48 protein-coding genes and 1 pseudogene are annotated in these 56,463 nt (G+C 55.6%); 20 read left to right on the forward strand and 29 right to left on the reverse strand.

Features of this window, described 5'->3' with window-relative positions; all coding sequences use genetic code 11:
• Positions 1-211: 211 nt before the first annotated feature.
• Entirely contained in the window at positions 212-1,090 is an 879-nt protein-coding gene (locus ACOVRA_RS02170) for a 3-hydroxybutyryl-CoA dehydrogenase (protein WP_421718870.1), read from the reverse strand.
• A gap of 215 nt (positions 1,091-1,305) precedes the next feature.
• Between ACOVRA_RS02170 and ACOVRA_RS02175 the strand changes: the two genes are divergently transcribed.
• Positions 1,306-1,698 carry a helix-turn-helix domain-containing protein gene (locus tag ACOVRA_RS02175; RefSeq protein ID WP_290807611.1) on the forward strand — a complete coding sequence of 131 codons (393 nt, stop codon included), beginning with the start codon at positions 1,306-1,308 and terminating at the stop codon, positions 1,696-1,698.
• A gap of 15 nt (positions 1,699-1,713) precedes the next feature.
• Here ACOVRA_RS02175 and ACOVRA_RS02180 read toward each other — a convergent pair whose 3' ends face one another.
• Both ACOVRA_RS02180 and ACOVRA_RS02185 read right to left on the reverse strand, forming a co-directional pair.
• Entirely contained in the window at positions 1,714-2,175 is a 462-nt protein-coding gene (locus ACOVRA_RS02180; protein WP_290807608.1) for a YHS domain-containing (seleno)protein, read from the reverse strand.
• 69 nt (positions 2,176-2,244) lie between these two features.
• Positions 2,245-2,763, reverse strand: a complete 519-nt coding sequence (locus ACOVRA_RS02185; protein WP_421718871.1) for a hypothetical protein — start codon at positions 2,761-2,763, stop codon at positions 2,245-2,247.
• Positions 2,764-2,939: 176 nt separating this feature from the next.
• Here ACOVRA_RS02185 and ACOVRA_RS02190 point away from each other — a divergent pair, with 176 nt between their 5' ends.
• Positions 2,940-3,347 carry a hypothetical protein gene (locus ACOVRA_RS02190; protein ID WP_421718872.1) on the forward strand — a complete coding sequence of 136 codons (408 nt, stop codon included), beginning with the start codon at positions 2,940-2,942 and terminating at the stop codon, positions 3,345-3,347.
• 6 nt (positions 3,348-3,353) lie between these two features.
• Here the strand turns inward: ACOVRA_RS02190 and ACOVRA_RS02195 are convergent, their stop codons facing one another.
• Genes ACOVRA_RS02195 through ACOVRA_RS02205 form a run of 3 tightly spaced genes read right to left on the reverse strand, consistent with a single transcriptional unit; the run spans position 3,354 to position 5,249 of the window.
• Positions 3,354-3,605 carry a DUF2164 domain-containing protein gene (locus ACOVRA_RS02195; protein ID WP_298230889.1) on the reverse strand — a complete coding sequence of 84 codons (252 nt, stop codon included), beginning with the start codon at positions 3,603-3,605 and terminating at the stop codon, positions 3,354-3,356.
• 19 nt (positions 3,606-3,624) lie between these two features.
• On the reverse strand, positions 3,625-4,494 hold the full coding sequence (locus ACOVRA_RS02200; RefSeq protein WP_421718873.1) for a prephenate dehydratase: 870 nt from the start codon (positions 4,492-4,494) through the stop codon (positions 3,625-3,627).
• Positions 4,491-5,249: a 3-deoxy-manno-octulosonate cytidylyltransferase gene (locus tag ACOVRA_RS02205; RefSeq protein WP_421718874.1), complete on the reverse strand. Its 759-nt coding sequence runs from the start codon at positions 5,247-5,249 to the stop codon at positions 4,491-4,493. Before ACOVRA_RS02205 ends, ACOVRA_RS02200 begins: the two co-directional genes overlap by 4 nt.
• Before the next feature lie 207 nt (positions 5,250-5,456).
• Here ACOVRA_RS02205 and ACOVRA_RS02210 point away from each other — a divergent pair, with 207 nt between their 5' ends.
• The 3 genes from ACOVRA_RS02210 (at position 5,457) to ACOVRA_RS02220 (ending at position 7,982) form a co-directional block, all read left to right on the forward strand.
• Positions 5,457-6,170 carry a c-type cytochrome gene (locus tag ACOVRA_RS02210; RefSeq protein ID WP_421718875.1) on the forward strand — a complete coding sequence of 238 codons (714 nt, stop codon included), beginning with the start codon at positions 5,457-5,459 and terminating at the stop codon, positions 6,168-6,170.
• A 121-nt stretch (positions 6,171-6,291) separates the two neighbouring features.
• Positions 6,292-7,038 (forward strand): electron transfer flavoprotein subunit beta/FixA family protein, encoded by a 747-nt coding sequence (locus tag ACOVRA_RS02215; RefSeq protein ID WP_290807595.1) that lies wholly within the window; start codon positions 6,292-6,294, stop codon positions 7,036-7,038.
• Positions 7,038-7,982 carry an electron transfer flavoprotein subunit alpha/FixB family protein gene (locus ACOVRA_RS02220; protein ID WP_421718876.1) on the forward strand — a complete coding sequence of 315 codons (945 nt, stop codon included), beginning with the start codon at positions 7,038-7,040 and terminating at the stop codon, positions 7,980-7,982. Before ACOVRA_RS02215 ends, ACOVRA_RS02220 begins: the two co-directional genes overlap by 1 nt.
• A gap of 82 nt (positions 7,983-8,064) precedes the next feature.
• On the opposite strand, the gene ACOVRA_RS02225 is transcribed toward ACOVRA_RS02220, so the two are convergent.
• Positions 8,065-9,012 (reverse strand): glycosyltransferase family 2 protein, encoded by a 948-nt coding sequence (locus tag ACOVRA_RS02225; protein WP_290808396.1) that lies wholly within the window; start codon positions 9,010-9,012, stop codon positions 8,065-8,067.
• 180 nt (positions 9,013-9,192) lie between these two features.
• Between ACOVRA_RS02225 and ACOVRA_RS02230 the strand changes: the two genes are divergently transcribed.
• Positions 9,193-10,935 carry an ArnT family glycosyltransferase gene (locus ACOVRA_RS02230; protein ID WP_421718877.1) on the forward strand — a complete coding sequence of 581 codons (1,743 nt, stop codon included), beginning with the start codon at positions 9,193-9,195 and terminating at the stop codon, positions 10,933-10,935.
• Here ACOVRA_RS02230 and ACOVRA_RS02235 read toward each other — a convergent pair.
• The 14 genes and pseudogenes from ACOVRA_RS02235 to ACOVRA_RS02300 form a co-directional block, all read right to left on the reverse strand.
• The gene (locus tag ACOVRA_RS02235; protein ID WP_290808402.1) at positions 10,901-11,731 is read right to left on the reverse strand and encodes a helix-turn-helix domain-containing protein; all 831 of its coding nucleotides are present in this window, start codon (positions 11,729-11,731) and stop codon (positions 10,901-10,903) included. The genes ACOVRA_RS02230 and ACOVRA_RS02235 overlap by 35 nt on opposite strands.
• A gap of 132 nt (positions 11,732-11,863) precedes the next feature.
• Entirely contained in the window at positions 11,864-12,727 is an 864-nt protein-coding gene (locus ACOVRA_RS02240; RefSeq protein WP_290808405.1) for a glycosyltransferase family 2 protein, read from the reverse strand.
• A complete protein-coding gene (locus ACOVRA_RS02245; RefSeq protein WP_290808408.1) occupies positions 12,717-13,994 on the reverse strand; it encodes an O-antigen ligase family protein in 1,278 nt (425 codons plus the stop codon). The genes ACOVRA_RS02240 and ACOVRA_RS02245 overlap by 11 nt, the downstream gene beginning before the upstream one ends.
• A complete protein-coding gene (thrS, locus tag ACOVRA_RS02250) occupies positions 13,991-15,967 on the reverse strand; it encodes a threonine--tRNA ligase (protein ID WP_421718878.1) in 1,977 nt (658 codons plus the stop codon). The genes ACOVRA_RS02245 and thrS overlap by 4 nt, the downstream gene beginning before the upstream one ends.
• A 144-nt stretch (positions 15,968-16,111) precedes the next feature.
• Positions 16,112-16,360: pseudogene (gene yidD / locus ACOVRA_RS02255) on the reverse strand (membrane protein insertion efficiency factor YidD); the annotation flags it as partial.
• Between the two features lie 239 nt (positions 16,361-16,599).
• A complete protein-coding gene (locus ACOVRA_RS02260; protein WP_421718879.1) occupies positions 16,600-17,049 on the reverse strand; it encodes an iron-sulfur cluster assembly scaffold protein in 450 nt (149 codons plus the stop codon).
• A 169-nt stretch (positions 17,050-17,218) separates the two neighbouring features.
• A complete protein-coding gene (locus ACOVRA_RS02265) occupies positions 17,219-18,544 on the reverse strand; it encodes a hypothetical protein (RefSeq protein WP_421718880.1) in 1,326 nt (441 codons plus the stop codon).
• Between the two features lie 41 nt (positions 18,545-18,585).
• A complete protein-coding gene (locus tag ACOVRA_RS02270) occupies positions 18,586-20,145 on the reverse strand; it encodes a carboxylesterase/lipase family protein (protein ID WP_421718881.1) in 1,560 nt (519 codons plus the stop codon).
• A 29-nt stretch (positions 20,146-20,174) separates the two neighbouring features.
• Positions 20,175-21,101, reverse strand: coding sequence for a hypothetical protein (locus ACOVRA_RS02275; RefSeq protein WP_421718882.1), 927 nt, complete (start codon positions 21,099-21,101; stop codon positions 20,175-20,177).
• Positions 21,102-21,124: 23 nt separating this feature from the next.
• Positions 21,125-22,636 carry an MmgE/PrpD family protein gene (locus ACOVRA_RS02280; protein WP_421718883.1) on the reverse strand — a complete coding sequence of 504 codons (1,512 nt, stop codon included), beginning with the start codon at positions 22,634-22,636 and terminating at the stop codon, positions 21,125-21,127.
• Positions 22,629-23,987, reverse strand: coding sequence for a DUF1254 domain-containing protein (locus ACOVRA_RS02285; protein WP_346383825.1), 1,359 nt, complete (start codon positions 23,985-23,987; stop codon positions 22,629-22,631). Before ACOVRA_RS02285 ends, ACOVRA_RS02280 begins: the two co-directional genes overlap by 8 nt.
• Before the next feature lie 23 nt (positions 23,988-24,010).
• Positions 24,011-26,389: a TonB-dependent receptor gene (locus ACOVRA_RS02290; RefSeq protein ID WP_421718884.1), complete on the reverse strand. Its 2,379-nt coding sequence runs from the start codon at positions 26,387-26,389 to the stop codon at positions 24,011-24,013.
• Positions 26,379-27,113: a GntR family transcriptional regulator gene (locus ACOVRA_RS02295; protein WP_421718885.1), complete on the reverse strand. Its 735-nt coding sequence runs from the start codon at positions 27,111-27,113 to the stop codon at positions 26,379-26,381. The genes ACOVRA_RS02290 and ACOVRA_RS02295 overlap by 11 nt, the downstream gene beginning before the upstream one ends.
• 556 nt (positions 27,114-27,669) lie before the next feature.
• On the reverse strand, positions 27,670-29,181 hold the full coding sequence (locus tag ACOVRA_RS02300) for a putative Ig domain-containing protein (protein WP_421718886.1): 1,512 nt from the start codon (positions 29,179-29,181) through the stop codon (positions 27,670-27,672).
• Positions 29,182-29,806: 625 nt separating this feature from the next.
• Here ACOVRA_RS02300 and ACOVRA_RS02305 point away from each other — a divergent pair.
• The 3 genes from ACOVRA_RS02305 to ACOVRA_RS02315 all read left to right on the forward strand — a co-directional run bounded on the left by ACOVRA_RS02305 (position 29,807) and on the right by ACOVRA_RS02315 (position 33,233).
• Positions 29,807-32,272 (forward strand): PAS domain-containing hybrid sensor histidine kinase/response regulator, encoded by a 2,466-nt coding sequence (locus tag ACOVRA_RS02305; protein WP_421718887.1) that lies wholly within the window; start codon positions 29,807-29,809, stop codon positions 32,270-32,272.
• Positions 32,273-32,349: 77 nt separating this feature from the next.
• Positions 32,350-32,724 (forward strand): response regulator, encoded by a 375-nt coding sequence (locus tag ACOVRA_RS02310; protein ID WP_290808423.1) that lies wholly within the window; start codon positions 32,350-32,352, stop codon positions 32,722-32,724.
• Entirely contained in the window at positions 32,721-33,233 is a 513-nt protein-coding gene (locus ACOVRA_RS02315) for a response regulator (protein ID WP_421718888.1), read from the forward strand. The genes ACOVRA_RS02310 and ACOVRA_RS02315 overlap by 4 nt, the downstream gene beginning before the upstream one ends.
• 13 nt (positions 33,234-33,246) lie before the next feature.
• Here the strand turns inward: ACOVRA_RS02315 and ACOVRA_RS02320 are convergent, their stop codons facing one another.
• From ACOVRA_RS02320 to pheS, 3 genes are all read right to left on the reverse strand, one after another.
• On the reverse strand, positions 33,247-34,326 hold the full coding sequence (locus ACOVRA_RS02320; protein WP_421718889.1) for a lysine-2,3-aminomutase-like protein: 1,080 nt from the start codon (positions 34,324-34,326) through the stop codon (positions 33,247-33,249).
• Positions 34,304-34,816: a dUTP diphosphatase gene (dut, locus tag ACOVRA_RS02325; protein WP_290808432.1), complete on the reverse strand. Its 513-nt coding sequence runs from the start codon at positions 34,814-34,816 to the stop codon at positions 34,304-34,306. The genes ACOVRA_RS02320 and dut overlap by 23 nt, the downstream gene beginning before the upstream one ends.
• 72 nt (positions 34,817-34,888) lie before the next feature.
• A complete protein-coding gene (pheS, locus tag ACOVRA_RS02330; RefSeq protein WP_290808436.1) occupies positions 34,889-35,962 on the reverse strand; it encodes a phenylalanine--tRNA ligase subunit alpha in 1,074 nt (357 codons plus the stop codon).
• A 183-nt stretch (positions 35,963-36,145) separates the two neighbouring features.
• Here pheS and ACOVRA_RS02335 point away from each other — a divergent pair, with 183 nt between their 5' ends.
• On the forward strand, positions 36,146-38,296 hold the full coding sequence (locus tag ACOVRA_RS02335) for a M3 family metallopeptidase (protein ID WP_421718890.1): 2,151 nt from the start codon (positions 36,146-36,148) through the stop codon (positions 38,294-38,296).
• Here ACOVRA_RS02335 and ACOVRA_RS02340 read toward each other — a convergent pair.
• From ACOVRA_RS02340 to rpmI, 3 genes are all read right to left on the reverse strand, one after another.
• On the reverse strand, positions 38,293-39,204 hold the full coding sequence (locus tag ACOVRA_RS02340) for an alpha/beta fold hydrolase (protein WP_421718891.1): 912 nt from the start codon (positions 39,202-39,204) through the stop codon (positions 38,293-38,295). The two genes, ACOVRA_RS02335 and ACOVRA_RS02340, sit on opposite strands and share 4 nt — an antisense overlap.
• Before the next feature lie 171 nt (positions 39,205-39,375).
• The gene (rplT, locus tag ACOVRA_RS02345) at positions 39,376-39,735 is read right to left on the reverse strand and encodes a 50S ribosomal protein L20 (RefSeq protein WP_085338849.1); all 360 of its coding nucleotides are present in this window, start codon (positions 39,733-39,735) and stop codon (positions 39,376-39,378) included.
• Between the two features lie 11 nt (positions 39,736-39,746).
• A complete protein-coding gene (rpmI, locus tag ACOVRA_RS02350; protein WP_290808298.1) occupies positions 39,747-39,947 on the reverse strand; it encodes a 50S ribosomal protein L35 in 201 nt (66 codons plus the stop codon).
• A 315-nt stretch (positions 39,948-40,262) separates the two neighbouring features.
• Between rpmI and ahcY the strand changes: the two genes are divergently transcribed.
• The 3 genes from ahcY (at position 40,263) to ACOVRA_RS02365 (ending at position 45,526) form a co-directional block, all read left to right on the forward strand.
• Positions 40,263-41,654: an adenosylhomocysteinase gene (gene ahcY / locus ACOVRA_RS02355; RefSeq protein WP_421718892.1), complete on the forward strand. Its 1,392-nt coding sequence runs from the start codon at positions 40,263-40,265 to the stop codon at positions 41,652-41,654.
• Between the two features lie 624 nt (positions 41,655-42,278).
• Positions 42,279-44,084: a DUF1800 family protein gene (locus ACOVRA_RS02360; RefSeq protein WP_421718893.1), complete on the forward strand. Its 1,806-nt coding sequence runs from the start codon at positions 42,279-42,281 to the stop codon at positions 44,082-44,084.
• 23 nt (positions 44,085-44,107) lie between these two features.
• Positions 44,108-45,526 (forward strand): DUF1501 domain-containing protein, encoded by a 1,419-nt coding sequence (locus tag ACOVRA_RS02365; RefSeq protein ID WP_421718894.1) that lies wholly within the window; start codon positions 44,108-44,110, stop codon positions 45,524-45,526.
• A gap of 213 nt (positions 45,527-45,739) precedes the next feature.
• Here the strand turns inward: ACOVRA_RS02365 and ACOVRA_RS02370 are convergent, their stop codons facing one another.
• Entirely contained in the window at positions 45,740-47,101 is a 1,362-nt protein-coding gene (locus ACOVRA_RS02370) for a lytic murein transglycosylase (RefSeq protein ID WP_421718895.1), read from the reverse strand.
• A 135-nt stretch (positions 47,102-47,236) separates the two neighbouring features.
• Here ACOVRA_RS02370 and ACOVRA_RS02375 point away from each other — a divergent pair, with 135 nt between their 5' ends.
• Together ACOVRA_RS02375 and ACOVRA_RS02380 are read left to right on the forward strand one after the other, a co-directional pair.
• On the forward strand, positions 47,237-48,502 hold the full coding sequence (locus tag ACOVRA_RS02375; RefSeq protein ID WP_298231062.1) for a TCR/Tet family MFS transporter: 1,266 nt from the start codon (positions 47,237-47,239) through the stop codon (positions 48,500-48,502).
• A gap of 130 nt (positions 48,503-48,632) precedes the next feature.
• Complete coding sequence (locus ACOVRA_RS02380) at positions 48,633-50,099, forward strand: metallophosphoesterase (protein ID WP_421718896.1); 1,467 nt, start codon at positions 48,633-48,635, stop codon at positions 50,097-50,099.
• A 24-nt stretch (positions 50,100-50,123) separates the two neighbouring features.
• Here the strand turns inward: ACOVRA_RS02380 and ACOVRA_RS02385 are convergent, their stop codons facing one another.
• Positions 50,124-50,450, reverse strand: coding sequence for a hypothetical protein (locus ACOVRA_RS02385; protein ID WP_298231060.1), 327 nt, complete (start codon positions 50,448-50,450; stop codon positions 50,124-50,126).
• 304 nt (positions 50,451-50,754) lie between these two features.
• On the opposite strand from ACOVRA_RS02385, the gene ACOVRA_RS02390 reads away from it, so the two are divergent.
• The 5 genes from ACOVRA_RS02390 (at position 50,755) to fcl (ending at position 56,211) form a co-directional block, all read left to right on the forward strand.
• Entirely contained in the window at positions 50,755-52,113 is a 1,359-nt protein-coding gene (locus tag ACOVRA_RS02390) for a UDP-glucose dehydrogenase family protein (protein WP_421718897.1), read from the forward strand.
• Positions 52,100-53,083: a UDP-glucuronic acid decarboxylase family protein gene (locus ACOVRA_RS02395; RefSeq protein WP_421718898.1), complete on the forward strand. Its 984-nt coding sequence runs from the start codon at positions 52,100-52,102 to the stop codon at positions 53,081-53,083. The genes ACOVRA_RS02390 and ACOVRA_RS02395 overlap by 14 nt, the downstream gene beginning before the upstream one ends.
• Positions 53,084-53,226: 143 nt before the next feature.
• A complete protein-coding gene (gmd, locus tag ACOVRA_RS02400) occupies positions 53,227-54,321 on the forward strand; it encodes a GDP-mannose 4,6-dehydratase (RefSeq protein ID WP_421718899.1) in 1,095 nt (364 codons plus the stop codon).
• Positions 54,322-54,389: 68 nt separating this feature from the next.
• A complete protein-coding gene (locus tag ACOVRA_RS02405; protein WP_421718900.1) occupies positions 54,390-55,151 on the forward strand; it encodes a glycosyltransferase family 2 protein in 762 nt (253 codons plus the stop codon).
• Between the two features lie 115 nt (positions 55,152-55,266).
• Positions 55,267-56,211, forward strand: a complete 945-nt coding sequence (gene fcl, locus ACOVRA_RS02410) for a GDP-L-fucose synthase (protein WP_421718901.1) — start codon at positions 55,267-55,269, stop codon at positions 56,209-56,211.
• Positions 56,212-56,463: the final 252 nt, after the last annotated feature.

Consider the following 56,463-nt stretch of genomic DNA (forward strand, 5'->3'; position numbering starts at 1 on the left):
AAACGCTTCTAGACAGAAAACCCACCAAAAGGACCGCGCAGCACGAGCTGCGCATGCAAACGCGAGGATAAGCGCAACTTTTGTTGCGCGCTCCGTTCCCCCCCCGCCGTCATCCCAGCCGAAGTGTCAGCGAAGAGCTCCGTGAGTCTGCGGCACAAGTTCCCAGATCGGCTGACGCCATCGGGAAAGACAACATTTGGAATTCTGAAACTTACCGCGTGGGGACTGGGGTCTCGCCGCGGTAATCATAGAAGCCGCGATCGGTCTTGCGGCCGAGCCAGCCAGCTTCGACATATTTCACCAAAAGCGGACAGGGGCGATATTTCGTGTCGGCCAAGCCTTCATTGAGGATCTGCATGATCGATAAAATCGTGTCGAGGCCGATGAAGTCAGCCAGTTCCAGCGGGCCCATGGGGTGATTGGCACCCAAGCGCATCGCCTTATCAATGCCTTCCACCGTGCCAACACCTTCATACAAGGTATAGACGGCTTCATTGATCATCGGGATCAAGACGCGGTTGACGATAAAAGCGGGGAAATCTTCGGCATTGGTGATGGTCTTGCCCATGGCGGTGACCACTTGGGTGGCCGCTTCATAGGTTTCTTCATTGGTAGCGAGGCCACGAATGACTTCCACCAACTTCATCATTGGCACCGGGTTCATAAAGTGCAGGCCGATAAACCGCTCTGGCCGATCGGTGGAAGAGCCAAGCCGCGTGATGGACAGCGACGAGGTATTTGACGACAAGATCGTGTCTGGCCGCACAATGGCACAGAGTGACTTGAAGATCGCGCGCTTGACGTCTTCCTTCTCGCTGGCCGCTTCAATGGCCAGATCGATGGCAGATAGGTCTTCAATCGCCGTTGTCGTCACGATGCGGGCCATAGCCGGAGCGATTTCGGCATCTTTTATCAGGCCGCGGGCCGCTTGGCGGGTCAAATTGCGCTCAATCAGGGAGCGACCCATGTCTAGCTTCTCTTGGGAGATGTCATTCAGAAAGACATCATATCCTGCCAAAGCCGCTACATGGGCAATGCCATTCCCCATTTGACCCGCGCCAACAACGCCAATTGTTTTGATTTGTGCCATTTGATGGAAAGACCTGCCCTTTGATATCTAACTGCTTTCTTCGCAGTTGCAGCAAGCTAAGCGCGAGGCGCGATTACGGCAAGCACCTTGTGCTGCAAACCACACACTTCAGCGGCATGGCCCTTGCAATCTACCCATCGTAACAGCGTTGGCCGTCCCGTTTCGGATCGTTCCGGTGGCCCGACGCTTCTGATTTTGACGACCAGGAGGACTAGATGGCCAATTCAATCGACCTACATGTGGGCCGCCGCTTACGACGTCGCCGTCGTCTGATGGGCATGACCCAGCAGCAATTGGCCGACAGTGTGGGCATTCGCTTCCAGCAGATCCAGAAGTATGAATGTGGTGCCAACCGCATTACCGCGAGCCGCTTGTTTGAACTGGCCGGCGCGCTCTCGATCGCGGTGCAATATTTCTATGATGGCTTGGCCACTCTGACGGCTGCTAATGAGCCGCCAGCCAATGATGATGAGATCGGACCCGAAGTTCTGCGTCAGAAGGAAACGCTGGAACTGATCCGCGCTTATTACCGTCTGGGTGAACGTCCACGTCGCCGCCTTCTGGACCTTGCTAAGGCCCTGAAGGACGACGCCACCGACGCAGCCTAAGTGCTTTAGCCGCTCTTATTTCTTCAAGACAGTCGGCCAGTTACGGTTGGCAGCAGCAATGTTGCCAGCCGTATTTTGCTGCCAACGAGTCTGAACTTCCTTGTTATAATTCAGATAAAGCTTACCGCCGACAATGGCCCAAGCATTGGGGTCGATCCCGGCGGTATAGCCTTGGCTAACGGCCCAGGCGCAATAGCCGCCAAATTGCGGGGCATAGCGCGCAGGGTTTGCGGCAAAGGCGTCGCGATTTGCAGCGCTGGAGAATTGAAACTCTGCACCTTGATAATTGACCTTGAACTTTGCATTGCCCTGCACAGGTTTGCCAGCGGTGAAATAGGCCACCGGATCATAGCCCTTGATGGCGACGTTGGAACCAAAGCTGGTCCAGACGGGGGCTTTATCGGCCAGAGCAGGTCCGGCGATGGCCAGTGGGCTAAGGGCAAGGGCGAAAATCAAGGCAAGTTTAAGGGGTTTCATGGCGGGAATCCTGTCCGTGAATGAGATGTTTGATAGGGGTTTGGCGGGGGAAAAAACGCGGTGCGTGGATTACATCGCTGCTTGAGTCATAGGGGTGGGCTCTGGGCTCATGGGTGCATCGGCCACAAAGACGCGGCGCAAATCCCCCAGAAGCCCCAAGATGTCTGGCAAGCGAAGCCCGATCAGTACGACAGAGCCTGTCAGCAAAGTCACAGCTGCAGCAAACAAGCCACCGCCATCATGGTTCGGGTCAATGCCCAAGGGCGTGAACAAATGGAAGCTGACCGCGCCCGCCATCACCGCAAAGGCAATCATGGCCCCCAGCGCATTTAAACGCTGCAATCGGGGTAAGAGGCCCACGATCAATAAGGTGGACGCCAACAGCTCTGCCGAACCAATCACATATTGGCTGAAGAGACCGGTGTGAGCAAACAGCCCCGGCAAACCCAAAGAGCTTGCCCAACCATCCAAGGCCCCGAAAATCACTTGGGTCTTGGGGTGGTCGGTGAATTTATAGCGCAAGCTATCGAGAAAGATGGCTGCTCCAAAAACTGAAATGGCCGTAGCCGCAATGTTCTTAATCTTCATGGCCGTGGCCTCCTGTGGTGTCTTGCAGGAGGATACGGGGGTAGTTTGGACTTGGTTACACGGGGTGATTATTTCCCAAAGCAATGCGGATTAACTTCGCATCGAGGCTGACTTTCAAGTATAGTCGGTTCTCAATCCCGCCAGACCATGGCTTCGCACTGCACAGGGTGGCCCCTATGATGACGATAAAGCCCCTTCATATCCAACGACTAATTGCGCTGCCCTATCTTATCCTTGGCGGGTGGTGCTTGCTGGCACCGCATATGGTGGAGGGGTTGATGATCAATCCGCCGTTTCAGCATTTGAGTACGACCAGTGCGTTGCTGATCGGCTGCTTTGGCGCGCAGGCGGTTTTGGGCGGGCTTTTCATCTGGTTTAGCCGCTTTAATGCGCAGACCTTCTTGATCTATGCCTTTGCCTTAGTGCCGTTTTTTGTCTTCAATTATTGGTTCGTCTTTGAGATCCCCATCTTCAACCGCTGGATGGCGCTCGATCTCGGCTCCAACGCTCTGATGCTTGGCCTCACGCTGTGGGGTTGGCGGATGATGCGAGCGGAAGAGGCTTTAAAGGCATCGGCGAACTAAGCCCCCTCACCTTTTCCGTCGCCAGTAGGTGAAGGGCTCTTGATAGACTTCTTGGTCGAGGTCGGTGATCACGCCTTGAATGCGGGCTTGGGCGTCTTTGACGCCTTGATTGTAAAAAAGGGGCCCGAGTTCTGCGACCATGAAGTCGAACAGGGCCTCGACCGCCAGATTGCCGACGGGCTCGTCAAATTGCTCGTCACAAAATTGCTCCAGCGAGGTGACGGCCTCTTTGCGCAAAGTGGGCGATAGGGGCTTCATGGCCTCTGCCTTTCGGTGTTTAGCTGGCCGGTGTGCCGGGTTCCAGCTTGCGGAATGCATGGGCCTTATAAACGCCGAGGATTTTCAACTCGGCCGAGAAGAACTTCAATTCCTGCAGCGCCAATTGCACATTGCGCTCGTTCGGGTGGCCTTCAATATCGGCATAGAATTGGGTGGCGTTAAAGCTGCCGCCGATCTGATAGCTTTCGAGTTTCGTCATGTTCACGCCATTGGTCGCGAACCCGCCCATGGCCTTATAGAGGGCGGCCGGAATGTTGCGGACTTGGAACACAAAGCTGGTGATGCATTTGCCGTCTTCCATCTCCGCATCGTCTGGCGCGGCCGAGAGGATGACAAATCGGGTGGCATTATGGGGCTCATCCTCCACATCCGGGCGCAGGATCGGCAAGTCATAGAAGGCGGCCGCCAAAGTAGAGCCTAAAGCGGCGACGCTCTTGTCGCCCATTTCGCTGATTTCCCGGACGGCACCGGCCGTGTCCGCGGTTTTGACGGCCTCTGCGCCCAGCTCACGAATGATCTTGCGGCATTGGCCCAGCGCCATGGGATGCGAGCGGACCTTTTTGATATCGGCCAAGGTCGCACCTTTGACACCCACCAATTGGTGGTGAATGGGCGCAAAATATTCGCCAACGATATAGAGGCCCGCCTCTGGCAAAAGATGGTGCACATCGCCGACACGACCGGCCAAGGTGTTCTCAATCGCAATCATGGCGCGCACGGCTTTGCCACTGGCTACCGCCGCAAAGGCGTCTTCAAACGTCTGACATGGCAAAGGCTCTAGAGACGGGCAAGCCGCCTTAGCAGCAGCATGGGAATTAGCCCCCAATTCGCCCTGAAAGGCGATCTTACCTTCAACAAAGTCGCTCACGATTCCTGCTCCTGGTACCAAGCTCTGGCACTTTCTAAATGTTCTGGCGTATCGACGCCCTTGGGGAATTCATCAACGGCGCGCGCCACGATGGTCATGCCCAGCTCTAACGCCCGCAATTGCTCCAGCTTCTCGCGCAATTCCAGCGGCGACGGGGCGGCTGCAACAAAGCGTGCCAAAGCGCGCCGCCGCCAAACATAGAGGCCGACATGGCGCTGAATGGGGCCAGGCCCCGTTGGTGCGTCTGCCCGGGTGAAATAGAGACAGCGACCCGTTGTCGCACCCCCTGCAGGATCGTCAGGCCACGAAACCACCGCTTTCACAACATTGGGGTCAGCCCGCTCCGCCGAATCCGTGCTGGGGGAAACCAAGGTTGACAAAGCGGCGTCTGGGGCATCTTCCAGTGCGGCGAGAGCTTGTTGGATCAAAGCGGGATTAAGCGTCGGCATATCGCCTTGCAGATTGATGATTGGATCGAAACTGCCGTCGGGGTCTAATTCGGCCAGTGCGGCATGAATTCGGTCCGAACCAGAGGGCAAATCCGGGTCTGTCAGCACCGCCATAGCCCCTGCGGCCTGTGCAGCGGCGACAATCTCAGGCTCTCCGGCAGCGACTGCGACAGGGCCAAGGCCCGCCAAAAGCGCGCGCTCAATCACCCGGGCAATCATCGGCTTGCCCGCGATATCGGCCAGAGGCTTGCCAGGCAGCCTGGTTGCAGCCAAGCGTGCGGGGATGACGATAAGGGGTTGCGACATGGTGATGACCCTTTGCGAGGAGGCGTTCTTAATGCCCAAAGCCTGAGAATGCGAGCCTAAGTCTGCGCGGTGCCACAGCACAAACTGTTGAAAGCCGCTTAGACGCATGCCATAGGACAATCTAATACGCAAAGTCCGCAAATCGCCCTTGAAAGAATGAGGTTTGGTTGAGGACTGTCGCGATGCAACAGGGATATTAGCACCGTTATGAGCAGCAACAATCTGTGGTTCAACATGGTAGCTGGCGCCGTTTTGGCGACCGGCTTGGGCATTATGGGCCTTCGTACTTTGGGCGATATGGTTTATGCCAACAATCACGAAGCCGTTGGCTTTCCAGTAGAAGTTGCCGAAGCACCTGCCGGGGGCGCAGAAGCCGCTGCTGGTCCAGAACTGATGCCAGACTGGGGAACTGTTTTGGCTGACCCCGCCAAGACTGCGGAATTGGTTGCGCAAGGCGACAAGCTGCACAAAGTCTGCTCGTCCTGCCATAATGTTGAGCCAGGCAGCGCCAATAAGACAGGCCCTTCACTTTATGAAGTATTTGGCCGTACCGCTGGCACCCATGCAGGCTTTGCTTATTCCGATGCGATGAAAGCCTATGGCAAAGCTTGGGATTATGATGGCCTCTATAATTTCTTGAAGGCTCCTAAAGGCTATATCAAAGGCACCGCCATGGCTTATGCCGGTATGGGCAAGTCGTCTGACCGCGTGGCTTTGGTTGCTTATTTGCACTCCTTGTCGCCTTCGCCAGCTGCTTTGCCTGCGCCAGATCCAACGCGTGATCCTGCCCAAGCAGCCGCCGCCGCTGCAGCTCCAGCTGCTGCTCCTGCAGAAGGTGCGGCTGCCGCCCCAGCTGCCGAAGGTGCCGCACCTGCCGCCGCCCCAGCCGCTGCACCGGCCGCTGAAGCCGCACCAAAATAAATCTGGTCGGCTCTATAAGCCGGTCCATATTTAGACCTGAAACAAACGAAAATTGGAAAGTGGGGCAAGTTAGGCTAACTTGCCCCTTTAAAACCAAAAGCTCACTCAGTGGAGACGCCCCATGAAAGTCCTCGTACCCGTTAAGCGGGTCATTGATTATAACGTGAAGGTCCGCGTAAAGCCCGATCAAACCGGGGTGGACTTGGCCAACGTCAAGATGTCGATGAACCCTTTCTGCGAGATCGCCGTTGAAGAAGCCGTGCGCCTGAAAGAAAAGGGCGTCGTTTCTGAGATTGTGGCCGTCTCCATTGGTCCTCAACAAGCGCAAGAAACCATCCGCACCGCTTTGGCGATGGGTGCTGACCGTGGCATCCTAATCCAAACCGATGACGACCTTGAGCCTCTGGCGGTTGCGAAATTGCTGAAAGCCGTTGTCGCCGAAGAAGCGCCAGAATTGGTTCTGATGGGCAAGCAAGCCATTGATGGCGACAATAATGCTACCGGCCAAATGATGGCTGCATTGTTGGGCTGGCCACAAGCTACCTTCGCGTCGAAAGTCGAAATCGCCGACGGCAAAGCGACCGTCACCCGCGAAATCGACGGTGGTTTGCAGACCTTGGAAGTGGCTTTGCCAGCCATCGTCACTGCAGACTTGCGCTTGAACGAGCCACGCTATGCCTCACTGCCAAACATCATGAAGGCCAAGAAAAAGCCAATCGACGTCAAGTCGACCGGCGATTATGGCGTTGATGTTTCGCCACGTCTGAAAGTATTGAAAGTGACCGAACCACCAAAGCGCGCTGGCGGCATCAAAGTCGAAAGCGCTGAGCAATTGGTCGGCAAACTCAAAGAAGCAGGGGTCCTCTAATGGCAGTTCTCGTTGTTGCAGAGCACGATAATGCGTCTGTGAAGGACGCAACCAACAAGACGGTGACAGCCGCTTTAGCCTTGTCGTCAGACGTCGACGTTTTGGTCGCGGGCCTTGGTGCGGGTGCCGCTGCTGCGGCTGCCGCTGGCATTGCTGGTGTTCGTAAAGTCCTCCACGCTGAAGGCGCAGCCTTTGATCAAGGCGTGGCAGAAGCTGTTGAAGGCCTCGTGGTACCCCTGATGGCCAATTATGACTCGGTTTTGTTTGCGGCCACCGCAACTGGCAAGAATGCGGCCCCCCGCATCGCAGCTGCCCTGGACGTTTCGCCCATCTCGGAAATCCAAGAAGTCGTGAACGCCTCAACTTTCGTGCGTCCAATCTATGCCGGCAACGCGCTGGAAACGATTGAAACCTCGGACTCCAAGAAGGTGATCACCGTTCGCACCACCGCTTTTGCGGCTGCTGGCACGGGTGGTTCTGCTTCGGTAGAGAGCGTCACGGCTGGCGCGCCTTCGGCTGCTGTCACGTTCAAGGGTGCCGAGATCGTCAAATCTGACCGTCCAGAACTGGCCGGTGCCAAGCGCGTTGTGTCGGGTGGCCGCGCCATGGGTTCGGCGGACGAGTTCCACAATGTGATCGAGCCTTTGGCCGACAAATTGGGTGCTGCTGTCGGTGCTTCACGCGCGGCTGTGGACGCAGGCTATGCGCCGAACGACTACCAAGTCGGCCAAACCGGCAAGGTTGTCGCGCCAGAGCTTTATGTGGCTGTGGGGATTTCTGGTGCCATCCAGCATTTGGCGGGCATGAAGGATTCCAAAGTCATCGTCGCCATCAACAAAGATGCTGATGCGCCAATCTTCGCGATTGCCGATTATGGCTTGGTTGCTGACTATAAGTCGGCTGTGCCAGAACTGATGGGCGAATTGGCGAAAGCTGGCCTGTAATCCTACAACCTGCCTTCGGGCATAGGGTTGAAAAAAAACGCTTCCTTGCTTGGCAGGGAAGCGTTTTTGTTATGGGGTCAGTCTAGATCTGAAAGCGGCGGTCTTGGGCCGCCAGATAAGCAAAGCGCTTTACCTCGCGACGGCCACGCGTCACCGTATCGAGGACAAGGCCTGAAAACACAGAAATCACCGAAGTAATCATCAAAGCGCTGGCCAAAATGGCTGTCGGGAAGCGCGAAACGAGGCCAGTCTCCCAAAATTCCAGCACGACCGGGATACCCAGAAACAAAGCTGTCATCGCCAGCACCACGCCTAAGATGCTAAAAACCGCCAGTGGCCTTTCTTCGCGCACAAACAGGCCGATGATCGACACGATCCGGATGCCATCGCGAATAGTATTGAGCTTGGAAATCGATCCCTCAGGCCGCTCGGCATACGGGGTTGGTTGTTCCTTGATGGTCATGCGGAGCTCAAGCGCATGCACCATCAGCTCGGTCTCAATCTCAAACCCGCGCGAATGGGCCGGAAAAGATTTCACAAAGCGGCGAGAAAAAATCTTATAACCCGACAGCATGTCCGTGGTCATTTGGCCAAACACGGCACTGACCAAGCCCGTCAACAAGCGATTGCCAAAGCGGTGGCCCGGCCGATAGGCCTTCACAGCCGTGTCCACACGGGCACCATTGACCAGATCGGCATGGGTGGAAACCATCAGCTCAATCAAATTTGGGGCCGAAGGCGCGTGATAGGTGGCGTCGCCATCAATCATCACATAGATATCGGCCTCAATGTCCGCAAACATCCGGCGAACAACTTCGCCTTTGCCGGGTCGATCTTCTCGGCGCACGATGGCACCGGCAGCAACGGCGCGCTCAAAGGTGTCGTCGGTCGAGCGGTTGTCATAGACATAGATCTTCGCATCAGGCAGCGCTGCGGCAAAGTCTTTGACGACAGTCGCTACGGTTGCACCTTCATTATAGCAGGGCACCAGAACCGCAATTGATAGATCGTGTTTATATAAGTCTGACATCAGAACCTCTAAGCCACTTTTGCCATAGGGTGGATTGCCTGAATTACGAAACGGGATTCGCACCAATCGCCTAGCGCGCAGAACGATCCGACGTGAATTGCCACAGTCAGACGGAGTAGCTAGAGGGATTGGCGAGATTTGCTGCGATAGACGCATCACAGCTTGATTGAGGAAACCGGCGTGTCTGAACAAGTCCAAGATGTCCCAGCCCAGAAGAAGCATCGCTATCGCTTGGACCTCCTCGACTTTTTCTGCCAAGGCTGGCGACCGCACGCGCTGATCCTTGTGGTCTTGCTCGCTTGCGCTTTACCGGGCTTTTTGGCGCTACAGCCGTTGGACCGCGATGAGAGCCGCTTTGTGCAAGCGACCACCCAGATGTTTGAAACCGGTGATTTCATCCGCATCAGCTTTCAAGATGAGCCTCGGAATAAAAAGCCCATAGGCATTCACTGGCTGCAGGCTGCGACCGCAGGCCCACTCCATGGACCCGAAACCCGAACGATACAGACCTTTCGTATCCCATCCTTACTGGGCGCTGGTTTAGCTGCGCTGTGCGTTTTTCAAATCGGGACCCTTCTCTATAGCCGTCGCGTTGGCCTCGTGGCAGGCATCGCCATTGCTTGTGGGCTTTTGCTATCCACCGAGGCGGGAATCGCCAAGACAGATGCAGCGCTCGCTGGCTTTACGGCCTTGGCTTATCTGGGGCTGGCGAAATTACGGTCACCTTCGGCGGGCAGATCGGCAGATTGGACACCTTGGGCACTGTGGGTTGGCCTTGGCATGGCGGCTTTGATCAAAGGCCCAATTGGACCGCTCTTGGTAATCCTTTCTGGACTGATGCTGCTGGTGTGGGAGCGCGACTTTGGTTGGGTAAAGCGCGCCGCGCATTGGCCGTCGATGCTTCTGGCGGCGGCGATCGTCCTGCCGTGGTATATCGCAATCTGGCAGGCAACCAATGGCCAGTTTTTCTTCGATGCTGTGGGCCAAGACCTTGCACCGAAGCTTGCCGGACAATCAGAGAATAAGAGCGTCCCACCGGGTGCCCATCTACTCTTGTCGCCAGTCATCTTCTGGCCCGGCAGCATCCTGATCCCGCTTGCTCTTTGGACTGCCTGGCGAGAGCGCAAAGATACTCGCGTGCACTTTCTCTTAGCTTGGTTGGTTCCTGGTTGGCTGATGTTTGAAGCAGCTCCAGCCAAGCTTGCCCATTATACCCTGCCAGTTCATGGCGCAGTTTTGCTGTTAGGGGCGGTTGGGCTTTTCAGTGCGGGTTGGCAGAAAGCGTGGCTGCGTTGGACTAGTGTCGCAATTTTGGCCTTTGGCACCTTAATCATGACGGCGCTACCGCTTGTGCTCGCACAGGACGTTGCAGAGGGCGCGCAGACCCATGCCCTGCAAGCAAGTGCGGCCATCGGACTAGCAGGGATTGTCGCGCTGGTGTTGGTGATCCGCCAATCCCGTTGGGCGGCGGGGGCCTTGATCAGCACCGCCATGGTTGCCAGCCTTGCAATCAAAGGCCTATTTGTGCCGTCGATCCCGCAATTGGATTTGAGTCAGCGAATTTCTGCCGCTTTGATCAAAGAGGGTTTGCACCCCCGCCTGTCCCCTGGACAGCCTGGCCCCTTGATTGGTGCAGGCTATCAAGAGCCCAGCCTCATCTTCCTGACCCGCAGCGATTCCGCATTATCCAGCGTGACAGCCGCTGTCGCCGCGGCAAAGCCCGGGGTTGGCCTTGTAGTCATTGCGGACCCACAATTTGAGGCCCCGCTGATCGAAGGCTTGGCCCAAAAGGGCTTAAGCGTCGCTTGGCGCGGTGCGCCACTCGCTGGCCTCAATTATTCAAAGGGCGATGACGTGACCCTGAAGATTGGCGAGGTTGTGGCTTCGCCTAAACGTATTCAGGCGAGCGGCCCCCAGCGCTAGACCGGGGTCCTTGCGCCGCGGGTGGGGCGAATTCCAAATAGGCTTGGCGAATATCGGCCGCTAAATGCTGCAACTTCGGCAAAAGCTCACCAATCGCGCGATCATCGCTCAACGCAGAGCGAATAAAGCGCACCGTCACCGCCGCGAGCACCTCTGGACCCTCACCAGCGGAAGGCCGCAGAACGGGAACTGCAATATTGATCTCGCCACCGACTGGCTTCGCATCAAAGGCAAAGCCGCGGGTTCGGATGGTTTCCAATTGCCCCTTCAGCGACGTTTGTCCATGACGGTGAAGACCGATTTCCTCGAGCAGATTGCGCTTCTGCGAGGTTTCAAACGCCTGCACGACTTGCCCAGCACCGGATTCGAAAAGATCGGCATGGGCACCACTGGTGAGGCGATTGAGGGCGAGCGGGCTGGTCCGATCGGTTGCCGCACGCAGCGTGAGATCAGAACCGGTCAAAGTCCAAATTCCAACGGGCCAAAGGATTTGCTTGCCCAGCGTGGCAATCAAGGGCCAAGCCCCTTCCCGGATCCAGGCTTCGTTCTGCGCACCCTCGGCGAGATTGGTCACCGCCAAGGTCGGGCGATAGCGATCATCCATTTCATCGCGAATCACAAAACCACCCTGACATAGGGTTTCTAGGATTCGATACGCGGTCGTTCGCGGAACACGGGCACGCTCTGCCACTTCTGTGACGGTCATACCGTCTTGGCCGTTTAGCGCGCGCAGCGCTTCTAAACCGCGTAATAATGCACGTATTGGGCGCACTGGTTCTGAATGGTCGTCTAGCATCAGGTACCCCTTATCTCCGTGTGCGCACTCGATCCCCCACAGAAAAGAATGTGACTAATCTTATTGACACAATCATGCGTCCAATTTTTTGGAATATCAAGGGGAGATCAAGCAGCGCGCTGCGTTAACTCATTATTTTGCGCGGATAATCCGTTTGAGAATCGCAAGTGCCAGCAAAGGGGCGACCAAGAGGACGCAAAGATGTCCAAACGGTGGACGTGCATATTTCCAAAAATAATACAAAAAGCTCTGCAGCTTAGCGGTTTCTACACGCCAAGAGGCTGCCTGACTCGTGCCGCCAATATGTGTCGCTCGCGCGGCTGGATCGAACATGACTTTGCCACCACCAAGACCATAGCGATGGCAGAGATCAATGTCCTCAACATGGAGGAAGTAAGCCTCGTCAAACCCACCAATCCGCCAAAACGAATCGGACCGAGTTGCCATTAATGCGCCGGAAACAACCGGGACTTCTATCGGGGCGACAGGCATAGGCTCGCGGTTGCGGTTAAAGTCACGCCAGATCCCTGCCTCTGGGCCCGGCCGCCCAAGCCCAGCGAAACTGACGCAGGCCGACCAGAGCGATAGCGTGCCGCGGCGGGCTCCGCGTTGTTCAAGACCTTGCTCGTCACAAATATGGCCACCAATAAGGCTTGCCACATCCGTATCTGCCAGAGCTGCCAACTTGGCCAGCGTCCCTGTTTCGACCACACAATCGGGATTGACGAAAACAAGGACAGGGCACGTGGCCGCGCGCGCGCCAAGATTGCAAGCCCGACTAAAGCCGATGTTGCCATGCCCTGTGATGAGCTTCAAACGAGGCTCGCGCCCCGCCCAATTTGCCAGTTCCTCTAAAACCGCGTCGGGATTGCCATTATTGACGAGCACGATCTCCGCGCAGGCCGGAGCGGCCAAAAGGCCTTTCAAGCAAGCGCGAAGAATTTCCCCGCTATGATAGGTTACAACAATGGCGCTGATACGGGCCTCAGTCCCCACGATGTGCTCGCAATGCAGTGGCCCAGCGACGTGGATTTCTCAAGGTGAAGGAGAAAGCGATCAATGCGGCGAAACTGGTCCAAACCCATTCTCGCCACGCCGAATGGCTGAAGCCCCAATTGAGGGCGAGGAAGGTCAATCCCCCGACCAAAGCGGCAGTCGCAACGCGGTAACGGCCAAACACGCGAATGGCGACACCGCCCGCTAGAATGATGGTCGTAGCAGCAAGCAGGGCGCCGATGCCACCCGTTTCCAGCCAAATATGCAAGGGTGCAGAATGGGGGTGCAATTGGATGATTGGCCACTCAAAGCCACCATACATGATTGGCGTATCAAAGGTGCTGCCAGCGCCCAATCCCCAACCCGTCAAGGGCTTTTGAGCAATATATTGGGCCGCTGTCTCCCACATTTGCGCCCGCCGGCCATAGGACAATGGCATCTCGTCGCCCGGCAGATATTCAAAAGCGACACGGGCGATCGTGGGATAAATGACAGGGGCAGCGGCGATCAGGATGGCCGCTCCGCCGCTGACCAAGGCGATGGCAAGCCGCGGAAAGCTCAAGGCGAAGAGGGCTGCAATCGTGCCCAGCGCAAAGCCAACAGCATTGATATCTGTACCGAATTGAAAGGCAACAAATATCGATAATCCAACCAAGGCCAAGCGGACGCGGGGGTGGGACATTTGTTGATGAAGGCAGGCATAAGCGACCCAGAATAAGGTGAGGGTCGCCGAAGCAGCCCGGCCCATATCTCCGGCAATCTCCAACGGCTCTTTTTCGGGAGAAGCAAATGAGTTCATCGCATATTTTGAGATGGCTTCGCTTGCGAGAATGCCCAAGGATACAAACACACCCGCGACAATCGCCCGCTGCGCCAACAGCCTATCTTCCCCGCGACACGCATAGACCGCCCAGATGCCTATGGGCGCCAGGACGCAAACGGCCGCCAACCGCCGTACGGTCTCAGCAGCCAAATCTCCAGCTGGTGACCAAAGTGAGGTCGACAGCACCCACAAACTGAACAGGCCCAGACTTAGCCACGTCTCGCCATGCCGCTTCAATGCGGCGACGAACGCCTTATCGAGGGGCTTGCCGGCTGATCTCAAGCCGTAAATCAACCCCCACAGGCCAGCGATCCCCAAGCTCATCGCCAGGCCCGAAACACCTGTGCCGGCGAAAAAGCCAAAAGCAATGCCGAAAGCCCCCGCGATTTTCGCGCGGGGGTCCATCGGTCTGGTTTGATTGGGGCCTAGTGGGGCAGCACTCAAGCAAGCGCCTCTTTCAAGTCAGGGGCTAACGACTCTGCAGTCAGGATCGCGACCGCCTCATCGAGCGTCATGATCTCTTGCGCTTGGCTACCAAAGCGACGCAGGGCGACTTTGCCTTCTTCGGCTTCCCGTCGGCCCACGACTGCCATGACGGGCACTTTGGCGAGCGAATGCTCCCGCACTTTGTAATTGATCTTCTCATTACGCAGGTCGGTCTCAACACGAATGCCGGCCCGCTTAAAGCGCGCGGCTACTTCGTGCCCATAGTCATCGGCTTCTGATGTGATGGTCGCAACCACCGCCTGAACCGGGGCTAGCCAGGTTGGTAAAGCACCGGAATAGTTTTCAATCATGATGCCGATGAAGCGCTCAAACGTGCCAAATACCGCGCGATGCAACATCACTGGACGATGCTTCAGGCCGTCTTCGCCGGTATAAACCGCATCCAGACGTTCGGGCAGCACATAGTCCAATTGGAACGTGCCGCACTGCCACGTCCGGCCGATGGCGTCGGTCAGATGGAATTCCAGCTTCGGACCATAAAAGGCCCCATCCCCTTCCGCGATGACGAAATCCACGCCCACGCTGGTCAAGGCATCGGCTAAGGCCTTTTCCGCCTTATCCCACGTCTCGTCGGTACCAGCCCGCTTTTCCGGCCGTGTCGCCAAGCGATAATGAATATTGGTCAGGCCGCATGCCGTGTAAGCGCGGTTGAACAGGTTCAAAAAGCGCTTGGTCTCTTCCCCGATCTGATCTTCGCGGCAGAAGATGTGCGCATCGTCCTGCGTCATCTGACGCACCCGCATCAAGCCATGCAAGGCACCATTGGCCTCATTGCGGTGGCAACAGCCAAACTCCGCCATACGAATTGGTAGGTCGCGATAGCTGCGCTGGTCGGACTTGAAAATCTGGATGTGGGCCGGACAATTCATTGGCTTAAGCGCCAACAAATCTGCCTCGCCCGAGAAGATGGGCGCGCCTTCCTCAACCGAGGGCGCTTCATCGGGCACCACGAACATGTTTTCGCGGAACTTCTCCCAATGTCCCGATTGCTCCCAGAATTTAGAGGCGAGCAATTGTGGAGTCTTCACTTCAACATAGCCATCGGCGTCGAGCTGGCGACGGATAAAGGCTTCCAGCGTGCGCCAGATCATATAGCCCTTTGGGTGCCAGAAGACCGAGCCTTGCGCCTCTTCTTGGAAGTGGAACAGGTCGAGTGCCTTGCCAATCTTGCGGTGGTCGCGCTTTTCAGCCTCTTCCAAGCGCATCAAATGATCGGCCAATTGCTTATCGTCGGCCCAAGCGGTGCCATAAATGCGCTGCAGCTGCGGGTTCTTGGGGTCGCCGCGCCAATAAGCGCCTGCCAACTTCATCAGCTTAAACGCTTTGCCCAGACGACCCGTCGAGGGCAAATGCGGGCCACGGCACAAGTCCTTCCAGTTATCGCCTTGGCGATAGACGGTGATGACTTCACCCGGCGGGATGATGTCGTCGATAATATTGGCTTTGAACGTCTCACCAATCTCGTTGAAATGCGCGATAGCCGCATCGCGGTCCATTTCTTCGCGGACGATGGGAAGGTCCGCATCGACAATCTCGCGCATGCGCTTTTCGATGGCTTCAAAGTCATCTGTGGAGAATTTCTCTTCGCGGTAGAAGTCGTAATAGAAGCCGTCTTCAACCGTTGGGCCAATCGTCACCTGCGTGCCGGGGAAAAGCTCTTGCACCGCTTGAGCTAACACGTGGGCCGTATCGTGGCGCAGCACTTCGAGGCCATCGGCACTGTCGCGCGTGACCAGCTCAAACTTGCCACCGTGATCAAGCGGGCGGCTTAAGTCCCACCATTGGCCATCGACCTTTGCGGCAACGACTTTCTTGGCGAGGGATTTGGAAATGCCTTCGGCAATAGCCAAAGGGGTGATCTTCGGCTCATAGGGGCGAACGGCACCATCGGGGAATTCTAAGTGGATCATCTTGTTTACTGCCAGAGTGTAATTTCAGAGAGAAGCTTGATTGGGTGTGCTTTGACTGTTCGGCGTGCCGCCTGCCCCGTTTGGATCGACCAGGCGCGCGCCCAGTTTCCAATCGCCATAACGCCAAGGCGTGAAGGCTGAGACCGGCTCACAGGTTGCGGGCGCTGGGTCATACCCAGAGCCACCGCCGGGCCGACATCGACACAGACGCGCAAGCCCCATCCAAGACCCACGCCACGCCCCAAACTGGCGAACACAATCTGCGGCATAGGCTGAGCAGCTGGGCAAATAGCGACATTGTTGACCGATCAGCGGCGACAAGGTGACCTTGTAAACGCGTTGCGCGGCCAGAAGCACCCGTGCCGGTACAGAAAGGGTCGTCGGTCTTGCCATGATCGTTGTCAGCTGCGTCGTCAATCCGCCTGGAAGCCGAACCCGCTATATCCAGTGCCAAATCTCAGGGGAGGGAGAGAAGTCTTTGTCGAACAGTCAGGCAGGGGGAAATCTCGCCGCAGCGAAGCGCCCTGCCGCGCCTCGCCGGCTTTAGTCAGTAGTCAAATGGGTAACCTGATAGATAATCATCACGAACCTTCTCTACCCTGATATGGGGTGTCTTGTCACCACCCTTGACGTCAGATTTCCCCGGCGGCAGATTGCTTGGCAAGGGCCCGCTCAACCGCCTCAACAGCGGCATCGAAAGCCAAAAGTGCCGAGGTGTGGCGTGGCACATAATCCCTGACAGCCTCTAAGTAACGTAACTCCCAGAAACGTCCGGTGGGCGCTGGCCCCTGCTCCTTCAACATGGCCTTAAAGGCGTCGCGCGCCGCACGGATTTCTGCGGCGCTGGCACCCACGATATTGCGCATCAAAATGCTGGCACTGGCCTGCCCCAAAGCACAGGCTTTCGGCTCAATCCCAGCCGCAGTGACCTGACCATCCTGCAGACAAACATCGACTTCAATCTCAGACCCACACAGCCGAGAGACGCGATGCGACCGCCCATCGGGACTTTCCAGCAAACCGACAAAGGGAATATCAGCCGCAAGTTCCAGAACGCGCGAAGAATAAAGGTCTTGGCTCATGGTCCTAACATAGGGATTTGTTGGAGGGTTGGAAGGGTGTGGGTGCGATGGCGGCTTTGCGCCAAAGGTTGCCGTTTGGGGCGGGTTGGCGTTTGCTTGAAAGCGGACAGTTTTGGCGCTGACATTATCTGCACGTCAGGAAGCTCCGAGTTCAGCCGATCACGCACAATTAGGCCAGTATTCTTGAGACCGCACTTTGCAGACCAACATAGGCCTGACTAACTAACGCCCCATCTATAGCTTGGAGACCATCCGAGCGGGCATGATGCAATCGGTGGGCACCAAAATTAGCAATCAGTTTTGTGTAGCCATCGATTAGTATTTGCTTCGCCTCACCTGCGGCAGCTTCGACACTGGCAACATAGGGGACTTCAAAGCCAGGTACGCCCTTCATAGCTTGCCGAAGGATTGGAAGAAAAGACTCATGGCCAAGCAAAAAGTGTTGAGCATCCATACTGGGCAAAGGTGCCAACAACCCGGGAGCCAGTTCATGCCAGTCACGGGCGGCGAAACTCGCACCAAGGTGAACCCAGAGGTCAACGTCTCCTGGAGGCGGCACCATTTGGGCGTTAAACTTCTTGCTGCCGAGGTTTTCGAATTCATGGCCGGTCATCGCGCCAAGTGTCACATCCAAATTGGGATGGGCTTTTGCAAGCCAGTCTGCCAGCGCTAGGAAAGCGCTGACCCCGCTTCCCCGTTCCGCTGCGCAGGTAAACCAGCCACTGAGTGGCGTGGTCAGCACTATTTTTTTGCCCGTTCCGACTCTTCGACCAACCACATTGTTGGCGATCCTACGTCCGGTCTGCCCCTCCAAATAGAGCGTGGCTGATGCCCCGTTTCGGGCGGCTTGCAGTACGGGTTGAATGCCACGCGAGCCGAGCACCAGAATTGGCATGGGCCGGTCTGCTGGCTTGTCCAATGCATTAAGGGCCAAAGCTTCTCCGGATGGGCCATCGGTCACCACTATCAGTGCCTTTGGATTGGCCTCGGAAGCAGCTTTGATAGCGCCCGCGATGACAGGCTGTAGCGAACTGGAGTGTCGACCAAAGGGCAACATGACAACCGCGATCTTCCCCGCGATTACTCTCGGATCCTGATCCTCCCGCCACAGGGTCAAGGGTGCAAGCAGCCCACCTTTACTTGTAAGCGTGATCGGGTGTTGGCCGATCCCGACGAACTCGGAACCATTTGAAAGCGTCACCGTCGCCCGAGTTTCATCAAAGAAAGGCACTTCAATGGGTTGCAGGGAAACACGATAGCCAGACGCGGCAATTCTGCTGGAAATCCATTGAACTGTGGCCTGATCACCGGATGATCCGGACTGGTGGGTGCCAAAGGAAGCATAGCGTTCCAAGTCCGATTGTAGCTGTGCAGGTTCAGCCTGGAGTGAGCGAGCCAGTGTAACGCTGGGGACAAAGACACACGAACTACCGACAAGGGCAGAACGCCGCGACGGAGCGAAGGTTGACTTGGTGACGCTTGCTTTTTTGCGCATCCAGAATTTCCTCAAGCAATGTGGTTCAGGGATGAAACCGGCTAGTTTCTCCTTAGCCCGTTCACAGCACCATCAGCTGGCAGAACCGCATCAAGTTTGTCTTTTCGGAAGTTAGCTTTGGGGCCAGACTTGGGCGACAATTCCATCAACACATCTGTTTCAGGCGCGTAAGGTTTCCAGGGCGGCAACCCGGCGCAGCTTGGTGTTCCCGTCTTCGCGAAAGCCACCCAGCAGCCAGAAATCATCACACTAAAGTCGTTGTCTTGTTGGGTGAGTAATCGGCTCGCGAGTGGCATTTGACCCCAGCTTCGAAATATCTGCGGAATCTCTGACCCATGGCCGGCACCTGGCTGGCGATCCCGTCGGTTCTCCAAGACATAGTCATAATGGTAAAGGAACGAGGGCGCGCCATTCGCCGCTTGCCCGGCAATGAAGCGCGCTGGGCCAACGAATGTGGCATCGCCAAAGACTTGGCGTGCAAACTCTGCGTCCGAGATGCGGGCCCCGCCATAAGTGGCTCTAACGCTTGCTTCCCGATTTCCGAGAAACGCCGTGATGGCACGGTCCGTCACATTAAGCGTCTCCATCACACTGGCTTCATTGCTATTGGCACCAATCAGCAAGGGGACATCGGTCGCTTGGCCTGTCAAAAAAGCCTGCGCGGGCGATCTGAGCACCAGTCTGCCATCTACAAACGGACCAAATCCGAGTCCTTCCAGAGGTTGCAGAGCGACCAGTCGATTGGCTGGAATGGCGCGCAGATCCGATACCGATGCACGCGCTGGAAGTCCCAGCTCACCCATTGATTTTTGCCCGTCTGCTTCTGTCGCTGTGAGGTCTTTGGGCACCTGCAATCCACCGCCAGACTGCACAATCGCCTGACTGAAAAGCCCTTTTGCCGATGGCGTCGCCAACAAATACAAAGTGCTGGCTCCACCGGCGGACTCGCCGAAAACGGTAACCTTCTCGGGATCGCCGCCAAACTTCGAGATATTCTCCCGGACCCATTTCAAAGCCGCGATCTGGTCCATCATACCATAATTTCCAAGCGGGGAGGTCGGACCGGCTTCTGCAGTTAAGGCGGGGTGGGCGAAATAGCCGAGCAACCCCAAACGGTAGTTGATGGTGACAAGTACGACGCCTTGACGCGCCAATTCGGTACCATTGTAAAATCCTACCGATCCGGAGCCCACTCGATGTCCACCGCCATGGATCCAAACCATAACCGGTGCCCGTCCATTTGGATTTGAAGTCCACACATTCAGGCTGAGACAGTCTTCGCTTTGAGCAGCCTTTTGCCGAAAATTCTGCATGTCGTTACGCTCTGGTTGGGGGCACGAGGGACCAAAAGCCTTGGCGTCTCGTGGCTTGCTCCATGATAGCGCAACGGCTGGCGGCTTCCAGCGAAGTTGATTAATCGGCGGCGCTGCATAGGGGATGCCAAGGAACGATGAAACATTCCCATCTTGGTTCCCGATCAAGACACCTTGGTTGATCGAGATCTCTGGCGATTGGGCCAAAGCGGGGACAGTTGACGCGGCGGCGGCAAGCACGCCAAGCAGTGCAATCGCGTTATGGCGCGAACGGACAGATGCAAACATTTAGGGTCCTCCATTACTCAATCACCGGCCTAAAACAGCCAAGAATTTACCATGCCGACGACGGCTTTGCCAAAAAACTCACCCTTCACAAATCGCCCTTGCCACAGGGTATTGTAGATTGGAATTTGGTAAGAGAAGCGATTTTCCAACACGACAGTGCGATCAATTCCGCCTACGGAGAAAGTGAATTTCGACGCTGTCTGGGTCAGTTCCGCTTTTGGTTTGGAGATAGCACTAGGGCGACCTTCATTGAGAACATAACCACCTCCATTTGGCTGTCCCACCAGAATTGAAGAAAACAGATCTTTTGACCACAGACTTGAAAAAATGAATGGCGCGACAAATCGCGCGTCGGTTTGTGTCTGCTCATGAAATTGCGATGGACCTTCAAAGACGACCTTCTGTCCAGCAAGGTTCAAAACAAACTTCGCGTAACCAAAGGCTTCTGTTCTTCCCGTTAGGAGCCCCGCATAGCCCGACAGCGGTTCAAATTCTGCGACCAGGGATACGCGCGCGCGGTTAATTGGATGCGGGCCTTGGCCTTGAGCGGTGAAGCGAGCGCTTAGCTCGGTTCTTTGAGGGGCTTTCAACGTGCCGGTGCGAACGAACTTAGCGTCTGCCTCGCTCGATTGCGCCCGATAGATTGCCATCCCCGCTTCGTCCGGCGACAAGGCTGGGCCCTGCCAAGGGAGCTTGTTAGAAGAAAACTGATACAGGCCTTGGGGTGTCGCCACCGTGCACCAAAGCCAAGTGACACCCGCTTCGGGATACTGACAGGCGCGCACAGCCACAAAATGCGTCCCGGTCTCATCAGCACCTGACAGCATGACCGATTGTGAGGTACCCGTTTGCCCCTTAGGCGGAAGGTCCCCCATGACCAAACTCGCACCGTTCTCGCGGCTGGTCGCACAGCCAGCCAAACCTAACCCGCCAACCAGCACTGAGCGACGCGGCATCAAAGCTTCTTGCAAACAGACGCTCATTGTAGAACCCTTTCCACCCGCGCGAGCCAAGCTGCCATGTCAGGCACTTGGTCGAGCTTTTCGACCTCAGAGAACAGCCAAGCGCGCTGGCGATCGTCAAGTGTGTGGCGGGTCAAACTCCTGAATTTGGCCATACGCGCTTCTAGCATGACAGGCTCAGTTTGGCGGCTGTCACTTTCGATCGGGGTCAGCACCAAGGGAGTACCAGACTTGGGAACAATGGTTAGCGTCGCGGGGATCTCGGCGGTCAATTCAAAGCGAATACGACGCGCCAGATTGTTGATGGCGGGGTCAACCAAGGCCTCGTCAGTGAAATCCCCGGCCTCCGCACTGCCTTTGATCAAATATAATGCGACAACAAATGCATAGTTCAGCTTGGCACCGATTTTGGAAGGCGGTGGCGTGTAGGCATCGAGTTTACTTTGGTAGATCCCTGCAATGCTGGGTCCACCGCGCAGGACGATATGATCTATGTCCTTGGCCTTAATCCTGCGTTCTTTTGGTGTCTGGGCGAGTGCGTCAAGCGTTGGAATGATGGAGGCTGAAGCGGCGTAAAACTTCGGCACGAGCCTTAACGGCCCTTCCAGTGCATCGAAACCAGCCGTGATAGGCGCACTATCTATCGATTTGCCATCAGGGCCACCCAAAACCGGATAGAGGCCGGCATGACCCTCAAAGATTCGAGCGGCACCAGTCTCGCCCCGACAGGCCAACATGGTTGCCTCAACACCGGCACGCGCTGCACGCGCAACGACCATACGCTTGTCTTGCGTCTGGTCATAAAAATATTGGAAAGATCCGCCCCCAGCGCTGGAAGCCAAAGCGATTGCATTAGCGGTTGCGACCCCATCCATGTTTAGCATACGCGCACTTACCGCCGCCGAGGCAGCAGGCCCCCACACACCCGAAGACATGAAACCGCGGGGCTGCATCGGACCAAGTGGGGCAGCCAATCGACCCAGCACCGTATATCCAACCGATAGACCCAATAAAAAATCGCGCCCACTAACGCGTTGCGCCTGCGCCATTGCCAGTGCAGGACCCATAACAACGGGAGATGCTCTCAGACTGGCGCGAAAGTCGCTGTCATCGGTTTCTGCGGCATGGATCAGCCACGCCATACCAGCACCTGCATCTTCAACCGGCGCTCTGATACCGGTCCCCACCAGGTACGCTTCCTGGGTGCCGCCGCGTTGGCGAGCACGTAAGATGTAAGGATCGTCGCGTGACTGGTGCGCGGTGTAAGCAAGGGTCGCGAAGTTATCCAAGACGGTCAGCTTCGCGCGTTCAACAACTTCTGCGCTCAGATTCTCAAACCGGGTAGCGGCGACAGCCCTGCCAATCGCACCAGCAAGAGTCGGGCTTATGGCCGCTGCATTGCGCCCTTCAACGCACGGCAGGGCTTTCGCGCTAACCATCGAGGGGGCGACGGTGCAAATCGCTGCCAAAAGCCCGCCAACAAGACGTGTCCGTCGAGCAAAAGCACGCCGGGCACGCACGTCATCCATCGGTCAGGCGCTCGATGGCAGGGGGAAACCAGCGGCCCTGTTTGACTTCTGCTCGCGGCAAATATGCTCGGAAGGACAAGCGTAGCGGGCCGTTTGGCATCGGCAACCAATTGCCCCCAAACTCAGCGCGGGGTGGATCACGCGAAAGGATGATTACAATCGATCCATCCGGCTCCCGGACAAGCCCCGGTGACCGATCGCTTAGCGCATAGCGATTGATCGCATTGGGTACAAAAAAGAACCGCCCGTCGGGCTCCGCAGAATACATGGTTAGCGACCAAAACGCATCGACTGGCACGCCACTTGGCGATATTCTAAAGCGGTAGCTTTTCGTGAAATCGTAGGCTTGGCCTTGGGCGTCCGCGACCGAGGCAAAATACATCGCCTCGTCTTGGCTGAGGGCAGCAATGCCGCCCAATGCCACCGTCGCACGTTCAAGATCATCATTGCCGAAATTTCCGGTGGTGGCGCTTGAACTGGTCCAGCCGTTTTGCGCCCGCCCCTCTCGACCGAACCGCCCCCGCAAACGGTCCATGCCACGAGGTGCGGCGGCCAACCAAGCCTGCTGAAGATCGGGCGAAAGGCCAGCGAAAGCGTCCCGTGCGCCAGGCCGGATTCCAAGACGCCGCATCTTTAGCGCCCGCGCAGCCTGACCGGTCAAGCGCCTCTGGCGACCCAATACCTCATTGGCAGCACTGAGTATTTTCTCGCCGTTTAAATTGTCGTCTGTGGCCGCTAGGATGGGAAGATTAGGCCCCCTCCCGACTGGAATATTGAGCTTGATCGCGTCCTGTATGGCGCTCGCGGCAGGCACATCTTCGGGACCAGTTACCAAAATCCGGCCAAGCATCCACACATCATTTGTTTCCGAACGAATGAGCTGTGCGCCGGATGGCGCCGGTCCACGCCAATCGGGTCCGACAATCCAGAAGCGGCCGCCTTTGCCCCCGGTCGCTCTTGTCCCGATGTAGGCAAAGTTATCGGTAAACGCGTTCATAAAGGCGATTGAAAAATAGCGATCCGGGATATCGGGAACGATCAGTTCTAAGGGGCCGCCAGAGAGTTCCAAGAATGCCGAGCTATAGACGGTGTCATTATTGGGTGCCGTGACACCTCGATTGGCTGCGGTCGCTAATCCACGCCGGGTTCCCAGCCGGTTCAATCGCTCGGCCGGCGTCCGTGTATCGCCACCGGCACCGCCCGCGCGCTGACTAAGGCGAGCGAACTCATATAACGTGAAAGCATAGTTGAAAGCGGCGTCTATGGCTGCGTTGCTGACAGCCGCCAATGAAGGGGTTGCTGTCGTAGCGGCTGTTGCACTGATCCCAGCAATGACTTCGCGTCGATTCATGATTATATCTCTGTCCTCTGGGATCAAAATTTCTTGCTTACCTCGACCCCCCAAGTTTGGGGTTCTCCCATGTAAGCGTTAAGCGACCCAGCTTGCAGTGTCGAGTTAAAGGTCACGATGCGATAAACTTCATCGGTGATGTTTGCGCCCCACACCGAGACTTCAAAACCACTGCCTTCGTGACGAACTCCAAATGAGCCGTTTAGAAGACCAAAAGCAGGTTGAGCTTTAAGAGGATCAAGATCACCGCCCGTGATAGTCTTTGACTGGTGGCGCCAGTTTACGCGGCCAAAGCCAGTGAGTCCGGTCGCAATCTGTCGCTCCCACGCGGCTCCGAGTTGGGTTGTAAGCTCGGGCGCTGCATTCAGTTGTTTGCCTCGAATGTTGACATCTGACACTTCATTGCCAAATTTCGCGAAATTATAAGTTGTGGCTGCAGTCAATGAGACACCGCCACCAACATAAAGTCTGGTATCAAGTTCTACACCATTGGAGCGCACCTCGCCTTGGTTGGAAAGCAAGTTTTCGGTTCCAGTGAAGACCACGCGCTGAAAGTCGGTGTAAGTTTGATCAAAGAACGTCAGGTTCGTGCGTAAACGTCGTCCAAACCATTGGGCTTTTATCCCAACCTCAAAACTGTCAGATTCCTCGGGATCAAAGGTTGCCTTCGATCTATTGCCGGCGTCTCTATCCAAGCTAACGCCGCCTGCTTTGAAACCACGCGAGAAGCTAGCGAACAAAAGCGCTGTTTCACTAACCTCGTAAGATACGGCCAAAACGCCACTCGTCTTTTCATCTGTTTTACTTGCTTGGTAGTCTTTCGTTGGACAAATTAGACGAAGCGTTGCGGGGACCAAAGTCGATGTACACGAGCCTGCGGACCGCGTGATAAACGTGCCGCCACCGGTTTTCTCATCATTGCTCCAACGCAAACCCAGCGTCAGAGCTAATTGATCTGTAACATTCCAGATATTGTGGGTGAATACAGACCACCCGCTCGCATCCAAATCGAAGCGCCGAAGCTGATCTCCATCGCCTGCCGCATAAAGTGGGATGATCGTGGGGCGGGCAGCAAGTGCCGCAGCAAACCGACCTGCATCTGCACCTAGCACGGTCGAACTTGACTGCAGAAACGTTTGATCAAAACCGAAAGCACCTACCAACCAGTCTACTGGACCTGCCGTTCCGCGAAGCGTTAATTCGAACGTCTGAGTTTCATCCTCGGTCAGCTCATTCAACGTGTTGGTCAAATCGACATCGGAGAAGTCCCCATCTGCATTGCGTAGCGATGAGAATGTACGGGAACTCGCCAAGCCCCTCAATTGGGCCCAATTTAGGTCCCAGTTGAGCTCCAATGAAACACCCTGATCTTCAACTGAAGACGTCGGCGCGACATTTGTGGCGACGATATAATCTGCTTCCCGCGTCGGATTAAAAACTGTGCCGCCAAGTGAGGAGATCGTTGCAGCACGAACACCGTTGAGCACATAAGGTGCAGCACAACAAATATCGTCTTTTTGTGATCTATCTGCGATCAACCTCAGCGATACTTTGTCTGTTGGTGTCCAAAGAGCTTGGCCGCGCAGCAGCCATCGGTCACGACTGTTGAGTTTCTTGTTGAGCTTCACATCATCAACATAACCGTCGCGCTGATTCAAACTTCCTGAAAGTCGTAAAGCAAGTCGTTCGTCGATTACTGGGCCAGTAATTGAAAAGCCACCGCGCTTTGAGCCTTGGGATCCAGCGCCAGCAAACATTTCGGCCTCAAAATCAAATTCTGGCTTCTTGGTTGCAATGGTAATTGCGCCTGCGGTTGTATTCTTGCCAAACAACGTTCCTTGTGGCCCACGAAGAACTTCAACGCGCTCGATATCGACCAGTTCATTCAATGCAATTCCTGATCGTGGCAGGTAAACGCCATCGAGAAAGACGCCTACGGTTGGCTCTAGACCAGAATTCTGGCCTGCTGTACCGACACCGCGAATGCGAACAACGCCTCCCGTTGTCTCCGAGTTCGACACAGTAATGACGAGAGAGGGTGCTAGCGCTTGAAGGCCTTGGGTATCTCTGATCGCCGCTTCGCGTAGGGTTTCACCTGAAACTGCCGTGATTGAGATTGGCACTTTTTGCACAGACTCAGCGCGACGGGTAGCGGTAACAATGATGGTCTCTGTCCCATCCGCTGTTGCGGGGGCGGCCTGCCCGGTACCGCCGGATTGGGCCAAGGCATAAGTTGAAAATCCCCAAGACGCACAAAGTGCAACCAAAGCCGTTGTGGAACCAAGCCGTTTCATCTCGTCCTCCCATCGCGAGTCCATATGACCAAAAGCCAAAGTCTCGTCGCTTTTTAAAATTGTCGTCAATTTAAATTGACGACAATTTCTATTGATGTCAATCGGCACGCGAACTTGGCAGGGCCGCAAGCATTGAAGCCGTCGACAATGCGCTAACTTTTTCCAAAATTGCCTTACGAATAAACGCCACCGATGCGCGCGCCAAGGTTTCGGCGGCGTGTGCATCGCCGGCACGAAGCGAGACCAGCAGTACCCGTAAAATCCCCACGGACTGCTCAAAATAATCGATGCTTTCCGCCATCAACAGCTTGTTTTGCCAAAGCGCCAAACGACCGATCTGTACCAGCGAATCATAGCCAGCACGGGAGGGGCCGCGCCTAGCGATAAATCGACCAAAGTTGAACGCAGCATCAATCGCGGCCTCTCTAGACCCCCCTTGGGCTACCTTAAATGCGGGGGCGAGAATTGCCTCCAAAGTGTCGCAATCTTCGGGGGTTAGGTAAGTCGCCCCTTGACGGGCGGTGACGCCATAAACCACTTCCAGCAAATCAAAAATATGGTGGGTCTCAGCAACACTCAACTCAATTACTTGGGCACCGCGCCAGGGTCGTACCACCACAAAACCAAACCGGCCAACTTGACGCAACGCCTCGCGCACTGGGGAGCGCGAAACACCAAACCGGTCGGCAACTTCTTGTTCCCGGATCCACTCGCCTGGGCTGTATCGTCGGTTAAGAATTTCGACGAGTAGAGTTTCGGCAATCAAGGTGTCTAGCGGAAGGTTGCGTTGCTTAGCTCGCTCCAGTAACGATTCGTGTTGGTTCTGTGTCATTTTGTTTGGATCTCTTCCAGCCTCTGCATCAGATTAAGTCAGCCTAACAGATCGGCTAATTGCCGACAATATCGTTCACGGGCTTGGCCTTGTTTTCGATTGTGGCGCGCAGGCCACCTCTGACTTTGAGACCAAATGTCGCTGGCTTCTTTCGGAACTTGGGGGGTGGGGGGGGCAGTGCGGGTTCGGATGATGGCTTGGGTGATTGAAACCTCCTGCTCAATGCTGTCCGCCGGACAAGTGCATTAAACTAACGCCACAACCGCCTTCACAAATGTGTCCTAAAACCTATAAGTCAGTTGCTGCGGTTAGCTCGTTGGACACACCAAGATCGGCGAACGTTAAGGGGGTTGGACGACAAACCGCTGAATCCCAGGTCCCCTTATGACCCGTTACTAGGCAGCACACTTACGTCAAGGAGTTAGTGGAAAAGGAGACGGAAGGCGCAGTTTTGTAAGTAGAATAATCTTCAACTCAAGCGGACGCCAACTTTTTTCAGAAATTGATTGATGCGCAATAATTATCTGCGCCGTTCTGCCTAAAGAAACCTCAAGGCTCAAGGGTTCAGTTGGTTCCAGAGATAGGTGCTGGCATCAAAGTCTGACAAGGGCACGTCGCTATTGGCGCTTGGCGAGCGAACACCGCCTGGCCAAGAATGCCCGCCGCCAAACACGACGCGGTTCACGCTATCATATACGTCTGATGGGTTCTGGCGACAGATTGTAACTGGTGCGGTCGGTAAGCTGGCATTGGCGCGTGTGGCGTAGCGGCGACAGGTCGTTGAAGCACCAATAACCTCCTCAACAAATTGCGAGGTGACATTGTTTCGGCCGAGCCAATCATTGATAGTTGGGTCAACACCATAAAAATTAGTCGTGGAAATGCCATCTCCGACTCCGCCGACATAGGGATAGTTTCTGTCGTTGGCCGCATGAATATGGAGCACGGGAATGGGGCGAGCTGGCCTGCAAGTATAGTAACGTGTCCCGGCACCATCAAATTCGCCGGAAGCGCCACTGACCGCCGCAACGCCTGCGATTTGATCAGCCAGATCACACGCCAAGCGATGCGCCATCATAGCGCCGTTTGAGAAGCCCGTAGCGAAAATCTTTGCCGGATCGACGCTATAATTGGCGCGAATGTCGGTAATGACGGCGCGTGTAAAGGCTATGTCATCCACATTTTGCGATTGAGCAGATCCACAGCATGCGCCTGCATTGAACGTTTGGAGAGTGCCGCTTCCTTCCAGAAAGACTGCGTAGAATTGCCGGGCTGAGGCAGTCTTTGCAAGCTGGCTGCTTGCGGCTTGGCCCATGGCTGTGCCCGTGCCGCCGTGCATGGCGATAAGCGCAGGTCTCGGGCCAAGGGCACCCATGCCATTGGGTACATAGATCGCATAGCGGCGCGTTCCTTGCCCGGGAACAGTCAGCGTTCGCGCGATCCAGGCACCTCGTACCTGCACCGACACTTGAAGCGTAAATGTCTGGTATCTCGCCGTGATGGTAGTTGAACCCTCAGCAACACCTGTAACATTCCCGCTGGCATCAATTGTGGCAAAGCTTGGATTGGACGAGGTCCAGCTAACCTGCGTTGCGTCTATATAGGTCGGAAATGGCGCGCCACCCACGCGCTGGGCAAAAAATAGGTTGATGCGTTGTCCTGTCCCGATGGTCGTCGCGGCTGAGGGCTCAAGGGCTGCCGTTGTCGCGGGATTGACCACCAAGGTCAAAGCAAAAGTCGCAGCACCAGCCGCATTTCGGGCTGTAATGGTGTAAGTTGCCGAAGGCGTGGCCACTGTTGGCGTGCCAGTTATCTGGCCCGAAGTGGTGTTCAACGTAAGACCGGCAGGTAGGGCTGGTGCGATCGTGTATGAGGTAACTGTCCCTGCAACGCTTGGGTTTAACGGGCTCAGTGCTGTACCAACCACTACGGTCGTGGGACTGGGGTAGGAGAGGGCGCTTGGCGCGACAATCGGGTTAGTTGGTCCGCCACCAGCCGATCCACCAGATCCGCCGCCACCGCACGCTGCCAATAAAAAGAACAAAAGGCAAATCCAAAAGGTTCTCATTGAAACGCACTTCCTACATGGCTGTTTTAGACGTGATCTCGCTCTTTTCCGCCGTTTGTGTCCGATTGCAACGCTTTTCTTGCCAGCAACAAGGAATAATAGGTGCGAAGGGGGCAGCTCATTTCTATCCAAAGGCTGTTTGGCCTTCACTTATCAACTCCGCTTCTAAACTATCTCCGGTGCGAAAGTACTTGGCTTAACTCGTTGGGACCTGTGACAGTCGCCACCAAAATCGTCCCGTAGAAGTTTGAGTTCCCCGCCTCAAATGAACGTCCACTTTCGCAACTCGCGCACCCAAAGCAGACCATCCGCAATCGGCCAAAAGTCGTCAAAGCGTGACCACATTGGTTGCACAAAATTCACCTTTCTCGGAAGTGCTTTGGTGAAACAGGGTTTCCATCAAAATGGGTGCAGATAAAGGAGCCCTCTTTAAGTGGGGCGTGGGGGAGCGTGCAAAGCTCCTTTGGGTACCCGGTCAACGCTGACGCCTCGGCTGGAATGGCAGGTTTGATATAGGTGCCGCCACGCCTTCCCGCCAACCCGGAATAAATCCGACCGGTTTCAGAGACCCGATGTTAATCCAAATGAATTAGAAGAGGCGAGGAATTATTACGAGTGTACCGCCTTGATACGTCCTTATGCGCTGCAGAAGCACTTCTCTAACGTCCGGCAAGAAGCCCCAGTCATCGTCCTGATGATTGCGATTGCGGGGTGTGCCTTTGCCCTAGCGTCCAATCACTCTTGGCCGTTGCTTTGGGCGGTCGGGTTTTTGGCGCTGTTTGGCGTTGATACCTGGTTTGCAGGATGGTTGGTGCGAAGTGGGCGCGAACATTTGCGTACCAAAACTGCCGCAATCCAATTAGGGGCGATGTGCGGTCTGACTGTATGCGGCTTTATGGTCGCTCCGATTGCGATGATTGCGACGGGTGATTTGGCGTTGGCAATTGCCGCTACAGCTATGTTGGCAGCCGCCGCGACCCGAGCGACAGGCATTCTATCGGTGTCGCGCATCTCTGGCAGCATGACCTTGGCACCGTTCTTGGTACTTCCGGTCTTGAGTTTATGGCATCCATTTATGGACCCTGCTGCGCACTCGGAATTCAGTCATTACGTCGCGTCCCTCGCGGCCGTTTGCGGGCTGGGCTATGTCGTCATGGCTTGGCGGACCCGCGATGTGATTGAACAAAAGCTCGAGCGCGCCCGCAAAGAAGCCTTGTTGCAAGGCCGCGCCGCTGCGCGGGATGCGATGATCTCAAAATTGATCTTCAAGCATACCAGTATGCGGGCCGCGCTGTTTGATACCAAGGCCCGCTTTATGGCCGTCAATGAGGCTTGGCTTGGCGCCATCCAACTGAGCGAGCAGGACTTGCTGGGCAAAACCATGGCCGAAGCGATGCCGTCTGCCAAACAAGATTGGCATGATGCCATCACACTCGCACTGACAGGCGTCAGCAGCCAAAAGATCGCCGATCACCGGATTCGGGTCGATGGGGCGGAGGTCTATCTCGATTGGGAAGTCCACCCTTGGTACCTGCCAGACGGCAGGATTGGCGGCGCAATTGGCTATGCTCAAGACGTGACTGAGGTCTTCTTGGTGCGGGCAGATGAGAAGGCCAAGCAAGAGCGTCTGACTGTGATGATTGCGCGCGCGCAAGAAGCTTTAGACGAGAAACGCAAGCTCCTGGAAGAGATTTGTAGTCCAGAAGTAGTAAGCCTTCGGCCTAGCCAGCCATCTTGGCATGCCAAGCTTGAAAGCTTGAAAGAGCCGCTCGACATGTCAGGCGAACAAGACCCCAATAATCAAAGTGCTGGGCAATTGCTGGCAGGCTTTGAGCGGGTCTTGAGCGATATCGATCAGCGCGACCACTTGTTGGCGACCGCCGTGCAACAATTGAGCGAAGCGCGCCAGAACGCCGAGATCGCCAGCCAAGCTAAATCGCAATTGATGGCTAATGTCAGCCACGAGTTGCGCACGCCGCTGCACGCCATTTTGGGCTACACCGAAATGCTGATCGAGGATGCCGAGCAAGATGGCCGACAAGACGCAGCGCGGGATGCCCGCAAGGTTCAAGATTCAGCCCACCATCTCTTGAAACTGATCAATGAAATCCTCGATCTTGCCAAGATTGAGGCGGGGAAAATGGAAATCACGCACGAGCCCGTGAACTTGAACGAGCTTGCCGACGAAGTTCTGCAAAGCTTAGGCCCCTTGGCAAAAAATCGCGGCAATCGATTGATCTTAGCAACCCCAGATGACCCAATCGTGGTGCTCACAGATGGGTTCCGCTTGCGCCAATGTTTGATGAACCTGATCTCTAATGCGATCAAATTCACCCAAGACGGACAGGTTGCGGTGTCCTTTGAGAAAGTGAGCACGGCTACAGGCCGCGCGCATTACGAGATCAAAGTGGCAGACACCGGGATTGGCATGAACGCGGAAGCCCAAGCCCGTTTGTTTGAACCGTTTCAACAAGGCGATGGCTCTGTCACCCGGGTTTATGGTGGAACCGGGCTTGGCTTGGCCCTCACCCGCGAGATGATGCAATTGCTGGGCGGGACTGTCTGTGTGGAAAGCGACGCGGGTCTTGGATCAACCTTTACGCTCTCGCTGCCAGCAAAAGGCCTGCAAGCCAAGGATGTCGACCTCCAGATCATGGCAGACGAGGCTGCGCCCTTGATCCTCGTGATCGATGATGATGAGGTCAGCAATACATTGGCGCTGCGGGCTGCCCAAAACCTGGGCTTGAATGGTGCGATGGCGGCTACTGGCAGTTCGGCCCTCGCCTATCTGGCCAATCGCCCGGTTGATCTGATTATCTTGAACCTCGAGCTGCCGGATATGGACGGTTATGCCTGTCTGGCGGCCCTGCGTGCGAATGCGGCGTTGAATGACACACCGATTGTTGTGATTGCCGCCGATGACGACCAACGCAAGTCGATCGCGCTGGGTGCACAAGAGCATTTCATGAAGCCCATTTTAGGGTCGGTTTTGGGCGCAGCCATTGCGCGTTTGATCCGCCCCAAAAGCGAAGCCCTCGATGTGGAGACCATCGAACTGCCGCGCTATCGCCTATGGAGAGCCAATTCATGACCCATGGGATACACTTTCATCTAGTCAGTGATGTTCAAATCATGTCACGACTAAACGATAGGTAACGGGGGACTGTCATGCAAAGAATTTTGCTGGCTGAAGATCATGACGACAATCGCGAAATGCTGATGCGTCGTCTTACGCGAGCTGGATTTGAAGTGCGCGGGGCTAGCGATGGCCAAGATGCGCTAAATCAAGCCTTGGCATGGAAACCGGACCTTGTGCTGATGGATGTATCCATGCCGATTATGTCGGGCTTGGATGCCACCCGACAGATCCGCGAAAAGCTGGGCGCGACAATTAAAGTGATCGCACTAACCGCCCACGCGATGAATGAGTCCCGCGAGGCCTGTTTTGAAGCGGGTTGCGATGCCTTTGCCACCAAGCCCGTAGATTGGCCGCATTTGATGGAAGAAATGGCCCGCCAATTCCAAGGGAAACCTGCGCCATGACCGAAGATATTCAAGACCAATTCGCCAATACCAACATCCTGATTGTCGACGACATGCAGGACAATATCGATGTGCTGGCGCGGCGCCTGCGCAACCGACAGGCCACAGTCTATGAAGCAAGCGACGGCACAGAGGCGCTAGACATTCTAAGTGTCTCGCCCATCGACGTCATCCTGTTAGACGTCATGATGCCGGGCCTGAATGGCCTTGATGTCGTGAAGAAGATCCGCAGCAAACGCTCTGCCGCAGCTTTGCCGATCATCATGGTATCCGCCCGCACTGATCAAGCCATGATGGTGGAATGCCTGCAAGCCGGCGCGAACGATTATGTGACCAAGCCGGTTGATTTTCAGATGGTTTGCGCCCGTATCGCCACGCAATTAGGCATTCGCGAGACCTATCGGGCAGCGCTTCGCGACCGATCAAAACATATCAGTATCGCCGAAGAAAGCCGGGTTCGCCTTGCAGAAGCCGAAGCCAAGATCGCCAGCCTGACCGGCAAAGGCTGAGCGTTCCAGGTCTTTAGCCCTTGTAATCGTGCCAGTGGCCCGTACCGTCCAAGAGTTGCAATCCACCCTCGGTTTCCTGCAGATAAACTGGGTCCAAAGGTGCCTTAAAGGCCCCGCCGGGAACATCCAGAACATAGGTCGGTTGGGCAACGCCTGTCAGGGTGCGGCGCAGACCCCGCATGAGTTCTTGGCCTTCGGCTATCGGCAGTCGGAAATGGCCGGTGCCGGGTGCCAAGTCTGGATGATGCAGATAATAGGGCTTTACCCCTAAAGCGACGAAGCCGCGCATCAGGTCTTGTAAGATGTCCAAACGGTCATTGACGCCGCGCAATAAGACCGACTGGCTGACCAGACTAATCCCTGCTTCTCGCATACAACGAATGGCGTCTTGAGCGGCTGGCGTGAATTCACGCGGATGATTGGCATGAATAGCCACCCAAGTCGCAACGCCATCTGCCCGCAAAGCGTGGACGAATTCCTCGCTCACCCGCTCAGGTGCTACCACTGGCACGCGTGTATGCCATCGCACGACTTTAACATGGTCAATGGCGGCTAAGGCTTGTGTCAGCTCGCGTGCGCGGCGCGGCGACAGCATGAACGGGTCCCCACCGGTCAGAATGACCTCAAAAATCTGGGGCCGCGCGCGGATGTAATCCAAAGCCTGATCGAGATTTTCCCCCACCAAGGCTTCGCCACCGGGGCCGACCATTTCACGGCGGAAGCAGAAGCGGCAATAGACCGGGCAGACCGACAAGACTTTCAGCAAAACCCGGTCTTCATAGCGGTGGACAAGGCCTGGCAAAGGCGAAAAGGCCGCATCATTGATCGGGTCGGCGCTTTCCTCTGGGCTTTGCTGCAACTCCAGCGCAGAGGGCACAAATTGCGCACGGATCGGATCACGGGGATCGGCCTTGTCGATCAAGCCCAACATGGTTGGGGTTACGGCCACCGCATAGCGTTCAGCAACCGCGTCTAGTCTTGCGGCGTCTTCAAAAGTCACAAGGCCTTGGGCCTGTAAGTCGGCGATCTTCGTGCTGGTTGCCTCTGCAGCGGCGGGCTTTAGAAGCGCTTCAATCTTTGCCTGTGGAGCCAAAGCCGCCTGTTCCCCGTGCCGTCTCGTCGAGTTCTTCAAACTCCATCCAGCCAATTTGCGTGATGGGGGCAATGACCATTTGCGCGATGCGGTCGCCACGATGGATGCGGAAACCTTCCCAGCCATGATTGATCAGGATCACACCAACTTCGCCGCGATAATCGGCATCAATCGTGCCGGGGCTGTTGAGGCAGGTGATGCCGTTCTTCAGAGCAAGCCCTGAGCGTGGCCGCACTTGCGCCTCATAGCCCGGTGGCAAAGCGATAGAGAGGCCGGTTGGGATCAATGCACGGCGGCCCGGCAACAGATCGATATGGCCACCTTCAGGCAAGGCTGCGCGCAAATCCATCCCTGCTGATTGGCTGGTTTCATAGGTCGGCAAGGGCAGGTCGCCAAAGTGCGGCAGCTTTTTGACGGCAACCAAGGGGCGTACCGCCTCATTCGCATCGGAAGGCGTCGTGGGCGCACGGGTCGAGAACGGCTTCAACATCCTTGGTCCTTCACGGGGTACTTGCGGTTCGCAAGCGGGTCAAAAATCTCAGCGGCATGTCTGCCGCCAAACTTAGCTCAATCCAGTAGCCAGATTCGGCTGAACCGTCGGCTCAAATCCATAATGCTTCAACCACCGGACATCGGCAGCAAACATGTCGCGCAGGTCCGGGATGCCATATTTCAGCATAGCCAAACGGTCGATGCCCATGCCAAAGGCAAAGCCCTGATACTGGTCAGGATCAATACCGCAGGCACGCAACACATTGGGATGCACCATGCCGCAGCCCAAAATCTCCAGCCAGTCAGTGCCGGTCCCGATCTTCAATGCCCCACCCGAACGGTCACAACGGACGTCCATCTCAGCCGAAGGCTCGGTGAACGGAAAATGGTGCGGGCGGAAGCGCACATCGACATCGTCGATCTCAAAGAAAGCGCGCATGAAGTCCATCAGCACGCCCTTCAAATGGCCCATATGCACGCCGTCTTCGATGACGAGGCCTTCAATCTGGTGGAACATCGGCGTGTGGGTTTGATCCGAGTCGCAGCGATAGGTACGGCCCGGGGCGACAATGCGGATCGGCGGCTTCTGGTTCAACATGGTGCGCACTTGCACGGGGCTGGTATGGGTGCGCAGCAACATGCGCGATCCATCTTCCTTCTCTTCAAAAAAGAAGGTGTCATGCATATCGCGAGCTGGATGCTTGGGCGGGAAGTTGAGCGCCGTGAAGTTATGGAAGTCGTCTTCCACATCTGGACCTTCCGCGATGGCAAAGCCCATGTCGGCAAAGATGGTTTGAACCTCTTCAAACACCTGCATGATCGGATGGATTTTGCCGCGCCGCTCAGGCCGCACCGGCAGGGTCACATCAATCCGCTCGGCCAAGAGGCGCGCGTCGAGGGCGGCTTGGGCCAGCGCCTCTTTCTTGACGGCAATTGCGTCGCTCAGGCTTTGCTTCAAGCCATTGACCAAGGGGCCAAAGCTCTGACGCTCTTCTGGGCTCATCCCGCCCATGCCTTTGAGCAATTCCGAGACGCTACCCTTTTTGCCAAGGGCGTTGACGCGCACCACTTCAACGGCCGCTTCATCTTGGGCAGCATCTAATTGGGCAAAGAGGTCGCGGGAGAGAGTGTCAATGTCAGTCATGAAACGGTCCTAGCGGATTGGACGGCTAAATGGGAGGGGGGTGGCGCAGATGATTGACGGTCGCGCTTTGCCCAATCCTCACAGAAATGTGCGCGAGCTCGCCGCTGACACGGCCTCCCCTGCCCCCTAAGGAAGCGGCTCAAAATTTCAGGCGGGCCCTAGTCCCGCGTCGGGGAGAAACCAATGATCCGTACCGCCCTCTTCGCTTTAGGCGCTTTCGCGATGCCCTTGGCTGTTGCGGCTAACCCAGCCCAGCCCGCCCAAGCAACGCAAGCCTTCAGCAATCCCTTCTTTGAAGCCAAAACCACCAAATATGGTGCACCGGCCTTTGACCGCATTCGCCCGGAACATTTCCGTCCGGCTTTCTATGAAGGCATGCGTCAACATAAGGCTGAGATTGAGGCCATTGCCAACGCCAAAACCGCGCCGACATTCGACAACACCATTCTCGCGATGGAAAAGGCTGGCCTGTTCCTAGACGACGTCTCGGCCGTTTTCTTCAATATGACATCGGCCAATTCCAGTGCGCCGATCCGCGCCATTCAGCGCGAAATGGGGCCCGTTATGGCCGCCCATTCGGACTCAATCCGCCTTAATCCAAAACTGTTTGCACGCGTTCAAGCCGTGTATGACAAGCGTTCAAGCTTGCGTACCCCCGAACAGCGCCGCTTGGTTGAGCGCGTCTATCAAGGCTTTGTACGCTCAGGTGCCAAGCTGAACCCTGAGCAAAAGGCCCGCGTCTCGGAAATCAATCAGCGCCTGTCGACCCTCAGCACCAATTTCAGCCAGAAAGTCTTGGCTGACACCAACCAATTCGCGCTGGTTCTAGAGACCGAAGCCGATCGTGCCGGTCTGCCGCAATTCTTTCTCGATGCGGCCCTCGAAGCCGGTCGCGCCCGCGGAATGCCTGGCAAATATGTGGTGACCTTGAGCCGCTCGAGCGTGGAGCCCTTCCTCGAGCTCTCGACCAATCGCGCCATGCGGGAAAAAGCTTGGCGCGGCTGGGTGCTGCGGGGTGATAATAACGATGCCGAAGATACCAAGGCGACCGCCAGCGAAATCGTCACCCTGCGCCAAGAGCGTGCCGCCATTTTGGGCTATGCGCATCATGCTGCCTTCACCTTGGATGACACCATGGCCAAGACCCCGGCTAATGTCAGCGCCTTGCTGAATGGGGTGTGGGAGCCTGCCAAAGCAGCCGTGACGCGCGATGCCGCCGAATATCTGGAGCTGGCCAAGTCGCAAGGCTTTACAGGCGACAAGCTGGAGCCATGGGATTGGCGCTTCTATGCCGAGCAAAAGCGCCGGGCGAAGTACAATCTGAATGAAGATGAAGTGAAGCCCTATTTCTCGCTAGACGCCATGTTGGACGCGCAATTCTGGGTCGCCAATCAATTGTTTGGCCTGAAGTTCAAGGAGATTACCGGCACCGTGCCCGTCTATCATCCCGACGTGCGGGTCTGGGAAGTGATGGAGGGTGACGGCCGCCATATCGGCCTGTTCTATGGCGACTTCTTCTCGCGCGAGAGCAAGCAAGGCGGGGCTTGGATGTCCAGCTATCAGGGCCAAGACCGGGTGAATGGCAATCTAAAGCCCATGGTCGTCAATGTGTTGAACTACACCAAGGCCCCAGCTGGCAAGCCAACGCTCCTCTCCTATAATGACGCCGAGACCTTATTCCACGAGTTTGGCCATGGCCTGCATGGCCTGTTGTCCAATGTCGCCTATCCCAGCCTCGCAGGTACGGCCGTCTCGCGCGACTTTGTGGAATTCCCAGCCCAAATTTATGAGCACTGGCTGGGTCAACGCCAAGTGCTAGAGCGCTTTGCCCGCCACAGCGAAACGGGCGCTGCCATGCCGAAAGAGCTGTTGGACAAAGTGATGGCCGCCCGCAATCACGATCAAGGCTTTGCCACGGTTGAGTTCTTATCCTCGGCCTTGGTCGATATGGACGTGCACAGCCAACCGAACCTGCCCAAGGGCTTTGATATGGGCGCCTTTGAAAAGGAAAGCCTCGCCAAGATTGGCATGCCACGTGAGATCGTGATGCGCCACCGGCCAACTCACTTCGGCCATATCTTCTCGGGCGGCTATTCGGCGGGCTATTACTCCTACATGTGGTCGGAGGTGCTTGACGCCGATGGCTTCCGCGCCTTCACCGAGACCGGCGACATCTTCAATAAGGACGTGGCTAAGCGCCTGCGCACCTTCGTCTATGGTGGCGGCAATTCGCGGGATGCGGCAGAGGCCTATCGCCAATTTCGTGGCCGCGATCCCGATCCTAAAGCCCTGTTGGAAATGCGCGGCTTGGCCGACGGCACCAGCAATAATTAAGCTGCGGCAGCGCGGCCTTGTTCAACGCTTTGCGTATGGGTGATGATCAGATCAGCCATTTGCTTGGTTTTTGAGGGTGGGAGGTCATGGGCCATCTGGTCGATGACCTCTAGCTTGGCACCTTGAATACGACGTGCGGTATCGACCCCGCACGCCAGTGGCACCAATTCATCCTGCTTGCCGTGAATAACCAAAGTTGGCGCTGTGACCTTGGCCAACTGCCCTGCGCGCGCGCCATCGGCCAAAATAGCAATCAGCTGGCGCAGCGTGCCCTTGGGATCATATGCCCGGTCATAGGCAGCAGCCGAGTGATTGATAAAGGCGTCGGGTGCTCTGGCGGGATCGGGGTAAGAGATCAATTCCAGCGTCCGCCGACCGATTTCAATGGCTTCGGCCCGGCTGGGTGCCGTGCTGCGCCGAGCCGTCAGACGTTGGCGGAGTTTGGCCGGAGCACCGGGCAAACCGCGTGCGCCGCTGGTCGACATGACAGAGATCAAACTGCGCAACCGACTTGGGTGATGGATCGCCATGCTCTGCGCAATCATCCCGCCCATGGAAACGCCGACAATATGGGCAGCCTCAATCCCCAGATGATCCAATAGCGCCACCGCATCAGCTGCCATATCCTTGACCTGATAGGCGGTCTTAAAGCCAATCCCGAACAACAGCCCCGCAATCGCCCGCACTGGGCTGGCCACTTGGACGCCATGAAAATGGGTAGAGAGGCCAACGTCACGATTATCAAACAAGATCACGCGGTGCCCAGCCGCCACCAGCTGCGCCATGAAATCTTCCGGCCAAGCAATCAATTGCCGCCCCAGCCCCATGACCAACAACAAGGGCACGCCCGAAGCCTCGCCCCGTTCTTCATAATAAAGCTCAATGCCATTGGCTTGAATGGTCGGCATGCACATGTCCCCCGATGCAGGCGTGGTGGGTTTGGTAGAAAAAGCCCAAACAAAAACGGCCCCGAGATACCTCAGGGCCGTTTTCGATTTGTGTCAATCGCGCTCGCGTTGCTCGCATTTTGATAAGCGCGCAACTTCGATCCGATGGATCAAAAAACGCTTACGCGATGCTTAAGCTGCCAAAGCAGCCTTTGCCTTTTCAACGACAGCTGCGAAGGCAGCGGGTTCGCGGATCGCGATGTCGCTCAACACTTTGCGGTCGACTTGGATGCCGGCCTTGAGCAAGCCGTTGATGAAGACCGAATAGGTCATGTCATGCTGACGGGCTGCTGCGTTGATGCGCTGGATCCACAAAGCGCGGAAGTTGCGCTTCTTGGCCTTGCGGTCGCGGTAGGCATATTGGCCAGAGCGCCATACGGCGGCGGTGGCGGTGCGGATGGTGTTCTTCCGGCGGCCTTGGAAGCCTTTAGCGGCTGCCAGGATGTTCTTCCGACGGGCGCGGGTTTGTTGCCCTGCTTTAATACGTGCCATTGTCTATATCCTTACAGCCCGTAGGGCGTCCAAAGTTTCACGCGAATTGCATCGCCAGTCGCGAGCACCGACGTTCCACGGTTTTGACGGATATATTTGGATTTGTGCGACATCAAACGGTGACGCTTACCCACGACGCCATGCATAACTTTGCCGGTAGCCGTGATCTTGAAGCGCTTTTTGACGCCACTCTTAGTCTTCAGTTTCGGCATTTCGCTCTCCTGTGCTTAGATGCACGGACTTGTTTTCATGAAGAATTCAAGTCAGCTAAAATAACCGCCACGGCATGCCGTTTCGCCGGACGATCAGATGGGAGGCGCGATCTAATCTAAGAGCACGCAAAAAACAAGGGATTGGACTGAGTCTAGGCTCGGTTGAGCCCATCAGGACACAGGCCCTTCTGCAATCATATAAAGACATGTTTATATCTTTCCTTGCCTTTTGTCGAAGCCTCGGTTAGAAGCCGCCTTCTTAGGCCCTGTGCGCGAAGGTCGCTGGCGCAGGCATCGACTCTTCGAGGACTCTTCATGACTGACTATATCGTGGCCGACATCGGCTTGGCTGACTGGGGCCGCAAGGAATTGGCAATTGCTGAAACCGAAATGCCCGGCCTGATGGCAACACGCGCCGAATTCGGCCCAGGCAAGGTTTTGAAAGGCGCCCGCATCGCTGGCTGCTTGCACATGACGATCCAAACCGGCGTCTTGATCGAAACCTTGACCGCTTTGGGTGCCGACGTCCGCTGGTCCTCGTGCAACATCTACTCGACCCAAGACCAAGCCGCCGCCGCGATTGCCGCCGCTGGCGTGCCTGTTTTCGCCGTTAAGGGCGAAACGCTTCTGGAATATTGGGACTATGTCCACAAGATCTTTGAATGGTCCGATGGCGGCTATCCAAACCTGATCTTGGACGATGGTGGCGATGCAACCTTGTTGTGCGTCTTGGGCCCGAAGGCTGAAAAAGACCCCAGCATCTTGAACAACCCACAAAACGAAGAAGAAGAAGCGCTCTATGCTGTGATGAAGCGCTATTTGGTCGAAAAGCCAGGCTTCTATTCGGCGATCCGCGATGCCATCAAGGGCGTGTCGGAAGAAACCACCACCGGCGTGCACCGTCTGTATCAAATGGCTGAGCGTGGCGATTTGCCATTCCCAGGCATCAATGTGAACGACAGCGTGACCAAGTCGAAGTTCGACAACCTCTATGGCTGTAAGGAATCGCTGGTCGACGGTATCCGTCGCGGCACCGACGTCATGATGGCTGGTAAAGTTGCGATGGTTGCTGGCTTTGGCGACGTGGGCAAAGGCTCTGCCGCATCGTTGCGCAACGCAGGCTGCCGCGTGATGATTTCCGAAATCGACCCCATCTGCGCGCTGCAAGCCGCCATGGAAGGCTATGAAGTCGTCACCATGGAAGATGCAGCACCTCGTGCAGACATTTTCGTCACCGCGACTGGCAACCTCGACGTTCTGACACTCGACCACATGCGTGCGATGAAAGATCGCGCCATCGTCTGCAACATCGGCCACTTCGACAGCGAAATCCAAGTTGCCGCACTGCGTAACTACAAGTGGCACAACGTAAAGCCACAGGTGGACGAAGTCGAATTCCCAGACGGCAAGCGCATCATCGTCTTGTCCGAAGGCCGCTTGGTCAATTTGGGCAATGGCACGGGTCACCCCAGCTTCGTGATGTCGGCTTCTTTCACCAACCAAACCTTGGCTCAAATCGAGTTGCACACCAACCGCGATAAGTATGAGAACCAAGTCTATGTGTTGCCAAAGCACCTCGACGAAAAGGTCGCCATGTTGCACCTCGAAAAAGTTGGTGCCAAACTGACGAAACTGACCAAGGTCCAATCCGAATATATCAGCGTTCCAGAGTCCGGCCCATTCAAGCCAGACACCTATCGCTATTGATCCTGTGCCCGGACCAAGGTCCGGCACAGATCATGGGGCAATCGGGGGATTGCAAAACGGCGGCGCAGTTTTCTGCGTCGCCGTTTTCTTTTGCGCGGGGCTTAGCCTACCACGTCATCTTGACCGGCGGCATTGGTTTGCTTGCACCAAGCTCGATTCCTAATGGCAATCTCCGCTTAAGAGCTCGGTGCCAAGCTTATCAATTGACACGGCGCGAAACGGCCTTGCCCCATAAAACTTGTACCAATGAGAGCGGGGCAAGCGGCTAATAAAGTCGACCAAAAGCACCCATTCATCACTACTCAGCCGAGGTTAGTTCAGACCTTAGTTGCCCTGGCTTTCGCCAGACATCTTCGTGTTGGTACCGCAGAAAACGATCGTGACATGCCGACGTAGCAGCCGACCTGCCAAAGTAAACAAGGCCGATTCCGTTAGTCACAACGGGAAACTTCAAGACCCAAATTACTGATTTAAAAAGATAAATAATCAATCTCTCTGCCGAACCTTTGCCACCATTGGCCAGCACATCGCCTTTTACCGCGATTTAACCATGAAGATTAGGCAATCGGTATCACTGCTTTGGTATGGTGAATCCAAGAAAGCCAAGTGGGTTAGGCAATAAAAATGACAAATCGCAAGCGAATGACCTTATGTGCTTTGGTGGCCGCCACCATCCTTACTGCAAGCTGTGAATCTGAAATCGTCGCGCCAGTTCTCGATGCCGGGTTGAGCACTTCCGCCGCCGCCCAAAACACTCAGGCGACCCCTTCCACATTGTCTGCAACGCAAACGCCACTCATTGCTGACAAACCAGTGAGCCGCGTTGAAGCCGCCCGCTTTCTGAATCAAGCAACCTTTGGGGCAACTGGGGCTGATATCGACCTCCTGATGTCAATTGGCTATTCCGCCTGGATCGACCAGCAGTTCTCACTTCCACGCCGGCAAACCTACTCCAAATGGCTCGAGACCGATGGCCCGCGCTCGAACCCAGTAGATTTTGCAGATGGGAATTCAGACCGCGAAAGCGCAGCTTGGTACACTTTGGCAAAGGGTCAACCAGACCAATTACGCCTTCGCACTGCATGGGCCTTATCTCAAATTTTTGTGGTTAGCCGCTCAAAAGTAGGCAGCAGTATCGTATTGTGGATGGATACAAATGCTGATGGTGCATTTGGTACTTACCGAGAGATGCTAGAGCGAGTAACTTTCAGCCCTGTCATGGGTCGGTTTTTGGATTACCTTGGAAATACCGACAATGAGGGCCGTATTCCGGACCAAAACTATGCCCGTGAAGTCATGCAGTTGTTTTCTATAGGACTTTGGCAGCTAAACCCAAATGGGACATTCAAGCTCGACGCGTCTGGTCAACGAATCCCAACTTATTCGCAGAGTGACGTTACAGGTCTTTCGTATGTGTTTACCGGTCTCAACATGCAAAGTGGGGGCGATCGCTATGGCTCGTGTCGCGACGATTCAGGACGACTTTTGCCTCCAACAAATGATTCAAAGCTGCTGATAAGGTGTGAGCTCTCTGTATTCCCGAATGCCTCACCCCGCCAACACTCCTTCTTGGGTGTATCGATCCCGGCGATCTCTCCTTGGAATGCAATCGCTCGCCAAGCAAATGGACGTAAGAATATCGGCATCGCTCTCAACACCTTAGCAAACCACCCCAACACGGCACCTTTCATTAGCAAATTGCTGATCCAACGCTTCACCACAAGCAACCCAAGTCCGGCTTATGTTGCCCGTGTCGCAGCGGCGTTTGCGGACAATGGCAAAGGCGTACGTGGTGACTTTAAGGCTGTCGTCAAACAGATTCTTTTAGATCCTGAGGCACGAACCCCGGCGATAGGATCGTCTACCGAGTTCGGAAAAGTACGGGAGCCAATTCTGGCAATCGCGCAACTTAACCGCGTTTTAAATGCAAGCGATGGTAAGGGCAATGTTTGGGCAGGGTCCGTGGGCTGCAGAGTGTATTTCAACCTCGTTACAGAATTAGAACGTCCTTACAATGCCGCTACGGTCTTTAACTATTATCGACCAACTTTCGCCCAGCCATCGGGTAAGGTGGCAGCGCAAAATATGGTCGCGCCCGAAATGCAAATTACGGACACCACTAGTGTGCTCGATTGGTCTCGCTTCCTTCAGCAAACGCTTCAACGCGGAGGAACCGGTTGCGGCAATGCAGCAAAAATCCAAAATAGCTTTACTTATAACGAGTTTTGGGCCGAAAGCACAAATGCCGAGCAATTGGCGGATAAGGTTCTCCTTCTGCTCGCCCCCGGTGCCAATTGGTCAGACCTCCGGCCCGCTTTGATCCGCTCGATCAATAGTATCCCAGGGGTTACTCAAGCAAATCGTATTGATCGGATCAAAATCGCAATCATGTTGACGATGTTGACCCCCGAGTATCGTGTCCAACGTTAGAATAAAAAGAAACGAGCAAAGTCATGTCTATTGACCTCAGCGCAACAGGGATTAACCGCCGTCACTTCTTAGGTGGAGCCGCGTTGGCGGGTGGATTCTCACCGCTCGCATTGCAAATGGCAGCGTCGAATGCATCTGCGGCCGGTAACGACTACAAGGCTTTGGTTTGTCTCTATTTAGATGGCGGTCTCGATCATCTTCACGCCATCCTTCCGTCAGATCCAACCAATTACGAGGCCCTCCGCGCCCTTCGCCCTGGTATCAGTTTGCCCAACCGGGCCAATCTGAGGTCATTGGCGACGCGGTCATCGCAGGGTGGTCGCACGGCGGCCCTGCATCCTATGCTGCCTCGGATGCGCCAAATTTACGACCAAGGAAAGATGGCCATCGTCTATGGTCATGGTGGCATGAATGCGCCAGCGACGAAGAATGAATACGCCAACTTTACAGCACGCCTGCCCTCGGCTGCTGGGTCGCACAATAATGGCGATGCGCAGATTCATACGTTTGGTGACGATGGTACGCGCTATGGCTGGGGCGGGCTAGCCATGGACGTCCTTGGTTCCATGAATCAGGACAATTTGTTCGCCAGTATGGGTGTAGGGCCGCTTAATAATTCCTTCAGTACTGGCCGCACAATTGACCTCATTAAAGCAGACATCAACGGTCAAGCGTCGAATATAGCGGGACTCAGCGGTCCAGTCTTTGGTTCGACAGTGGCGGCTGCGGAATTAAATGCCTTGATGCAGCGCCAAAACCTGCCCACCGCAATGGGCCAAGATTATGCGCAAGTGAACCGCCGGATTATGGAATCTTATCGTCAACTCAACGACGCATTCAATGCAACGCGCAATCTTGCACCGCTACCGACCAACACTTCTTTGCCAAACTTCCGCACCGCTTGGGCTGAAAATGACATTGCGGCCGCCCTTAGAACCGTCGCGCGATGTATTTCCGCGCGCAATGTTCTGCGCGTCAACCGCCAAGTCTTCTTCATCAACATGCGGAACTTTGACACGCATGGCAATCAAGTGGCCGACTTGGATGGACGGAACTTTATCCGCATGGATGCGGCGATTGGCTATTTCTACGACACCATGGCAGCCATGGGCCTTGGAAACAACGTGACGCTTTTCACGACTTCCGAATTTGGCCGCTCTATCCGATCAAATGGCAGCGGCACCGACCATGGTTGGGGCGGGGCAAGCTTTGTGGTGGGCGGTGCCGTCAAAGGCGGGGACATTTATGGATCGCTGATGGATATGGCGATCAACGGAAACGATATCCTCAACATCGGCAACTCGCCGGTCGCGATCCCGACAGTCAGCAATCAACAATATTGCGCGACTTTGGCGAGTTGGTTGGGGGTCCCAGATTCTGTATTGCCCGAGATTTTCCCGAATCTGAATAGATTTAGCCCAACGAAGCTGGCGTTCTTGTAGTCCATAGCGGTTCCAAGGGCCCCTAACTTAAAGCAAGCCTCAGGTCAGCTCACCTCAGGTTCTGCTCAAACACTTATCTGCTCAGTAACGCTAAGCTCAGACTTCATAGTGTGATGATAAGCTAACCTTTGGACTTTTGCCGTGCTTGGCCCAGATTGGCCCAGCTTGGGCTTTTGCGCCAGTCAGCAGATTTTCCTAGCGGTCAGAATTTCCCTACCAAGTCATCTTAACGGGCGGTGGACCTTTGTAATTGGGGTCGGTCGCTGAAGGCGGTGGTGGCACGATGGTGCTGGGGGTGGCGACAGGTGTAGCAGCGGCGGGTTGGCTGGCTTGCACTTCGGCGCGGATGGCGGCCAAGGCGCTGACTGAGGCATAGCCATCGGCAGTTTTCCCACGGCTCTTCTGATAGGCTTGCAACGCCGCCCGCGTGCGTGGGCCTGCTTGGCCATCGGGAGTGCCGACATCAAAACCCAGACCATTAAGCAAATTTTGTAACTCAGTTGCCCCTGCTCGACCAATGGGTGGATCGTCGGTCGGCCAGCGGGTTGGCATTCGGCCCCTGCCCGCGATTTGATCGGCCAGAAGCGCTACCGACAAGGCATAAGCGTCAGCCGCATTATAGGCCCGGATCGCCCCATAATTCACGCCAACCAAAAAAGCCGTTCCGCGTGCGCCGGCAGGGGCCAACAGGCGCACTTGCCAATTGTCATCATCTGCCGGAGCCATTTGATCGGTAGCAATTGGCGTGATGCCCAAGGCCTTCCAGAATGACAGAGGCCGTCGGACGCCGTCTGCTAAGCTCCAGTCAAAACCTTCTGGCACGTTGGCTTCGACACCCCAACGCTCACCAGCCTGCCATCCAGCGCGCGCCAGATAGTTTTGCGTAGAGGCCAAAGCGTCAACAGGGTTAGACCAAATGTCGCGCTTGCCATCGCCGTCGCCGTCGATCGCGCGACTGAGGAAAGAACTCGGCATGAATTGGGTGTGCCCCATCGCGCCAGCCCACGAGCCAATCAGATCGCCGCGCGAGGCTTCGCCGCGCTCTAGAATGTCAAATACCGCCAACAATTCGGCTTCACCTAGAGCGGTCCGCCGGCCTGTATAGGCCAAAGTGGCAAGGGAGCGGACGACGTCGGACGAGCCCTTATTGCCACCGAAGCTGCTTTCGACGCCCCAAATGGCGATGGCAAATTCCACAGGTACGCCCGTGCTTTGAACAATGGGGGCCAAGGCGTCTTTGCGCGCTGTATAGGCGGCGCGCCCCTGCTCAATCCGGTTCTGGGATACGGCCCCAGCCATATAGGCCCAGATCGGGCGGACAAATTCGGGTTGGCTTTCATTCAGCCGCTTCACATCGCTGTTTGGCGCGATATTGGCCAAAGTCGCGTCGACAATGGCGGGCTGCTTCTTGTTGACCAAGACGGCGCGGGTAGCAAAATCGCTGCGCCACGCGTCAAATTCAGCTGAGCCAGAGGAGGTAAAGGGCGGCGGCACATAGGCCAACGGCTCTTGCGCGCCAGCCAAGGTCGAGGTTGCAACAGCTAAAGCTGCCAAGCTGAAGGTTCGGGCCATCATGCGGTCAGTGTAAGATGCTGCGGGTGAAGCCGCAATGAACAAGATGCGCGAAGTGCCATTCTGCCCTGTCCACTGCCTTGATAACCTTCTAAGTAAAGCGGATAACATTTGAGTGATCGAGAAACCGGGGCGCCTGTGACAGACCAATCAAGCCAAGCGGCGGCAACGCCACCTGCTGCCCGGCCCGGTGCCATGATCTTTATTCTGGCGACCGTTGTGCTCGATATGCTGTCCATCGGCCTCATTGTGCCAATCATGCCAAGGCTGGTTGAAACCTATTTCTCAGACGTGACGAGCGCCGCCCACGCCTTTGGCTGGTCCATGACCATGTGGGCCACCCTGCAGTTTTTCATGTCGCCCATTCTGGGCGCGCTGTCAGACCAATATGGACGCAGACCCATCATTCTTTTGTCCTGTGTCGGCTTGGGTGTTTCCTATTTCGCCACTGCCTTAGCGCCAACTTTCTTGGCCTTTTTAGCCGCGCGCGTGATTTCAGGGGCAACGGCTGGCAATATCTCCGCCGCGAATGCCTATGTGGCCGATGTGACGCCTCCTGCAGGGCGGGCCAAGGCATTTGGGATGTTGGGTGCGGCGTTTGGCGTCGGCTTTACTTTTGGCCCTGCCATGGGTGGCCTGCTAGGGGCGATTGATGTCCGCTTGCCGCTTTATGTTGCGGGCGGCCTCTGCTTCCTCAATGCGGCATATGGCTATTTTGTTTTGCCCGAATCCCACAAGCTGGAGAATCGCAGCCCATTTAAATGGCGTAAGGCCAATCCGATTGGGGCCTTGGCCGTGTTTAAGGGCCAGCCCATGCTCTACGCTCTGATCCCCGTGTATGGCCTGTTTGCGTTGGCGCAGAATGTGTTTCCCTCAAGCTTTGTTCTGTATGCAGAACATCGCTATCATTTTGACACCATCACGACCGGTGCGACGATGGCTGCCTCCTCAACGCTCATGATCTTAGCCCAGCTCTTCATCGTTCAACGAGTGGTCGGACGCTTGGGTGAGCGGCGCTCTCTGATGATTGCGCTCTTCTTCGGGATGAGTGGCTTTGCTCTCTATGGTTTGGCCCCGACACCCATTCTGTTTTGGTGCTCCATGCCCGTCATGACACTGTGGGCGCTTTTCAACCCTTCGGTTCAAAGCTTGATGACGCAGCGGGTCTCAGCCAGCGCGCAGGGCCAGTTGCAGGGAGGCCTTGCGTCTCTCATGTCCATGATGGGGATTTTTGCGCCGACCCTTTATACAAGCCTGTTCGCACTGGGCGTGGCCAAGCAATTGCCCGGCGGCCTCGACTTGCCGGGGGCACCTTTCCTGACGGCTTCCCTGTTTCTTGCCACTGCCTTGATAATCGCAATCTTTGCCGTCCGCCGCAGCCCTGGCAGCGGCAAGCCCCAGTAAGGTGACAGAAGGCATGCCTCACATAAAGGTTACAACAGGTTTGGCAAAGCAAGCTACCATCGTCACAGGCCCGTCATGGGAACGTCCTAGCAAGAGGGCGAATTGAGCGAACAAGCCGTCAAGGGAGTACATGATGGGACAGCGTAGTTTAGTGGCAGCCAGTCTTTTGGCCCTAGTGAGCCTTGCGACCCCGGCGCTCGCCCATCCAAACCATGCAGCTGCGACACCGACCCTCGCCCCGTGGCAGCAAGCCTCAGCTTGGCCCGACCGCATCATCACGACATTTGAAACCGACCCGACAACCAGTTTCGCGGTGACTTGGCGGACCGATGCCAGAGTCACCCAAGCGGTCGCTGAAATCGTGCGCGCGACACCCGATGCCCGTTTTGATCTGGGTGCTACACGCAAAGCGGCGGACTCTGAGCCCCTCGACCTTGAGACCATTAAAACCGCTGGGCAAGAGTTGAAGATGACGTGGAATGCAGGTCTGGCACCCGTCACCTATCATTCCATCAATTTTGACGGGCTAGAGCCTGACACACTTTACGCCTATCGCGTTGGCGGTGGGGACGGCAAGTGGAGTGAGTGGTTCCAAGTCCGCACCGCGCCTAAATCTGGACCCATCAAGTTTCTCTACGTCGGCGACGCGCAAAATGGCGTTCTCTCGCATTGGTCGCGCCTGATCCGTGCCGGCTATCAAAAAATGCCAGATGCGCGCTTCATCATTCACGCCGGTGACTTGGTCAATCGCGGCTCACGCGATATCGAATGGGCAGAATGGTTTAAGGCCGTCGGCTTTATCCATGGCATGATCCCCGCCATCCCGGTTTCGGGAAACCATGAGTATGACAGCTTTGGCATTATTCCGGCGCAACGGCGGCTTTTGTCTGCTCTGTGGCGGCCGCAATTCCGTCTAAGCTCGGTAGAGAGCCTGCCCGCGACTTTGCGCGAGACGGTGTATAAGGTCGCCTACGGCCCAGACCTCGACATCTTCGTGCTGGACACGACCTCAGAAGATTTGGCCGCCCAAGCTTCTTGGCTGGATCAGGCCCTGTCCCAATCCAAAGCCAAATGGCGCATTGTGACCATGCACCATCCGATTTTCTCCTCAGGCGAAGGGCGCGACAATCTCTCGCGGCGCAATCTCCTCTTGCCGATCTTTGCCAAACATAAAGTCGATTTGATCCTACAAGGCCATGACCATACCTATGCGCGTGGCACGATTGCCGAAACCGATCCACAGCGACCCGAGCGCTCGGTTGTTGGTGGTGCAGAAGATGTTGCGATGATGTTTGTCAATTCGGTTTCAGGACCGAAGCAATACAAGTTCAAATCCTCAAGATGGGACGAATACGCACCGTCAGGCGTAAGACTGGATCGGTTTGGCGAAGGCACACAATTCTTCCAAACCATCGAGATCAATGGTGGTGCCCTTCAGTACCGCGCCTATGCCGCGACCGGCGAACTCTATGACAGCTTTGATATGAGCAAGGACGCCGCGGGCAAAAAGCAGGTGACCAAGGGTCCGGTTGCGACCATGGAGCAGCGCACCTATGGCCCTAATTTTCCCTATCGCGACTTCAAAGACCCCCAATAACGAGGTCCTTTGGGCCAAGTGGGCCTAAAATCCGATTCGGACAACTTGGATAATCAAGGTCCACGCGATGAGCGAGAAGACCACAGCAATGGCAAAGCCAATGGGGCGCAAATCCCTCATGGAGTCGTCATCTTCATGGATTTGCGCCGCAAACTCCATTTCCAACCGCTCTTGAATGGATTGCACGGGCGAAGGAACATGAGCGGGGTCTCGCTTAAAGCGTGCAGAATTTTCAGCCGTTACCAGAACCGCGTCCTGCACCTGTGTTTCCACTTGGTTATGGACTGATTCCAAATTAATTGCTTGAGCCTCTGACGCGTCGCGCAGACTCTTTGGTTTTGCCTTGGCCATCCCCAACCATCTCCCCTAGGCAATGGTCTATAACCCGCGCGTATTTCCGCGCACTTAAGCCGATTAGATAAATTTGAGACATTCATGAATAACGGCCGCGCCAAGAGTTCAGCTAGCCAAAAGCCTGTCAGTTTAAATGCATAAATCTTGTCGCAAACATCAGGTAAATAGCTGGCACTGAAATTGCTTCTGATACGGTAGACGTCACTTTTCAGGACATTGTGGCGGTCAAAAATTGCATCGGTTACCTCACACTCAGGCTCAATGCCTGCCGAGGTGTCCGGTTTTGTTATAGGTTGAGTAGATGCGCGTTACGATGATTGGTTCGGGCTATGTAGGCCTAGTTTCAGGTGCCTGTTTCGCAGACTTTGGTCACGATGTGACTTGCGTTGACAAGGATTCAACGAAGATCGATCAGCTTAACCGAGGTGTCATGCCTATTTTTGAACCTAGGCTCGATCATTTGGTCGCGCGCAACGTTGAGGCAGACCGACTGCGCTTTACCGTCGACGCGTCACAAGCAATCTCAAACTCTGATGCCGTATTCATTGGCGTTGGCACACCTGCACGCGCTACTGATGGCCATGCGGACTTATCCTATGTCTATGCAGCAGCAGCAGAGATTGCGGACTTAATCGAAGGTTTCACCGTCATCGTGACAAAGTCGACAGTCCCGGTTGGGACGGGTGATGCGGTCGAGGCGATTATTCGCAAGCGGCGACCTGATGCGCAATTTACCGTGGTTTCAAATCCCGAATTCTTGCGCGAAGGCGCGGCCATCCGCGACTTCCAAGAACCAGATCGTGTTGTGATCGGCGGTGCCGATGACCCACGCGCGCGCCAGATCATGCTGGATCTGTATCGTCCGCTTATGGCACAGGAAACGCCAATCCTGTTTACCTCACGCCGCACGTCAGAGCTGACCAAATATGCCGCCAACGCGTTCTTGGCGATGAAGATCACGTTCATCAACGAAATCGCCAACTTGTGTGAGCGGGTTGAAGCCGATGTTCAAGAAGTTTCCTTGGGCATTGGTTTGGACGAGCGAATCGGCAAGCGCTTTTTGCAGGCAGGCCCTGGTTATGGCGGCTCCTGCTTCCCAAAAGACACGCTGGCTCTAATGCGGACTGCCCGCGAGGCAGGCGCACCTGTTGAACTGATCGAGGCGACGGTTCGCATCAATGACGCCCGTAAACAGGCTATGGCGGATAAGATCGTCCAAGCCATGGGCGGTGTTGTGCAAGGCAAGACCATCGCCGTTCTGGGGCTGACTTTTAAGCCCAATACGGATGATATGCGCGACGCGCCATCTCTCGACATCATTCCCGCACTACAAGCTGAAGGCGCGCGAATTCGGGCCTTTGATCCTGAGGGCATGCACGAGGCACAGCGCCACTTCCGAAACATTGACTATGCGACCAGTGCCACTGACGCCATTCAAGGTGCTGACGCGTTAGTAATCCTTACCGAATGGGACGAGTTTAAAACGATTGAACTCGGCAAGTTAAAAATGATGCTTTCTGCTCCAATTGTAGTCGACTTGAGGAACATGTTCAGCATTGCTGAAATGAACAGATACGGAATTCGCTATTTTGGTGTAGGAAGGCCGCAGAACTCCCGCCAGATTTCAAACATTAAGGATCTACACGATGTATCATGCTAATAAACGCGTTCTGGTCACTGGCGGAGCAGGCTTTTTAGGTTCGCATCTGTGTGAGCGTCTTTTGGAAAGCGGTGCAGAAGTTATCTGTGTGGATAACTTCTTTACCGGCACCCGTCGGAACGTAGAGCATTTGATTGGTCATAAGCGCTTTGAATTGGTGCGTCACGACGTCTGTTTCCCGCTGTTTGTTGAGGTCGATGAGATCTACAATCTCGCGTGCCCGGCTTCGCCGATCCACTACCAGCATGACCCTGTGCAGACGACCAAAACCAGCGTGCATGGCGCAATCAATATGTTGGGTTTGGCCAAGCGTGTTCGGGCTAAAATCTTCCAGGCCTCCACATCAGAAGTCTATGGGGACCCAAGCGTCCACCCACAGCCCGAGGAATATTGGGGCAATGTGAACCCAATTGGTCCGCGCTCTTGCTATGATGAGGGCAAGCGTTGCGCCGAGACCCTATTCTTTGACTATAACCGGCAGCACAAGGTGCGCATCAAGGTTGCGCGTATTTTCAACACCTATGGCCCCCGCATGCATCCCAATGATGGCCGCGTGGTGTCCAACTTCATCGTCCAAGCGCTGCAGAACCAAGACATCTCGGTTTATGGAGCTGGCGAGCAGACCCGTTCCTTCTGCTATGTCGACGATTTGGTTGCCGGCTTCATGAAACTGATGGCGACAGGTGATGACGTCATTGGTCCGATCAATCTGGGCAATCCTGGTGAGTTCACCATTCGCCAATTGGCAGAACTGGTGATTGAACTGACCGGCTCGAGATCGCGCATCGTGGAATTCCCCTTGCCACAGGACGATCCAAAGCAGCGCCGCCCAGTTATCGAGAAAGCAAAAGCTCAACTCGGCTGGGAGCCAAAAGTCCATTTGCGCGAAGGCTTGGGCAAAACAATCGCCTATTTCGATCAGTTGCTAAAAGAAAATGATCGCAGCCCTGCCGTGGCAGCCTCCGAGTAGCATTTGGTCAAAGGCCCGCTGGATCTGCCGCTCGGTCCTCAAAGGACGCGGCGGCGGCTCTAAACCAAACTTAAATGGTCCACGCTGCAGGCCTCGAACCCGGCAGCGACGCGATCAACAAGACCAACATGTGAGTAAAAACGATGTCAGTGCGTAAAAGAGCTCTAATCACCGGTATTACCGGCCAAGACGGCGCCTATTTGGCCGAATTATTGTTGGGTAAAGGCTATGAAGTCCATGGCCTGAAACGGCGCTCGTCGTCCTTTAATACCGCTCGGATTGATCAAATCTACCAAGATCCTCATGAAGAAGATATTCGCCTGAAACTGCATTATGGCGACATGACGGATTCAACGAATTTGATCCGCATCGTCCAAGAAGTTCAGCCTGACGAAATCTATAATCTGGCGGCACAGAGCCATGTGCAAGTCAGTTTTGAGACTCCCGAATACACTGCCAATGCCGACGCAGTTGGCACGTTGCGCTTACTCGAAGCCATCCGCATTCTCGGAATGGAAAAAGCCACGCGCTTCTATCAAGCCTCGACCTCTGAGCTTTATGGCCTGGTCCAAGCCGTTCCGCAAAGCGAAACGACCCCTTTCTATCCACGCTCGCCCTATGGTGTGGCCAAGCTCTATGCCTATTGGATCACCGTCAATTATCGCGAAGCCTATGGCATTCACGCGTCTAATGGCATCTTATTCAACCATGAGAGCCCACTGCGGGGTGAAACCTTCGTAACGCGCAAAATCACCCGCGCCGTAGCGGCAATCGCCCAAGGCCTGCAAGAACGCTTATACTTGGGCAATCTCGATGCTGAGCGCGATTGGGGGCATGCACGCGATTATGTCGAAGGCATGTGGCGCATTGTTCAACACGAAGTCGGGGATGATTTCGTCTTGGCAACGGGTGAAAAGCGCTCGGTGCGCGAGTTTGTGAATTTGGCTTTCAAAGAAGTTGGCATTGAAGTCGCTTGGGAAGGCTCAGGCGTCGAGGAAATTGGCCGCGATGTGAAGACCGGCAAGACTTTGGTTGCTGTCGATCCACGTTACTTCCGCCCTACAGAAGTCGACTTGCTTTTGGGCGATGCGGCCAAGGCCAAGCGCTTGTTGGGCTGGGCCCCACAGACCAGCTTTGCGCAAATGGTCACAGAAATGGTCAAAAGCGATTTCGGTTTGGTTGCTCGTGAAGCCTCGCATCGCCGGCTCGATGAGGACTTTGGCAACGTCGCCCGTTGACCCGCGGGGCGCGGAAGGCGCCCGACCTGTCAGGCCAATTTGATCGGCTGTGTATGGAGATCGATCCCATGTTGATTTCAGTAGTCATGGTGACGTGGAATTCCGCTGCCACGGTGCGCCACACGATGGACAGCTTTTTTGCCCAGAATTATGGGCCAAAAGAGTTGGTAATTGTAGATGGTGGCTCTCGCGATGAGACAATGGAAATTGTCAAATCCTACCCACAAGCGAATATAACTTGGATTTCCGAGCCCGATAACGGCATGTATGATGCTTTGAACAAGGGGTTCCAGCTGGCGTCAGGTGACGCGCTCGGGGTACTCAATTCAGATGATACCTATCACACGCCTTTCAGCTTGGAAGCGATCAGTCGCGGCCTGATGCAGGCGGATACTGTCCACGGCCACCTCAATTTCGTCACCGATCATGACAGCAAAACCGTCTCCCGGAGATGGCGCGGGCAGCCACGGCCAAAACAAGGCTTCAAAGCAGGCTGGATGCCTGGGCACCCCACCTTCTATGCGCAGCGGCATGTAGTGGAGAAAGTGGGGCTCTTTGACTTGGCGCTAGAGACTTCCTCTGATTATGACTGGATGCTGCGCGCCCTCGAGGTGCATGGGTTCAGCACACATCTCATTGAGGAAGTTCTGATTGATATGCAGCAAGGAGGGCGCAGCACATCTGGTCTTGCCTCCTATTTGCACCATAATCTCGAAGCCTTGCGTGCGCGACAGAAATGGCTCAAAGTCGGATTGATTGACTATGCTTTGTTTGCCAAGCCGCTGCGCAAAGTTGGCCAATTCTTAGCAGCAAAGCCTACAAGCCTGTGAGACGGCAAACTGGCCGCTATGGCTGGACCACTTCGACTCAATTTCTGAGCGATAGTCCGACGGCCATTCCATAACCGCATGTCAATCACATGATAACACGCAATCTGAGGACCCCATGAAACCATCTCCAGTCTTTGATTTGAACGGCAAGAAAGTCTGGGTTGCTGGGCATCGCGGTATGGTCGGCGGCGCATTGATGCGACGCTTAGGTTCTGAAGGGTGCAATCTCGTCACAATTGGTCGCGATCAAGTGGACCTTGTCCGGCAGAATGCTGTCGAGACTTGGTTAGAAGCAGAAAAGCCCGACTGTATTTTCTTAGCCGCAGCTAAAGTTGGTGGGATCCAAGCTAACAACACCCGGCCGGCCGAATTTCTCTATGAAAATATGATGATTGAAGCCAACATCATCCATGCGGCTTATCAGGTCGGCGTGAAAAAGCTGATCTTCCTTGGCTCTACGTGCATTTATCCCAAGATGGCCCCGCAACCGATCCCGGAGAGTGCCCTCCTCACAGGGCCGTTAGAGCCCACTAATGAGTGGTATGCGATCGCCAAGATCGCGGGGATCAAGCTTTGTCAGGCCTATCGCCGCCAATATGGCTGCGATTTCATTGCCGCTCAACCGACCAATCTCTATGGCCCAGGTGACAATTATGACTTGGAATCAAGTCATGTCTTGCCAGCCCTTTTGCGAAAGGCGCATGAAGCAAAATTGCGCGGCGCTTCGGAGCTTGTCGTCTGGGGCAGCGGCAGCCCGCGGCGTGAGTTTCTTCATGTAGATGATTTGGCCGACGCAGTGGTTCATCTTGCCAAGATGTATAGCGACGAAGAGCATGTCAATGTTGGCTCTGGCGCGGAAGTGACGATAAAAGAGCTAGCCGAACTTGTCTGCGAAACTGTCGGTTATCAAGGTGCGTTGCGGTTTGATGTATCAAAACCGGACGGCACACCTCGGAAGCTTTCCGATGTCTCAAAACTGCATGGTTTGGGTTGGAACCACGCACGATCCCTGCGCGATGGCTTGAACCAAACCTACGCGGCGGCGTTTGCGGAAAAATAGAGCAAGTACTTATCTGGCATTCATTGATGTAAAAGTGACGCAAATTACCCCTATTAGGCGTCCACAGCAGACCCATGAGTTAATTGAGTTTAGAGTGGCATAATCTTTGCTGCTCTCGTCATGCAGCGCCTATGGCAATGCCTCCAAATACCTGACTTTTACAATAATCGCGTGTGTTGGGTATGAAGAGGTGTGAGAGGATGAGGGGACGGATGTTGAGTTTAGATAGGATGGAAGGGCTGTATGCTGAGG

The sequence above is a fragment of the Aquidulcibacter sp. genome, assembly GCF_049239865.1.
Taxonomy (GTDB): domain Bacteria; phylum Pseudomonadota; class Alphaproteobacteria; order Caulobacterales; family Aquidulcibacteraceae; genus Aquidulcibacter.

What these genes read in the sequence shown, in the direction of transcription:
- ACOVRA_RS02360 (WP_421718893.1), top strand. Translation starts at nt 42,279, where the DNA reads ATGACAAATCGCAAGCGAATGACCTTATGTGCTTTGGTGGCCGCCACC.
- ACOVRA_RS02225 (WP_290808396.1), bottom strand. Translation starts at nt 9,012, where the DNA reads ATGTCAGACTTATATAAACACGATCTATCAATTGCGGTTCTGGTGCCC.
- ACOVRA_RS02170 (WP_421718870.1), bottom strand. Translation starts at nt 1,090, where the DNA reads ATGGCACAAATCAAAACAATTGGCGTTGTTGGCGCGGGTCAAATGGGG.
- gmd (WP_421718899.1), top strand. Translation starts at nt 53,227, where the DNA reads ATGTCAGTGCGTAAAAGAGCTCTAATCACCGGTATTACCGGCCAAGAC.
- ACOVRA_RS02285 (WP_346383825.1), bottom strand. Translation starts at nt 23,987, where the DNA reads ATGAATCGACGCGAAGTCATTGCTGGGATCAGTGCAACAGCCGCTACG.
- ACOVRA_RS02185 (WP_421718871.1), bottom strand. Translation starts at nt 2,763, where the DNA reads ATGAAGATTAAGAACATTGCGGCTACGGCCATTTCAGTTTTTGGAGCA.
- ACOVRA_RS02295 (WP_421718885.1), bottom strand. Translation starts at nt 27,113, where the DNA reads ATGACACAGAACCAACACGAATCGTTACTGGAGCGAGCTAAGCAACGC.
- ACOVRA_RS02205 (WP_421718874.1), bottom strand. Translation starts at nt 5,249, where the DNA reads ATGTCGCAACCCCTTATCGTCATCCCCGCACGCTTGGCTGCAACCAGG.
- thrS (WP_421718878.1), bottom strand. Translation starts at nt 15,967, where the DNA reads ATGATCCACTTAGAATTCCCCGATGGTGCCGTTCGCCCCTATGAGCCG.
- ACOVRA_RS02190 (WP_421718872.1), top strand. Translation starts at nt 2,940, where the DNA reads ATGATGACGATAAAGCCCCTTCATATCCAACGACTAATTGCGCTGCCC.
- ACOVRA_RS02175 (WP_290807611.1), top strand. Translation starts at nt 1,306, where the DNA reads ATGGCCAATTCAATCGACCTACATGTGGGCCGCCGCTTACGACGTCGC.
- ACOVRA_RS02280 (WP_421718883.1), bottom strand. Translation starts at nt 22,636, where the DNA reads ATGGATGACGTGCGTGCCCGGCGTGCTTTTGCTCGACGGACACGTCTT.
- ACOVRA_RS02275 (WP_421718882.1), bottom strand. Translation starts at nt 21,101, where the DNA reads ATGCCGCGTCGCTCAGTGCTGGTTGGCGGGTTAGGTTTGGCTGGCTGT.
- ACOVRA_RS02390 (WP_421718897.1), top strand. Translation starts at nt 50,755, where the DNA reads ATGCGCGTTACGATGATTGGTTCGGGCTATGTAGGCCTAGTTTCAGGT.
- ACOVRA_RS02265 (WP_421718880.1), bottom strand. Translation starts at nt 18,544, where the DNA reads ATGCGCAAAAAAGCAAGCGTCACCAAGTCAACCTTCGCTCCGTCGCGG.
- ACOVRA_RS02395 (WP_421718898.1), top strand. Translation starts at nt 52,100, where the DNA reads ATGTATCATGCTAATAAACGCGTTCTGGTCACTGGCGGAGCAGGCTTT.
- ACOVRA_RS02310 (WP_290808423.1), top strand. Translation starts at nt 32,350, where the DNA reads ATGCAAAGAATTTTGCTGGCTGAAGATCATGACGACAATCGCGAAATG.
- pheS (WP_290808436.1), bottom strand. Translation starts at nt 35,962, where the DNA reads ATGACTGACATTGACACTCTCTCCCGCGACCTCTTTGCCCAATTAGAT.
- ACOVRA_RS02220 (WP_421718876.1), top strand. Translation starts at nt 7,038, where the DNA reads ATGGCAGTTCTCGTTGTTGCAGAGCACGATAATGCGTCTGTGAAGGAC.
- ahcY (WP_421718892.1), top strand. Translation starts at nt 40,263, where the DNA reads ATGACTGACTATATCGTGGCCGACATCGGCTTGGCTGACTGGGGCCGC.
- ACOVRA_RS02315 (WP_421718888.1), top strand. Translation starts at nt 32,721, where the DNA reads ATGACCGAAGATATTCAAGACCAATTCGCCAATACCAACATCCTGATT.
- ACOVRA_RS02385 (WP_298231060.1), bottom strand. Translation starts at nt 50,450, where the DNA reads ATGGCCAAGGCAAAACCAAAGAGTCTGCGCGACGCGTCAGAGGCTCAA.
- rplT (WP_085338849.1), bottom strand. Translation starts at nt 39,735, where the DNA reads ATGGCACGTATTAAAGCAGGGCAACAAACCCGCGCCCGTCGGAAGAAC.
- ACOVRA_RS02365 (WP_421718894.1), top strand. Translation starts at nt 44,108, where the DNA reads ATGTCTATTGACCTCAGCGCAACAGGGATTAACCGCCGTCACTTCTTA.
- ACOVRA_RS02260 (WP_421718879.1), bottom strand. Translation starts at nt 17,049, where the DNA reads ATGAGCCAAGACCTTTATTCTTCGCGCGTTCTGGAACTTGCGGCTGAT.
- ACOVRA_RS02210 (WP_421718875.1), top strand. Translation starts at nt 5,457, where the DNA reads ATGAGCAGCAACAATCTGTGGTTCAACATGGTAGCTGGCGCCGTTTTG.
- ACOVRA_RS02335 (WP_421718890.1), top strand. Translation starts at nt 36,146, where the DNA reads ATGATCCGTACCGCCCTCTTCGCTTTAGGCGCTTTCGCGATGCCCTTG.
- ACOVRA_RS02380 (WP_421718896.1), top strand. Translation starts at nt 48,633, where the DNA reads ATGATGGGACAGCGTAGTTTAGTGGCAGCCAGTCTTTTGGCCCTAGTG.
- ACOVRA_RS02370 (WP_421718895.1), bottom strand. Translation starts at nt 47,101, where the DNA reads ATGATGGCCCGAACCTTCAGCTTGGCAGCTTTAGCTGTTGCAACCTCG.
- rpmI (WP_290808298.1), bottom strand. Translation starts at nt 39,947, where the DNA reads ATGCCGAAACTGAAGACTAAGAGTGGCGTCAAAAAGCGCTTCAAGATC.
- ACOVRA_RS02300 (WP_421718886.1), bottom strand. Translation starts at nt 29,181, where the DNA reads ATGAGAACCTTTTGGATTTGCCTTTTGTTCTTTTTATTGGCAGCGTGC.
- ACOVRA_RS02215 (WP_290807595.1), top strand. Translation starts at nt 6,292, where the DNA reads ATGAAAGTCCTCGTACCCGTTAAGCGGGTCATTGATTATAACGTGAAG.
- ACOVRA_RS02270 (WP_421718881.1), bottom strand. Translation starts at nt 20,145, where the DNA reads ATGTTTGCATCTGTCCGTTCGCGCCATAACGCGATTGCACTGCTTGGC.
- ACOVRA_RS02180 (WP_290807608.1), bottom strand. Translation starts at nt 2,175, where the DNA reads ATGAAACCCCTTAAACTTGCCTTGATTTTCGCCCTTGCCCTTAGCCCA.
- fcl (WP_421718901.1), top strand. Translation starts at nt 55,267, where the DNA reads ATGAAACCATCTCCAGTCTTTGATTTGAACGGCAAGAAAGTCTGGGTT.
- ACOVRA_RS02340 (WP_421718891.1), bottom strand. Translation starts at nt 39,204, where the DNA reads ATGCCGACCATTCAAGCCAATGGCATTGAGCTTTATTATGAAGAACGG.
- ACOVRA_RS02235 (WP_290808402.1), bottom strand. Translation starts at nt 11,731, where the DNA reads ATGCTAGACGACCATTCAGAACCAGTGCGCCCAATACGTGCATTATTA.
- ACOVRA_RS02405 (WP_421718900.1), top strand. Translation starts at nt 54,390, where the DNA reads ATGTTGATTTCAGTAGTCATGGTGACGTGGAATTCCGCTGCCACGGTG.
- dut (WP_290808432.1), bottom strand. Translation starts at nt 34,816, where the DNA reads ATGTTGAAGCCGTTCTCGACCCGTGCGCCCACGACGCCTTCCGATGCG.
- ACOVRA_RS02195 (WP_298230889.1), bottom strand. Translation starts at nt 3,605, where the DNA reads ATGAAGCCCCTATCGCCCACTTTGCGCAAAGAGGCCGTCACCTCGCTG.